This window comes from Mesorhizobium montanum, from assembly GCF_033977145.1.
GTDB classification, from domain to species: domain Bacteria; phylum Pseudomonadota; class Alphaproteobacteria; order Rhizobiales; family Rhizobiaceae; genus Mesorhizobium; species Mesorhizobium montanum.
The window spans coordinates 1-54,202 of record NZ_JAVIJF010000014.1; the positions used below are offsets into that span (position 1 = coordinate 1).

Annotated in this window: 60 protein-coding genes and 4 tRNA genes; 40 read left to right on the forward strand and 24 right to left on the reverse strand. The window is 62.3% G+C overall.

Features of this window, described 5'->3' with window-relative positions:
• From RFM68_RS19165 to RFM68_RS19175, 3 genes are all read left to right on the forward strand, one after another.
• On the forward strand, positions 1 to 2,162 hold a 2,162-nt coding region (locus RFM68_RS19165), incomplete at its 5' end, for a DUF5801 repeats-in-toxin domain-containing protein (RefSeq protein WP_320234576.1).
• A gap of 119 nt (positions 2,163 to 2,281) precedes the next feature.
• Complete coding sequence (locus RFM68_RS19170) at positions 2,282 to 2,650, forward strand: hypothetical protein (RefSeq protein WP_320234577.1); 369 nt, start codon at positions 2,282 to 2,284, stop codon at positions 2,648 to 2,650.
• A gap of 42 nt (positions 2,651 to 2,692) precedes the next feature.
• The gene (locus RFM68_RS19175) at positions 2,693 to 4,057 is read left to right on the forward strand and encodes a type 1 periplasmic-binding domain-containing protein (protein WP_430694892.1); all 1,365 of its coding nucleotides are present in this window, start codon (positions 2,693 to 2,695) and stop codon (positions 4,055 to 4,057) included.
• Positions 4,058 to 4,391: 334 nt separating this feature from the next.
• Here RFM68_RS19175 and RFM68_RS19180 read toward each other — a convergent pair whose 3' ends face one another.
• From RFM68_RS19180 to RFM68_RS19205, 6 genes are read right to left on the reverse strand one after another with little or no spacing between them, the layout of a single operon-like run.
• The gene (locus RFM68_RS19180) at positions 4,392 to 5,381 is read right to left on the reverse strand and encodes a phosphatase PAP2 family protein (RefSeq protein WP_320234579.1); all 990 of its coding nucleotides are present in this window, start codon (positions 5,379 to 5,381) and stop codon (positions 4,392 to 4,394) included.
• Between the two features lie 18 nt (positions 5,382 to 5,399).
• A complete protein-coding gene (locus RFM68_RS19185) occupies positions 5,400 to 5,945 on the reverse strand; it encodes a prepilin peptidase (RefSeq protein WP_320234580.1) in 546 nt (181 codons plus the stop codon).
• On the reverse strand, positions 5,942 to 6,493 hold the full coding sequence (locus tag RFM68_RS19190; RefSeq protein WP_320234581.1) for a tetratricopeptide repeat protein: 552 nt from the start codon (positions 6,491 to 6,493) through the stop codon (positions 5,942 to 5,944). Before RFM68_RS19190 ends, RFM68_RS19185 begins: the two co-directional genes overlap by 4 nt.
• A 54-nt stretch (positions 6,494 to 6,547) precedes the next feature.
• On the reverse strand, positions 6,548 to 7,504 hold the full coding sequence (locus tag RFM68_RS19195; RefSeq protein ID WP_320234582.1) for a type II secretion system F family protein: 957 nt from the start codon (positions 7,502 to 7,504) through the stop codon (positions 6,548 to 6,550).
• A gap of 8 nt (positions 7,505 to 7,512) precedes the next feature.
• Positions 7,513 to 8,484, reverse strand: coding sequence for a type II secretion system F family protein (locus RFM68_RS19200; RefSeq protein ID WP_320234583.1), 972 nt, complete (start codon positions 8,482 to 8,484; stop codon positions 7,513 to 7,515).
• Entirely contained in the window at positions 8,484 to 9,872 is a 1,389-nt protein-coding gene (locus RFM68_RS19205; protein ID WP_320234584.1) for a TadA family conjugal transfer-associated ATPase, read from the reverse strand. The genes RFM68_RS19200 and RFM68_RS19205 overlap by 1 nt, the downstream gene beginning before the upstream one ends.
• Before the next feature lie 498 nt (positions 9,873 to 10,370).
• Between RFM68_RS19205 and RFM68_RS19210 the strand changes: the two genes are divergently transcribed.
• The 10 genes from RFM68_RS19210 (at position 10,371) to RFM68_RS19255 (ending at position 18,536) form a co-directional block, all read left to right on the forward strand.
• Complete coding sequence (locus tag RFM68_RS19210) at positions 10,371 to 10,577, forward strand: Flp family type IVb pilin (protein ID WP_320234585.1); 207 nt, start codon at positions 10,371 to 10,373, stop codon at positions 10,575 to 10,577.
• A gap of 113 nt (positions 10,578 to 10,690) precedes the next feature.
• Positions 10,691 to 11,707, forward strand: a complete 1,017-nt coding sequence (gene cpaB, locus RFM68_RS19215; protein ID WP_320234586.1) for a Flp pilus assembly protein CpaB — start codon at positions 10,691 to 10,693, stop codon at positions 11,705 to 11,707.
• Positions 11,708 to 11,758: 51 nt separating this feature from the next.
• Entirely contained in the window at positions 11,759 to 13,204 is a 1,446-nt protein-coding gene (locus RFM68_RS19220) for a type II and III secretion system protein family protein (RefSeq protein WP_320234587.1), read from the forward strand.
• Positions 13,191 to 13,493 carry a hypothetical protein gene (locus RFM68_RS19225; protein WP_320234588.1) on the forward strand — a complete coding sequence of 101 codons (303 nt, stop codon included), beginning with the start codon at positions 13,191 to 13,193 and terminating at the stop codon, positions 13,491 to 13,493. The genes RFM68_RS19220 and RFM68_RS19225 overlap by 14 nt, the downstream gene beginning before the upstream one ends.
• A 63-nt stretch (positions 13,494 to 13,556) precedes the next feature.
• A complete protein-coding gene (locus tag RFM68_RS19230; RefSeq protein ID WP_320234589.1) occupies positions 13,557 to 15,092 on the forward strand; it encodes a TadE/TadG family type IV pilus assembly protein in 1,536 nt (511 codons plus the stop codon).
• A 5-nt stretch (positions 15,093 to 15,097) separates the two neighbouring features.
• A complete protein-coding gene (locus RFM68_RS19235) occupies positions 15,098 to 15,625 on the forward strand; it encodes a TadE/TadG family type IV pilus assembly protein (protein ID WP_320234590.1) in 528 nt (175 codons plus the stop codon).
• A gap of 2 nt (positions 15,626 to 15,627) precedes the next feature.
• On the forward strand, positions 15,628 to 16,254 hold the full coding sequence (locus RFM68_RS19240) for a TadE/TadG family type IV pilus assembly protein (RefSeq protein WP_430694888.1): 627 nt from the start codon (positions 15,628 to 15,630) through the stop codon (positions 16,252 to 16,254).
• On the forward strand, positions 16,251 to 17,414 hold the full coding sequence (locus RFM68_RS19245) for a CpaE/TadZ family protein (RefSeq protein WP_320234592.1): 1,164 nt from the start codon (positions 16,251 to 16,253) through the stop codon (positions 17,412 to 17,414). Before RFM68_RS19240 ends, RFM68_RS19245 begins: the two co-directional genes overlap by 4 nt.
• Entirely contained in the window at positions 17,401 to 17,976 is a 576-nt protein-coding gene (locus RFM68_RS19250; protein ID WP_320234593.1) for a L,D-transpeptidase, read from the forward strand. Before RFM68_RS19245 ends, RFM68_RS19250 begins: the two co-directional genes overlap by 14 nt.
• A complete protein-coding gene (locus RFM68_RS19255; RefSeq protein WP_320234594.1) occupies positions 17,973 to 18,536 on the forward strand; it encodes a hypothetical protein in 564 nt (187 codons plus the stop codon). Before RFM68_RS19250 ends, RFM68_RS19255 begins: the two co-directional genes overlap by 4 nt.
• Before the next feature lie 36 nt (positions 18,537 to 18,572).
• Here the strand turns inward: RFM68_RS19255 and RFM68_RS19260 are convergent, their stop codons facing one another.
• On the reverse strand, positions 18,573 to 19,109 hold the full coding sequence (locus tag RFM68_RS19260; RefSeq protein ID WP_320234595.1) for a hypothetical protein: 537 nt from the start codon (positions 19,107 to 19,109) through the stop codon (positions 18,573 to 18,575).
• Positions 19,110 to 19,315: 206 nt separating this feature from the next.
• Here RFM68_RS19260 and RFM68_RS19265 point away from each other — a divergent pair, with 206 nt between their 5' ends.
• Positions 19,316 to 20,026: a thermonuclease family protein gene (locus RFM68_RS19265; protein ID WP_320234596.1), complete on the forward strand. Its 711-nt coding sequence runs from the start codon at positions 19,316 to 19,318 to the stop codon at positions 20,024 to 20,026.
• A 263-nt stretch (positions 20,027 to 20,289) separates the two neighbouring features.
• Positions 20,290 to 21,036 (forward strand): GGDEF domain-containing protein, encoded by a 747-nt coding sequence (locus RFM68_RS19270; RefSeq protein ID WP_320234597.1) that lies wholly within the window; start codon positions 20,290 to 20,292, stop codon positions 21,034 to 21,036.
• Between the two features lie 55 nt (positions 21,037 to 21,091).
• Here the strand turns inward: RFM68_RS19270 and RFM68_RS19275 are convergent.
• Together RFM68_RS19275 and RFM68_RS19280 are read right to left on the reverse strand one after the other, a co-directional pair.
• Positions 21,092 to 21,166, reverse strand: a tRNA-Cys gene (locus tag RFM68_RS19275).
• Between the two features lie 78 nt (positions 21,167 to 21,244).
• Positions 21,245 to 21,319, reverse strand: a tRNA-Thr gene (locus tag RFM68_RS19280).
• A gap of 320 nt (positions 21,320 to 21,639) precedes the next feature.
• On the opposite strand from RFM68_RS19280, the gene RFM68_RS19285 reads away from it, so the two are divergent.
• The 16 genes from RFM68_RS19285 (at position 21,640) to RFM68_RS19360 (ending at position 33,964) form a co-directional block, all read left to right on the forward strand.
• Positions 21,640 to 21,864, forward strand: coding sequence for a hypothetical protein (locus RFM68_RS19285; protein ID WP_320234598.1), 225 nt, complete (start codon positions 21,640 to 21,642; stop codon positions 21,862 to 21,864).
• A gap of 140 nt (positions 21,865 to 22,004) precedes the next feature.
• Positions 22,005 to 23,297, forward strand: a complete 1,293-nt coding sequence (murA, locus tag RFM68_RS19290) for a UDP-N-acetylglucosamine 1-carboxyvinyltransferase (RefSeq protein WP_320234599.1) — start codon at positions 22,005 to 22,007, stop codon at positions 23,295 to 23,297.
• A 405-nt stretch (positions 23,298 to 23,702) separates the two neighbouring features.
• A complete protein-coding gene (locus RFM68_RS19295; RefSeq protein WP_320234600.1) occupies positions 23,703 to 24,134 on the forward strand; it encodes a DUF2948 family protein in 432 nt (143 codons plus the stop codon).
• Positions 24,135 to 24,139: 5 nt separating this feature from the next.
• The gene (gene hisD / locus RFM68_RS19300; RefSeq protein ID WP_320234601.1) at positions 24,140 to 25,432 is read left to right on the forward strand and encodes a histidinol dehydrogenase; all 1,293 of its coding nucleotides are present in this window, start codon (positions 24,140 to 24,142) and stop codon (positions 25,430 to 25,432) included.
• 2 nt (positions 25,433 to 25,434) lie between these two features.
• Positions 25,435 to 25,920, forward strand: a complete 486-nt coding sequence (locus tag RFM68_RS19305; protein WP_320234602.1) for a UPF0262 family protein — start codon at positions 25,435 to 25,437, stop codon at positions 25,918 to 25,920.
• Positions 25,908 to 26,372 carry an arsenate-mycothiol transferase ArsC gene (locus tag RFM68_RS19310; RefSeq protein ID WP_320234770.1) on the forward strand — a complete coding sequence of 155 codons (465 nt, stop codon included), beginning with the start codon at positions 25,908 to 25,910 and terminating at the stop codon, positions 26,370 to 26,372. The genes RFM68_RS19305 and RFM68_RS19310 overlap by 13 nt, the downstream gene beginning before the upstream one ends.
• A 97-nt stretch (positions 26,373 to 26,469) precedes the next feature.
• A complete protein-coding gene (gene infA / locus RFM68_RS19315; RefSeq protein ID WP_006200926.1) occupies positions 26,470 to 26,688 on the forward strand; it encodes a translation initiation factor IF-1 in 219 nt (72 codons plus the stop codon).
• Between the two features lie 128 nt (positions 26,689 to 26,816).
• A complete protein-coding gene (locus RFM68_RS19320) occupies positions 26,817 to 27,443 on the forward strand; it encodes a Maf-like protein (protein WP_320234603.1) in 627 nt (208 codons plus the stop codon).
• Positions 27,440 to 27,661 carry a DNA gyrase inhibitor YacG gene (gene yacG / locus RFM68_RS19325; RefSeq protein ID WP_320234604.1) on the forward strand — a complete coding sequence of 74 codons (222 nt, stop codon included), beginning with the start codon at positions 27,440 to 27,442 and terminating at the stop codon, positions 27,659 to 27,661. Before RFM68_RS19320 ends, yacG begins: the two co-directional genes overlap by 4 nt.
• Positions 27,662 to 27,939: 278 nt before the next feature.
• Positions 27,940 to 28,015: transfer RNA gene (locus tag RFM68_RS19330), tRNA-Phe, on the forward strand.
• A gap of 212 nt (positions 28,016 to 28,227) precedes the next feature.
• Positions 28,228 to 29,538 carry a tyrosine-type recombinase/integrase gene (locus RFM68_RS19335; protein WP_320234605.1) on the forward strand — a complete coding sequence of 437 codons (1,311 nt, stop codon included), beginning with the start codon at positions 28,228 to 28,230 and terminating at the stop codon, positions 29,536 to 29,538.
• 420 nt (positions 29,539 to 29,958) lie between these two features.
• Complete coding sequence (locus tag RFM68_RS19340; RefSeq protein ID WP_320234606.1) at positions 29,959 to 30,789, forward strand: type IV toxin-antitoxin system AbiEi family antitoxin domain-containing protein; 831 nt, start codon at positions 29,959 to 29,961, stop codon at positions 30,787 to 30,789.
• Positions 30,779 to 31,699, forward strand: coding sequence for a nucleotidyl transferase AbiEii/AbiGii toxin family protein (locus tag RFM68_RS19345; protein WP_320234607.1), 921 nt, complete (start codon positions 30,779 to 30,781; stop codon positions 31,697 to 31,699). Before RFM68_RS19340 ends, RFM68_RS19345 begins: the two co-directional genes overlap by 11 nt.
• A gap of 514 nt (positions 31,700 to 32,213) precedes the next feature.
• The gene (locus tag RFM68_RS19350) at positions 32,214 to 32,465 is read left to right on the forward strand and encodes a helix-turn-helix transcriptional regulator (RefSeq protein WP_320234608.1); all 252 of its coding nucleotides are present in this window, start codon (positions 32,214 to 32,216) and stop codon (positions 32,463 to 32,465) included.
• A 56-nt stretch (positions 32,466 to 32,521) separates the two neighbouring features.
• Entirely contained in the window at positions 32,522 to 32,743 is a 222-nt protein-coding gene (locus RFM68_RS19355; RefSeq protein WP_320234609.1) for a helix-turn-helix domain-containing protein, read from the forward strand.
• A 30-nt stretch (positions 32,744 to 32,773) separates the two neighbouring features.
• Positions 32,774 to 33,964, forward strand: a complete 1,191-nt coding sequence (locus tag RFM68_RS19360; protein WP_320234610.1) for a tyrosine-type recombinase/integrase — start codon at positions 32,774 to 32,776, stop codon at positions 33,962 to 33,964.
• Between the two features lie 107 nt (positions 33,965 to 34,071).
• Here the strand turns inward: RFM68_RS19360 and RFM68_RS19365 are convergent.
• Positions 34,072 to 34,147 (reverse strand) — tRNA-Ile (locus tag RFM68_RS19365).
• Between the two features lie 219 nt (positions 34,148 to 34,366).
• On the opposite strand from RFM68_RS19365, the gene RFM68_RS19370 reads away from it, so the two are divergent.
• Positions 34,367 to 35,077 (forward strand): SIMPL domain-containing protein, encoded by a 711-nt coding sequence (locus tag RFM68_RS19370; protein WP_320234611.1) that lies wholly within the window; start codon positions 34,367 to 34,369, stop codon positions 35,075 to 35,077.
• A 209-nt stretch (positions 35,078 to 35,286) separates the two neighbouring features.
• Here RFM68_RS19370 and RFM68_RS19375 read toward each other — a convergent pair whose 3' ends face one another.
• Both RFM68_RS19375 and RFM68_RS19380 read right to left on the reverse strand, forming a co-directional pair.
• A complete protein-coding gene (locus tag RFM68_RS19375) occupies positions 35,287 to 35,643 on the reverse strand; it encodes a hypothetical protein (RefSeq protein WP_320234612.1) in 357 nt (118 codons plus the stop codon).
• Positions 35,644 to 35,905: 262 nt separating this feature from the next.
• Positions 35,906 to 36,352, reverse strand: a complete 447-nt coding sequence (locus RFM68_RS19380) for a YcgN family cysteine cluster protein (RefSeq protein ID WP_320234613.1) — start codon at positions 36,350 to 36,352, stop codon at positions 35,906 to 35,908.
• A 196-nt stretch (positions 36,353 to 36,548) separates the two neighbouring features.
• Here RFM68_RS19380 and RFM68_RS19385 point away from each other — a divergent pair, with 196 nt between their 5' ends.
• A complete protein-coding gene (locus RFM68_RS19385) occupies positions 36,549 to 38,876 on the forward strand; it encodes an OmpA family protein (protein ID WP_320234614.1) in 2,328 nt (775 codons plus the stop codon).
• Positions 38,877 to 39,231: 355 nt separating this feature from the next.
• Here RFM68_RS19385 and RFM68_RS19390 read toward each other — a convergent pair whose 3' ends face one another.
• The 3 genes from RFM68_RS19390 to RFM68_RS19400 form a co-directional block, all read right to left on the reverse strand.
• Complete coding sequence (locus RFM68_RS19390; protein ID WP_320234615.1) at positions 39,232 to 40,098, reverse strand: SDR family oxidoreductase; 867 nt, start codon at positions 40,096 to 40,098, stop codon at positions 39,232 to 39,234.
• 104 nt (positions 40,099 to 40,202) lie between these two features.
• The gene (locus RFM68_RS19395; protein ID WP_320234616.1) at positions 40,203 to 40,841 is read right to left on the reverse strand and encodes a helix-turn-helix transcriptional regulator; all 639 of its coding nucleotides are present in this window, start codon (positions 40,839 to 40,841) and stop codon (positions 40,203 to 40,205) included.
• A gap of 8 nt (positions 40,842 to 40,849) precedes the next feature.
• Positions 40,850 to 41,725, reverse strand: coding sequence for a S1C family serine protease (locus tag RFM68_RS19400; RefSeq protein WP_320234617.1), 876 nt, complete (start codon positions 41,723 to 41,725; stop codon positions 40,850 to 40,852).
• Between the two features lie 218 nt (positions 41,726 to 41,943).
• Between RFM68_RS19400 and RFM68_RS19405 the strand changes: the two genes are divergently transcribed.
• Positions 41,944 to 42,888, forward strand: coding sequence for a S1C family serine protease (locus RFM68_RS19405; protein ID WP_320234618.1), 945 nt, complete (start codon positions 41,944 to 41,946; stop codon positions 42,886 to 42,888).
• Here RFM68_RS19405 and RFM68_RS19410 read toward each other — a convergent pair.
• Together RFM68_RS19410 and RFM68_RS19415 are read right to left on the reverse strand one after the other, a co-directional pair.
• On the reverse strand, positions 42,851 to 43,801 hold the full coding sequence (locus RFM68_RS19410) for an arginase family protein (protein ID WP_320234619.1): 951 nt from the start codon (positions 43,799 to 43,801) through the stop codon (positions 42,851 to 42,853). The two genes, RFM68_RS19405 and RFM68_RS19410, sit on opposite strands and share 38 nt — an antisense overlap.
• Positions 43,802 to 43,903: 102 nt before the next feature.
• Positions 43,904 to 44,329, reverse strand: coding sequence for a VOC family protein (locus RFM68_RS19415; RefSeq protein WP_320234620.1), 426 nt, complete (start codon positions 44,327 to 44,329; stop codon positions 43,904 to 43,906).
• Between the two features lie 65 nt (positions 44,330 to 44,394).
• Between RFM68_RS19415 and RFM68_RS19420 the strand changes: the two genes are divergently transcribed.
• Positions 44,395 to 45,021, forward strand: a complete 627-nt coding sequence (locus RFM68_RS19420) for a TetR/AcrR family transcriptional regulator (protein WP_320234621.1) — start codon at positions 44,395 to 44,397, stop codon at positions 45,019 to 45,021.
• Here RFM68_RS19420 and RFM68_RS19425 read toward each other — a convergent pair.
• Positions 44,963 to 45,910: a LysR family transcriptional regulator gene (locus tag RFM68_RS19425; RefSeq protein WP_320234622.1), complete on the reverse strand. Its 948-nt coding sequence runs from the start codon at positions 45,908 to 45,910 to the stop codon at positions 44,963 to 44,965. The two genes, RFM68_RS19420 and RFM68_RS19425, sit on opposite strands and share 59 nt — an antisense overlap.
• A gap of 112 nt (positions 45,911 to 46,022) precedes the next feature.
• Here RFM68_RS19425 and RFM68_RS19430 point away from each other — a divergent pair, with 112 nt between their 5' ends.
• The 3 genes from RFM68_RS19430 to kce all read left to right on the forward strand — a co-directional run bounded on the left by RFM68_RS19430 (position 46,023) and on the right by kce (position 48,083).
• Positions 46,023 to 46,661 carry an FMN-dependent NADH-azoreductase gene (locus tag RFM68_RS19430; protein WP_320234623.1) on the forward strand — a complete coding sequence of 213 codons (639 nt, stop codon included), beginning with the start codon at positions 46,023 to 46,025 and terminating at the stop codon, positions 46,659 to 46,661.
• A 205-nt stretch (positions 46,662 to 46,866) separates the two neighbouring features.
• Positions 46,867 to 47,190 (forward strand): hypothetical protein, encoded by a 324-nt coding sequence (locus RFM68_RS19435; RefSeq protein WP_320234624.1) that lies wholly within the window; start codon positions 46,867 to 46,869, stop codon positions 47,188 to 47,190.
• Positions 47,151 to 48,083: a 3,5-dioxohexanoate:acetyl-CoA acetone transferase gene (kce, locus tag RFM68_RS19440; RefSeq protein ID WP_320234625.1), complete on the forward strand. Its 933-nt coding sequence runs from the start codon at positions 47,151 to 47,153 to the stop codon at positions 48,081 to 48,083. Before RFM68_RS19435 ends, kce begins: the two co-directional genes overlap by 40 nt.
• 33 nt (positions 48,084 to 48,116) lie before the next feature.
• Here kce and RFM68_RS19445 read toward each other — a convergent pair whose 3' ends face one another.
• Positions 48,117 to 48,410, reverse strand: a complete 294-nt coding sequence (locus tag RFM68_RS19445) for an HlyU family transcriptional regulator (protein ID WP_320234626.1) — start codon at positions 48,408 to 48,410, stop codon at positions 48,117 to 48,119.
• Positions 48,411 to 48,465: 55 nt separating this feature from the next.
• Positions 48,466 to 49,104: a TetR/AcrR family transcriptional regulator gene (locus RFM68_RS19450; RefSeq protein ID WP_320234627.1), complete on the reverse strand. Its 639-nt coding sequence runs from the start codon at positions 49,102 to 49,104 to the stop codon at positions 48,466 to 48,468.
• Between the two features lie 179 nt (positions 49,105 to 49,283).
• Here RFM68_RS19450 and RFM68_RS19455 point away from each other — a divergent pair, with 179 nt between their 5' ends.
• Entirely contained in the window at positions 49,284 to 49,961 is a 678-nt protein-coding gene (locus RFM68_RS19455; RefSeq protein WP_320234628.1) for a PspA/IM30 family protein, read from the forward strand.
• Between the two features lie 43 nt (positions 49,962 to 50,004).
• Positions 50,005 to 50,265: a YiaA/YiaB family inner membrane protein gene (locus RFM68_RS19460; RefSeq protein WP_112098816.1), complete on the forward strand. Its 261-nt coding sequence runs from the start codon at positions 50,005 to 50,007 to the stop codon at positions 50,263 to 50,265.
• Between the two features lie 80 nt (positions 50,266 to 50,345).
• Here the strand turns inward: RFM68_RS19460 and RFM68_RS19465 are convergent, their stop codons facing one another.
• The 4 genes from RFM68_RS19465 to rpoD all read right to left on the reverse strand — a co-directional run bounded on the left by RFM68_RS19465 (position 50,346) and on the right by rpoD (position 54,101).
• A complete protein-coding gene (locus RFM68_RS19465) occupies positions 50,346 to 50,999 on the reverse strand; it encodes a PadR family transcriptional regulator (protein ID WP_320234629.1) in 654 nt (217 codons plus the stop codon).
• 137 nt (positions 51,000 to 51,136) lie between these two features.
• Positions 51,137 to 51,517: a thiol-disulfide oxidoreductase DCC family protein gene (locus RFM68_RS19470; RefSeq protein WP_320234630.1), complete on the reverse strand. Its 381-nt coding sequence runs from the start codon at positions 51,515 to 51,517 to the stop codon at positions 51,137 to 51,139.
• A 66-nt stretch (positions 51,518 to 51,583) separates the two neighbouring features.
• Positions 51,584 to 51,877 (reverse strand): GYD domain-containing protein, encoded by a 294-nt coding sequence (locus RFM68_RS19475; protein WP_320234631.1) that lies wholly within the window; start codon positions 51,875 to 51,877, stop codon positions 51,584 to 51,586.
• Between the two features lie 196 nt (positions 51,878 to 52,073).
• A complete protein-coding gene (gene rpoD / locus RFM68_RS19480) occupies positions 52,074 to 54,101 on the reverse strand; it encodes an RNA polymerase sigma factor RpoD (protein WP_320234632.1) in 2,028 nt (675 codons plus the stop codon).
• Positions 54,102 to 54,202 lie beyond the last annotated feature (101 nt).

Below are 54,202 nucleotides of genomic sequence, written 5' to 3' on the forward strand. Positions count from 1 at the left end.
GCTCCGAAGGCATCAGCCTGACCTCGGGCCTGGTGACGCTGACGGCGACGGTGACCGACAATGACGGCGACAAGGCCTCGCAGTCGCTCGACCTCGGCTCCAAGGCCACCTTCCATGACGACGGCCCCTCGATCGCGCTGAGCGGCACGCCGGCGCCGACGCTGAATGTGGATGAGAGCTATCTGACGGCGGCGACCAACGGCGTTGCCGGCTCGGGCACCGGGCCTGCCGGCGCGACCACCGACACGCAGAGCTTTGCCGGCGCCTTCACCGTGGTGCAGGGCGCCGACGGCGCCACCACCAGCTACGGCGTCAGCCTCTCGGGCTCGGCCTCCAACCTGATCGACTCGGCGACCGGCCAGGCAGTCGTGCTAGCGCAGAGCGGCAACACGGTGTCGGGCTATGTGACCGGCCACAGCGGCGATCCGGCCTTCCTGGTGTTCACGCTTTCGGTCAACGCCTCGACCGGCGCGGTGACGCTGACGCAGGACCGCGCGGTGCATGAGAACACCGCCGACAATCCGACCGACAGCTCCGAAGGCATCAGCCTGACCTCGGGCCTGGTGACGCTGACGGCGACGGTGACCGACAATGACGGCGACAAGGCCTCGCAGTCGCTCGACCTCGGCTCCAAGGCCACCTTCCATGACGACGGCCCGGTCTTCACCTCCGTTATGGATGCGGTCGTGGCCAACCAGGCCGGTACCAGCTTCACCGGGCTCTACAACGCGGCTTTCGGCGCCGACGGGCTCGATCACCTGTCGCTCGCGCTTCAGGCGAGTGGGGTATACAGCGGCAGCGCGGTCACTTTCGCCCAGAGCGCCAACTTGGGCGTTACGACCGTTCAGGTTCAAGACGCATCCACGCACGCTGTGATCTTCACTTTCTACTACACCGAGACCCCACAGGCCGACGGCGGCGTGCTGATGCATGCCTATTCGAACTCGGGCGATCCGGCAGGCAGCGCCTTCTTCACGCTCGATCTCAATGCGAATGGCACCTACGATTACACCTTGAACTCGCCGTCGGTGATTACCACGACGACCGTGACCGGGGATTCCGCATTCACGTCTTCCGGCGGCGGACAAAATTCGCTTACCTCGCCGGACGGCCAACTCGTCATCACCGGCGATCTCAACGGCGTTGCGGGGCAGGTCAAGGCTTCCAACGTTGGCATCGCGGTCGGCAGCAGCGGGCAGCAGATGGATCCGCACGAGACGCTGCACCTCAACTTCTCGCAGGATCAGACAACAGTCAGCTTCGTTCTCAACAAGTGGGGCGGGAGCAATGGCAGTGTCGCCGACATCCAGTTCCATGTCCTCGACAATGGCGGCTCCGTCAGGGACTTTGACCTTCAGATTACAAAGCCCTCTACCGACATCTCGATCAAGGTCGTGGAGACCTCGGACAACACTCTTTTGACCACCAATGGGGGCGTGGCATTCAACGCAGCGACCAGCACCTATACGCTGTATGTCAATCACACCTACGACAACATCAACGTCACCTATGACCATCAAGTCAGCGGCAACGCCACCTTCGCTTTCAACAACATTACCTATGGCGAGGTGACGACGATCCACGATCTCACGATGAATTTCGGCCTGTCGGCAACCGATCGCGATGGGGATACCTCCCCACTCACCGATCCGCTGACGATCGCCACAACTTCCTCGCTGACGCTCGACGCGCATAACACAGCGTTTGCTCCAGTCGACGGAAATGACGGCGTCGTGATCGCCGGCGGATCAGGCAACGACACGCTTATCGGTGGTGACGGTAACGACATCCTCTATGGTGGCGCTGGCCTCAACCACATCACCGGCGGCGCGGGCAACGACACATTTGTGATCGATCCATCCAAGCTTACGGTCCATGTGGCCGACGTCATCGCGGACTATACGCCTGGCCAGGACGTTATCGACCTGTCAGAACTGCTTAAATCGCTAGGGGCCAACGCGCCGACTACCGATCAGCAGGTAGGCGACTCGGTCAACGTTACCTTCTCAGGTAGCGCGGCTCACGTGATGGTCGATGACAACGGCACAGCCGCTGGGGCCAATATGGTCGAAGTGGCAACGCTGACGAACGTTGGCGTTGGGTCAACGATCAACATTCTGTATGATCACTCCCATACAGCACATACAGAAACTGTGACTTGACGGCATGACTGACGCGCTGATGAAGGAGCAAACTTGGTAGCGCGGCGATGTAGCGCACGCTCACACTCCCATGCTATGCATCAGCGACGCTTAAACTGGCAATTCGAAGAGGGGCTTACATGAAACATTCCGTGAGATTGCTGGCTTCGGCCGCGGTGCTGCTGCTCGCCGGATCGACGGGCTTCGCCGCCGATATCATCGGCGAGCCGGCGGTGAACTACTGCCGCACCGTCGGCACCTCGGACCTGGTGCTGACCGACAACATGGTCGAGCTCAAGGACCATGTGGTGAAGCTGATGGACGAATCGGTCGCCGTCGCCAACAGCCCGGAATGGATCAACTCGTCGCGCCCCGCTTTCGTCTGGGCCTCGGAAGCCAAGGTCGCCTGCGGCATGGCCTATGGCTACCTCAAGACGAACTACAAGGACGAAGATACGCTCAACAAATGCGAGTGCTTCCACGACCGCATGGTCGAGTACATGAATTGAGCTGACGGGCGAGCGCTGCGCCGGCCGGTTGCGATGAAGGCCATGAAAGCCTGGGCGAAGGCGGACGCCTCCGCGGCGCCGGCTGCCGGCGTAGCGCGGCAAGCTGATTTCCGACGCGAGCGTTGGCGAGCCCTGGCGATCGCTTTCGGGCTCGCCCTGATGCTGTGCGGATGCCAGTCCAAGAGCAGCGCATCGGACGTGCTCGATCCGTCGGCGATCGCGGCACCCGCCGGACAGGCGGGCAGCGCGGCAGCATCCTCCCAGCAGGCAAGCGGCGCGACCCAAGGCGGCGCGACCCCGGGCAGCCCGATCCAGGGCAGCGCAACCGTGGGCAGCCCGACCCAGGGCGGCCCGACCTCGACCGCCGTCGCGCAAGGCAACCTGACGCTCGGCACGGGACCGACCAAGGTGGCCATGCTGCTGCCGCTTTCGGCCCCCGGAAGCACGGGCGAGAACGGCCGCAAAATGTATGACGGCGCGCGGCTTGCGATGGCCGATCTCGGCGACAAGCTGTTGACGCTGACGATTGAGGATACGCGCGGCGACAGCGGCTACGCCAAGGATCTGGCGGTGAAGGCGATCACGTCGGGCACCGCGAAGGTCGTCATCGGACCGTCGGAGCTTGCCGCCACGCAGCACCTTGCCAAGCTCTCCGGCTCGAAGCGGCCGCCGGTGCTGGCGCTGGCCGACAATTTCGCCGGCGGGCCCGGTATCTATTCCGTGCGGCTCAGCGAAGCCGATAGTGCCGCGGCGGGTGCCGCGGCAATTGCCAGCAAGGGCGCCAAGAAATTCGTGCTGATGGTGCCGGCGGGCGCGGACTCGAGCGCTGCCGAATCGCGGGTCGCCAACGCGCTCAGCATCTATGGCGCCGCGCTTGCGGTGACGCTGCCTTATTCGGCGAGCGACGGCGGCGCGAAGGTGGTGTCCGACATGGGCTCGCTGGTCGACGCGCCCGACGCCGTCGTCGTCGTCAGCGGCGACGGCAGCCCGACCGCGGTGCTTGCGGCGCTCAAGGCGAAAGGCATTCCGGGCAAAGCCGTGACGCTGATCGGCACCGACCGCTGGCTCGAGCATCCCATGGATCCGCTCTACGAAGGCGCCTATATCGCGACGCTCGACCAAAGCGAGACCGGGCCGATCGCCGACCGCTTCAAGGCGACCTACAACTATCAGCCCGACGTCAACGTGGCCTACGCCTACGACATGGTGGCGCTGAGCGCGGGCATCGCCAGCTCGGCCGGACCCGACGGCTTCAGCAAGCAGGTGCTGGAGAATGCCAGCGGCTTCCGCGGCTCGACCGGCCTGTTCCGCTTCCGTGCCGACGGCTCGAGCCAGAGGTCGATGCCGTTCTTCAAGGTGGAAAAGGGCCAGCTGAAGCTGGTGGAGAAATCGACGGCGGGGTTTTAGAACAACTTGAGCTCTGGGGGTCTCGTTGGATTTTCTTAGAAAGCTTCTCGTTTTGGCTGCAATTGCCGCGGTGGTGGGAGGCGCGGTAGCCGTCATCGAACGCTTGGTGTTTGTCTCGCCAAAACCAGCCGTGTCCGACGAGCCGCCGCCTGTGTCTGTCATCAAGAAGAAGCCGGTGCGGCAATGGAACCGGCACCTGACATAGCTGCCAAATGAACCGGCAGTCAGCCCTCGCAGCTTTTTGCCTGTACACCGGACCACGGGGTTTCGCAGCTCAACTGGAGGTTTTTGAAGGCTTAAACGGGAAGCCGTTCCGCCGCAGGAGCCCAGAGCGTCAACCTTTGGTTAGTGGAAAAACCGCCGGAGCGGCAAGGGCTTCCCCACGATCGTAAGAGGCGATCTTCCTGACGGCAACAATGGAAGCAACGGCAACCACTGCACCTGCAATCACGTCGATGAGGTGGTGTCCGCCTTCTGGAAGTGTGCTGACAATCATTACGGTATTCAGGCATCCTACAGACCAGAACAACCAGCGGTAGTCTCGAAGCGCATAGACTACCATGATGCCGAGTGCGGTATGATAGGATGGGAAAGTGACGAGACCTTCGGCCCTTGTCACGAGTAGATCAAATGGCGCTCCCGATCGTATCCTCATCAGCTCGGTGAAGTGCCACATTCCCGCTCGTGCCGTGAAATTGCTGAAGTCGATTGGTCTCGGCTGGAAATACGCATAGGCTCCGGCCGCCGGCACAAGCGACATCAAGGTAGCGGTTAGCGCCGACGAAACCGCCAGCAGGGCGATGAACTCGGTAAGACGAGGACGCTTTGCAAAGGCCAGCAAAAGGAGCAGAAGCGGAAGCTGCCGCGCAAGCGCGTGGTAAGCGAAAACGAGCGCCCCTGCCACTAATGGCTGCTTGTTCGTGAGATCGAGAAAGGCTCGCCAGTCGAACCCTATCGTTGCGTCTAGCGCCGCCAATGTTTGGTCCATCAGCGGCCTATCAGTTGCGGAAGCTAGATACATGAACCAGACCGACGCAAAACTCATTGGGACGAAAAGGCAGGCATTTTTGGCGAGCGAGCGGACGGCGGTGGCACTGGCCGCGATTGATCGCCCCACCCGTGACCTGTCTTTTTCGATTCGCCATTCCACCAGCATCATCGCGACAATGATTGCCGCGAGCACCATCATAACTTTGGCCAATTCGAGCCAATTGTCCGAATCGAGAATGATGCTGGAGCGTCGGAAATAGAAGAAGTCCACAACAAAGAAGGCTAGCGTGACAGTTGCTATCGTTGCAGCCAGTCTGAACTCGCTACTGCGCACCGCGACGCCTCAGCTTTGTCAGTTGAGTTGCTCAAGTATTCCGGAACTGGTTGCAACCACCAGAGCGTGATACGTCTGCAAAACTATTGCACAGATCGCCGCCATCGAAATTGGCACGCCGAACGGCACGACACCGTTGCGATCCATATGCTGCACATAATGGCGAAACATCCCTGCCGGCAGCAGGAAGGGATTCTTGACCAAAGCAGCCGTGGCGACCGCGAAGACCAGCAGGAACACGGAAAACACCGCGAGATTGCTCCCGCCCACCAGAAACGGAGTTACGCTCATCAGCTTGACGTCGCCGGCGCCAATCTTGCGCAAAAGCCAGAATGGAAACAACGCAAGGAACAGCGCACCACCACCAAAGGCGCTGATCCCCATCTCCAGCCATGAGTGAGTTTGCAATGCCTGGAATTGCAAAGCTCCAAGGCCGAGGCAGAGCAACAGCAGCACGTCACGGTTCGATATGCGCTGCGTGGAAAAATCTGTCCAGGCGACACGCCCGAGCAGCAAGATCGCCAGCCCCTTGAAGACGAGCGAAGCGGTCAGCAAAACGGTCATGACCGCTCTATGTTCCGGACGCTGGATGACAGCAGCTTGAGATTGTTGGCCACGGTCGGATCATTCGGCGCTAGCTCGTACGCCTTGAGGAAGTTGCTGCGCGCATCCTGCAGCTTGCCGCGCAGCAAATAGGAATAGCCGAGATTGTTGTAGTATTCCGGCGTCGCGCCAAGCAGGCGGTAGGCCCGGCCATAGGCCATGTCAGCCAAATCGAAGCGGCGGATGCGATCGCAGGACGCGGCAAGGCCGAGCCAGGCGACCCCATCATTTGGCGCCAGCCGCGTGGCCTTGTAGAAAAGGGCGCCGGCATTGCCGTAATTTTCGGAACGGAACTGGGTCTTGGCCTCGGTAACCGCCTGATCCGACGCGTAGTAATCGACGTCACTGATCGTTTTCAACCCATCGAAGGTATCGCCAAACGCGGTGTAGTCGCCTTTGGCCGGCTCGTTGGTACGCACGACGCCCGTACTGTTGCCGTCGGTCGACTGGCAACCGGCAAGCATGACCAGCAGCACGCTGGCTGCGGCGAGGCGCATCGGCATTATCATTTTGTGCCCCAAGGAGCCCTCCGACTCAGTTTTAGAAGATAATCATATGACAGATCAGAAGAAAATGCCCTTCATGCGAATGATAACCGGCAGCATGATGATCATCAGTACCACCGGGAAAATGCAAAGGCCAAGCGGGATCGTCATCTTGACGGGCAAGGAGTTGGCACGTTCTTCGGCTTGCAGGATCCGCTGATCTCGCATTTCGGCGCTGTAAACGCGCAGGGCGTCGGTGAGACTGGTGCCCAGCTCTTCCGATTGCCGGAACAGGACCGCCAATGCCTTCGCTTCGTCCAGTCCGATGCGATCGGCGAGCTCACGCAAGGCCTCGCGCAACGGCTTGCCGGCTCGCAATTGCAGATTCATGATCGTGAGCTGGATACCCAGCCATTTGTGCGTGCCCGCCAGTTCCTGGCTTACCCGTTCGACCGCCGCCTCCAGGCTCATGCCGGCATCGGCACAGGTGATCATCATGTCCATGAAATCGGGAAAGGCGCGGCGATAGATCTGCTTCTGCTTATTCTCGAAGCGATCCAGCATGATGCCCGGGATGACGATACAGCCGAGGCCGATCAGGCCCGCGCCCGCAAAGGCGAAGATGCCGGGCAATCGCGCCGGAAGTACCCTCGACAGGAGGGCATACATAAGCAGAAAACCTATGGCGACGGCCCCCAGCCGGCAAAGCGTGTAGATAAGCGGTGCGCTCCCGCCATAAAAACCGGCGCGAAAAAGCTTGGCTTCGAGAGCATCAGGCTCATTGCGCTCCTTCTCCATGGATCTGAAGTAGGCTTCGACCGGCTTTTGCGCCGCGGCCCGGACGAGATGGTCCTGTCCCAGGATCGAGCGGCGATCGACCCGCCCATCGCCGACGAGACTGTCAGTCACCAGCCTGCGCGTCTGCATCGCGGGCAGGAAAACCAGCGCGGCGAACAGAAACAGGGTCACCGCCGCCACGAAGACGGCGAGCGACACCAGAAAGGTCAGGTCGTTCGTGTTCGAAAGCAGGCTCATGGTCGCTCCTAGAAATCGAAAGTGACCATGCGATACATGATGTAGACGCCGATCAAGGCCCAGCTCCCGAATGAGAGGAATGCTGGAAGGATCATCGGGCTGCCCCAGACTTTACCATAGTAAGAGGGCGCCACGAGCATCAGGATCAGAAACATAAAGGCAGGAAACAGCGAGATGATCCATGCCGATACCCGCCCCTCGGCCGAAAGCGCCCTGATCTTCAATCCAAGTTTCCGCCTTTCGCGCAGCACGGATGACAGGTTCGCGAGGATCTCGGTGAGGTTACCGCCTGTCTTGGCCTGGATCGAGAGCGACACCGACAGCAGGTGCAGACCCTCGAAGCCGACCCGCTCCGACAGTTTCCGCACCGCCTGCTCCATGCTTAGCCCGAAGGTGATCTCGTCGGCGACGATGCCGAATTCGGTGCCGAGCGGATCAGGCATTTCGCGGGCGACAAGACCGATTGCGACCGAAGCCGGGTGACCGGCGCGGAGCGAACGGACGATCATGTCGAGCGCATCGGGCAATTGCCTGGCGAACTTCGATATCCGCTTTTTGCAGGCTCGGCGCAGGACAAGCAGCGGCAATGCGAACCCCACTCCCAGGAAGATAAGGAAAGCCGCCGGCGCCGAGAGACCAATCAGGAACCAGAGAACCAGCGCCAGCGCTAAACCGGCGAGAAGGAACGACACCGCGAAGGTTATCGGGTTTCCGGTTATGCCGGACCGGGTGTACAGCCGGTTCAACCAGATAAAGCTGGACGCGAAGTCTCCTGAACCAGTCAGGCCGCGTTCGCGGAGCAGGCTTTGCAGGGTTTGCTCCGCGGGCGCCTCATCGGCGAGACGGCGAAGCCGGTGGTTGACCGCGACACGATGCGAGCGCCGGCGCGTAAGAGAGAGGTAAAATGCCTCACCGGCAAGGATGATGGAGGCGGCCGCAACCACGTAGATGAAATAGAGCAGCGTCTGTCCCGTCAGCATTACATGGCCACCTGCGGATTGAAGGCGTCCTTGGCGAAGTGAAGGCCGAGCGTTGCCGCCTCCGAGGCGAAGCGCGGGCGAACGCCGGTGGCGCGGAATTCGCCGATGATGGCGCCGTCGGCGGCAACGTCGCGCCGGACATAATGATAGATTTCCTGAAGCTGGACGACATTGCCTTCCATGCCGGTGATTTCCGAAATCGAGATCACGCGCCGGCCGCCATCGGAAAGACGCTGCGTCTGCACGATGATGTCGAGGGCGGAGGCGATCTGCGCGCGGATAGAATCGTGCGACATAGGCATTCCGGCCATGCCGACCATCTGCTCCATTCGCGATATGGCATCGCGCGGCGTGTTGGCGTGGATGGTGGTCATCGAGCCTTCGTGACCGGTGTTCATGGCCTGCAGCATGTCGAAGGCTTCCTCGCCGCGAACCTCGCCGACGATGATGCGGTCGGGGCGCATGCGCAGCGCATTCTTCACCAGTTCGCGCTGGCGGATCTCGCCCTTGCCCTCGACATTGGGCGGACGCGTTTCCAGCCGGCCGACATGCGGCTGCTGCAGTTGCAGTTCCGCCGCGTCCTCGATGGTGACCAGACGTTCTTTCGACGGGATGTAGCTCGACAGTGCGTTGAGCAGCGTGGTCTTGCCGCTGCCGGTGCCGCCTGAAACCAGGATCGACTTGCGCGCTTGCACCGCGATGCGCAGCATGTCGATCATCGGCTGGCGGATCGAATTGAACGCCATCAGGCGTTCCAGCGAATAAGGATTCTTCGAGAATTTGCGGATCGACACCAGCGGGCCGTCGATCGAAACGGGCCGCACGGCGATGTTGACGCGCGAGCCGTCGTCGAGGCGCGCATCCGCCATGGGCGAGGATTCATCGACCCGACGGCCGATATTCGACACGATCTTGTTGATGATCCGCAGCAGATGCGCCTCGTCGCGAAAGCGGATCGAGGTTTGCTCGATCATGCCGCGACGCTCTATGAAAACGCGCTCATGCGTGTTGATCATGATATCGGTGATCGAGTCGTCCTTGAGCAGAGGTTCTATAGGACCTAAACCCAGCATCTCGTCAGCCGTGTCGCTCGTCAGCTGATCGAGCTCGCGGGCATTCAGGGGTACATTGCGGCTGCGCACGAACTCGCGCACGATCGGCCGGATCTCATTCAGGATCTCGTCCTTGGACGCGCTTTCCAGCGCCGTCAGGTTGAAACGGTCGATGAGATGGCGGTGCAGTTCGACCTTGAGAGTCAGGAAATCATCGCCCTGTGGCTCTGCTTCCGCCGCGGGTGCAGCAGCGGCCGCTCCATTCGGCGCAACAGCGACGACCGGCGCCAGCGGCGTCTTCTGTTCGTTCGGCCCTTTGATGAAGCGACCCAACATGCCGCTTACCCCCTTATATTTTCCCCAGATGGAAACTAAGCGTTAACCACGAGGGGCACAAGCGGCCTGCAAGCCACACAGTGTATATTACTTGCGACATAGTTAAGAGATGAGGTATCGGGAAATCGTTTTATTTCTCCTTACGCTTGGTACACAGACTAAAGTCCTACGACCTTTGTCCTTGCATAGGGCAGAATTGGTCCGCTAAGCCATTAGATATAATGAGATATGTATTGTTTCTAATGTGGCGGTAGCGGGGTCAGGCTGCGGCGGAAATGTGAACGAATGGTTAAGACCACTTGAAAAGTGAGGCGAATCAAGCTGTTGTGGAAATTCAAAAAGCGTTTGAACGAGTATTGAAAGGTTAAGGGACTGTTAATCCGTTTGACTCGGCTTTTTCACGCGACCTAGGATTGAACGTGACGGGGGATGCTTGGGTATGGGGTTCATCCTTGGCTCTGTCTCGTCGGGTTCAAACCTCCAAAGGGAGAAATTGACATGAAAAAGCTCATGACGATGGCCCGGCAGTTCCGCGACGACGATAACGGCGCTGCTATGGTCGAATATTCGATTCTGATCGGTATCATCACCGCGGCGGTGATCACGTTCATCATCGCCGTCGGTGTCTATGTCACCAATGCTTGGAGCACACTGTGCACCAATCTGGCGACCGACCCGAACAACGGCCAAGGCATGGCCTGCTAAGCTAGAAATGGCCAGGCCCGGGGTCGATCCTTGGGCCTGGCCGAACTGATATTGCAATCTCGGGCCAAGCCCGAGATTGCAAGCGCTAAGGCGGGTCCAAGGGGTTTGGGAAAATGCGCGCCAATACACTCATCATGATCGTGCTCGCCGGTATATTCGGCGTTTTGGCGGTCGTACTTGTCAACATCTGGCTGGCGGGGCAGCGAAACGCTCTGGCCAATGGCGTACAGGCCAGCTCGGTCGTGGTCGCGGCGGTGCCTTTGAAATTCGGAGACGCGCTGACCGCCGACAAATTACGCGAAATTGCATGGCCGGCCGGAGCGATGCCGGCAGGCGCCTTCAAGACGGTCAAGGAGGCTATGGCCGGCAACGGCGCGCGCCAGGCGCTGCAGTCCATCAGCGCCAACGAACCTGTTCTCGCTGCGAAGATCACCGGCCCGGGACAGCGCGCCACGCTTTCGGCCGTTCTTGACGAGGGCATGAAAGCCGTTTCCATCAGGGTCAATGACGTGCTCGGCGTCGCGGGATTTGTTTTCCCCGGCGACAGGGTCGACGTGCTTCTGACCCGGAACGTTCGTAGTGAGGACGGCGCCGACAAGAGTTTCGTCGATGTGCTGCTGCAAAGCGTCAAGGTGCTTGCCGTCGACCAGGTCGCCGATGCGACCAAGGACAATCCGACGGTCGTCAAAGCGGTAACCGTGGAGGTGAGCACGAAAGATGCGCAGAAGCTCACATTGGCCGCGGGCGCTGGCCAGTTGTCACTGGCGTTGCGCCAGGCCGCCGGCAGCAAGGGCGAGATGAATGAGAGGGTCACTCTGGCGGACCTGACGGGCGACACGCCGGACGACGTCGCCAAGCGCCAGGCCGAGCTCGACAGGCAGGCTGCCGAGGAGGCCGCCCGCAAGCAAGCCGACGAGAAAATCGATGGCTTGGCCAAGGCGGTGGATCGGGTCGGCAGCCAGCTAGACCAGATGAGCAAGGCAAAGCCGGTTACGGTCGTGGCCGCCGCGCCCCAGCAGCAGGTTAAGGAAGTAATCAAATACGTCCAGCCGGAACCGCCTAAGCAGGCGACGGTCGGCGTGTTCCGTGGTATCAAGCTGGAAACATATGAAGTGCCGCGACAAGACTGACGAGGGTCGGCGCGGCGGAGCTGCCATCGGCAGCAAGCGGGGAGACGGGGAATGAAGGGGATTTGGATAAGGATGGCGGCGGCCGCGCTATCCTTTGTGGGTGTATCGGCGATCTCCGGCCCTCCGGCCGCGGCGGCTGACCGCTTCGTCGACGTGTCGAGTCCGTCGCTCCACCGTGTCTTCGTGCCCGTCTCTCAATCGGCCACGATCCAGGTGAACGCTACCTTGGGCGACATCGTCGTCGGCGACGAGAAGATCGCCGACGCGCAACCGATGACCGACAAGACGCTCTACATCATCGGCAAGAGCGTCGGCACCACCACCGTCAATCTGTTTTCCGAAGACAAGCGTTCGCTGGGCACCATCCAGATCGAGGTCGGCCAGGATGTCAGCGACATGGCGGTGGCCATTCGCCAGGTGGCACCAAAGGCGCGCATCGAGATCGGTTCGATCAATGGCAAGGTCAGGCTTTCCGGCCACGTGAAGGACGCCGCGACCCTGGCATCCATCGTGGAAGTCACCCAGCAATATGGTCCCGACGCCATCATCAACGCCGTGACGATCGACGACAGCGAGCAGGTTAATCTGTCGGTGCGCATTCTCGAGGCCAAGCGCAATGCGGGCCGTGATCTTGGGGTGTCGTTCAGAAGCACGAATAGCCGCGGCACGACTCGAACCGGTACGGGCGATGCGGCAGTCGATAAGGACAATAAGGTGCTCGGCCCGGGAGATATCCTCTCCGGCCTTTTGTCGAACACCACCCCATTTGCAGCGCTGATAACGAGGGTAATTGACAACAACCTCAAGGTCGATCTGATCATCGAGGCGTTGGAGGCAAAGGGCGTCGTGCGCACGCTGGCCGAACCGAACCTCACCACGGTTTCCGGCGAGACGGCCAGCTTCAATGCGGGCGGCGAGGTGCCGGTGCGCAGCGTCAACGCCCAAGGCGAGGTCGAGATCGTCTTCAAACAGTTCGGCGTCAATTTGAACTTCACGCCGGTGGTGCTGGACGACGGCAAGATCCACATCAAGCTGGCGCCGGAAGTGAGCGACCTGACCGGCTTCACCGCCGCCGGCGATCCGATCTTCACCAACCGCAAACTGTCGACGGTGGTCGACCTGCGCGACGGCCAGAGTTTCGCCGTGGGCGGTCTGCTTTCGAGCAAGAACACCATACAGCAAGACCAGGTGCCATGGCTTGGCCAGGTGCCGATCGTCGGCGTGTTGTTCCGCAATTCGAGCACGCAGAAGGAAGAGACCGAACTGGTGGTCATCGTCACCCCGCATCTCGTGCGGCCGGTGAGGCCCGGCGAGCAGCTGGCGACGCCATTCGACAAGACGAAGCCCGCCAACGACCCGGAGCTCATGCTGCTCGGCCAGCTCGAAGTCAACAAGGACATGATCCGCATGTACGAGCATGGCGAAGGCGTCACCGGCCCTTACGGCCACATGCTGGATGTGAAATCGAAGGACAAGCTGGTCTATGTCAAGAAGTAAGCTCCTGCTCATCCTTCTCGGCAACAGCTTGCTCGCGGGCTGCGCAGCCGACTATCTGAACAATTACGACACGATGACGCTGGCGGCGGGCGATTCGCAGAAGACCAATCAGCTGCTGCAGACGGTCGACCCGTATAATCCGGCTTCGAACAACACGAAGATCGAAGGCGACGGCGCACGGTCCGTCGCCGTCGTCCAGAAATACAAGCTTCCGCCAAGCACAACCGCGCCGGCGACGAACATGACGGTCAATGTCGGCCCGTCGGGCGCGACCAACGGAGTGAAGTGAACAGAGGATGCGGTGCGTCGGGCGCGCGAGGACGCCTGGCACGAATGGAACAGAGAGTAGATCATGTTGAGGACCATTCGTGAATTCTGGGACGATCAGCGCGGCATAGCGATGATCCTCGTCGCCATCATGCTGCCGGTGATCGTTGGCTTTGCATTACTGGCCATCGACATGAGTCGGGCCAACAACCTGCACAATGATCTCCAGAAGGCGACGGACGCATTTGCCTTGGCTGGCGCGGCCGAATTGGACGGGTCAACCGGCTCCTGGGCGCGAGCCGAACGCGCCATGGCAACGCTGGTCCACAATGAAAGCAATTTCTCGACTTCGGGCAGGTTCACTCTGGCAGCCGGACAGCCGGGAGGCACGGCGAACTGCAACAGCGCCGGAAACATTTCCTGGTGTTTTCTGAAGGCGATCCCGGCGGCGGACAGCACCCAGATAACGGCCGCCAACCTGGCAACCTATCTGGCCGATGCCGACCCAGCAATTGGACAACTGGAAACGCAGTTTATCCAGGTAACGGTCGCTCCCAATGGCTTTGATGCGATATTCCCGGCATCATTCATTTCAGGCAACGCAGCAGACAATAGCTTTACCGTCGGAGCAGTCGCCGTCGCGGGCTTCGTCTCGGGCGTCTGCGATTTCACGCCGGTCTTCATCTGCAACCCCTATGAGATGGATGCGAACGGAACGAATACCGCCGGTGGATACACATTGAAACAGGCTGTTTCCGACCCGGCCGTTCGTCGTCGATTGATCGAACTGAGGAAGGTCGGAAATGGGGCTGCTGCCGGCCCGGGCAATTTCGGCTTCCTCGAGCCTCCCGCCGGCGTGGGGAATGGCGCTCAGGCCCTCGCAGAGACGATCGCGACGTCTAAGCCGATCGGCTGCTACGAATCCGGCCATGTCTCGACCAAGACCGGGCAGAACGCGGGACCGGTGCAGGATGCTTTCAACGTTCGCTTCGGGATCAGGGCAACGGGCGGCGGCTTCAATAGTGCCGTATACGGGCCGGCCTCGAATGTACGGAAGGGGGCAGTGCCCAGCAGCAAGGGCAACCAGTGCCCTCAATTTAACCAGTTGACCTTTAATGGTCCTGGCAACATGGGGCTGCCCAGAGATGCCACAACGCCGTACATGAACGGACGGATGGGCGATGGCAATTGGAATCTCTCTGGCTATTGGAGCACCAATTTCAGCTCCGCCTCCCATCCCTCTTCCTGGGATACGACCAAGCCGAGCCGCTATGACGTTTACAAATACGAGATAGCACAAGGTCTGGTGGGGACGGCCTCGACCGGGGGCGAAGTCGGCACGCCGGCTAACGCGTGTCAGCCGCCGGTCACGTCCGTCGACCGCCGTCTTCTCTATGGCGCCATCCTGAATTGCAACGCACTTGAAGCGGCGGGCAACGACCTGTCTGGACACAGCACCAATCTGCCAGTCGAAGCCTTCGGCAGCTTCTTCCTAACGGAGCCAGTCCCGTCTGCCTCAGACGACGCTTCGGTCATGGTGGAACTGGTGGACGTGACCGGGGCCAATGGCCAAGGGACACTCAATAGTTTCGTGCGCGATGAAGCGCAGCTTTACCGGTGATGGCCATGATCATGAGGCTGTACCGCCAACTTAAGCGATTTCGACACGAAGATCGCGGTACGTCGCTCGTCGAAATGGCCTTCATTGCGCCATTGATGCTGAGCTTGTCGGCAGGTGTGTTCGAATTCGGCAACTTGATCCACGACAAGCTGCTGATGGAGGCCGGCCTGTCCGACGCGTCCCGTTTTGCCGCGCGCTGCAACAGTCAACTCTATACCAATGCCGGACTTGCGGCGATCAATTGCTCGGACATCGCCACGAACATCGCAGTGTATGGCAATACAGCGGGGACGGGCAGCGCGCGCATCACGGGCTGGCAGAAATCTGATGTGACGGTGACGATTGGTGACACCGGCTCTTGTCACGACGCGGTGGTTGCCGGTGTGACCGAATATCGGTCTACCACTGCGCAAGTCTGCATTGTCAGGGCCGCAGGCACTCTAGTCTACAACGGGATCGGAATGCTCTCGTTGCTTAATATCGGCCCGATCACGCTGAATGGCTTTCATGAGGAGCGGTTGATCCGGTTCTGACGATGATGAGGCGCTTCGCAAAATCAGAGCACGGCGCGGCCATGGTCGAGACGACCATCGTCGCTCCTTTGCTCTTTGCGCTGACACTCGGATTCGTCGATTTCGGTTACGCTCTCTACCAATGGAACGCAGCGACCAAGGCTGTTCAGGTCGGTGCTCGGTTAGCCTCCATATCCGATCCAATTGCCCCGCAAATTGCAACAGCCGGCCCTACGGCAACGCCGGGAAATCCGGTGCCTGCAGGATCCTTCGCCTACATCTGCAACGGAGCTACTTCGACCTGCACGTGCACGGGAGCATATTGCGTCGCTGGCGTATGGACAGCAGCAAATTTCAATAGGATTTATGCTGGCGACGACGGAATATGCGGCCCTGTGGCCGGCAGTCGCCCCGGCATGTGCGACTTTTTCCCGTTGCTGCAACCAGCCAATGTGGTCGTCCGCTACACCGCCACCGGCCTCGGCTACCAGACGCGCGCGACCGGCGCTGTGCCGACGATCACGGTCAGCCTGCAGAACGTGAACTTCCAGTTCTTCTTCCTGGGCGGATTGCTCGGGTTCGGCAATATGGCCATGCCCTCCATGCTGAGTACTGTAACGGGTGAAGATTTAAAGAGTACATCGCCATGAACGCCATCGACACCAGGGTCCTCCCCACAAAACGCAAGCAGGTGGCGCTGTTTTCGTCCGATGCGAATTTCAAGCGCGACGTCACGACAAGGCTCGACGCGCTGGCGATCTATGACGTCAAGATCTCGGAAGCGGCGGAGTTCCTGAAGGGGCCGCCTGTCGACAGCCGCCCCGGCATCATCATACTCGATCTCGGCAATGGCGAACTGCTCGGCAATCCGGCGATCGTCGCAGCGCGCGCGGCCTGGGCCTCGGTGCCGCTGATCGCGATCTCCGACGAGCTCACCTCCGAACAAACGCGCGTTCTGGTGCGCATGAATGCGTCGGACTGGCTGCACAAGCCGCTCGACGCCAAGGAGCTGCTCAACGCCGTCACCTTCCATGACACCGGCAGCCAGGGCACCAAAAGCCGCATCGTCACCTTCATCGCCGCGAGCGGCGGCGCCGGCGCCACCACGCTGGCGATCTCGGCGGCGGAGCACCTCGCCTCGAAGTCGGCCGAGCGGGCGGGCTCGACCTGCCTCGTCGACCTCGATTTCCAGAGCGCCAATTGCGGCGCCTATCTCAACCAGTTCAACCAGTTCGACCTCTCCGGCATCATCGGCCAGCCGGACCGGCTCGACGTCGAGCTCATGGACGTCATCAAATTGTCGCGGCCATCCGGCCTCACGCTCTATTCCTTCGAGCGGCCGCAACTGCCTTTCGAGCCGCACGGTTCCGACTTCGTCTTCCGGCTGCTCGACCTCGTCGCCTACCGCTTCGACGACATCGTCATCGACCTGCCCAACATCGAGACGCCATGGCACGATTCGGTGCTGCGCACGAGCGACGAGATCTTCATCGTCTTCGAGCTCAACGTCGCCTCGCTCAGGCAAGGCAAGCGGCTCTACAAGAAGATCCGCGAATTGCGCGGCAACAAGGTCAGCATCACGCTGGTCGCCAACAAGCACAAGCGCAAATGGTTCGGCAACCATTTCTCGCGCAGCGAGCTGGAGAAGATCTTCAAGGCGCCGAACATCAAGTCGCTGGCGCTGGACAACGCGCTTTTGGCCGACGCGCTGAACCGCGCCATCCTGCCTTCCGAGGTGGACGGACGCGCGCGCTTCAACAAAGACCTCAAGCGCATGTTCAAGGAACGGCTGGACAATGCCCAGCGCTAGCCTTCGTATAGCCAGGCGTCTTGCCGCCGCCGGCCTGATCGGCATCGCGCTGGCGTCGGCCTGCGACGTGGCGATGGGCGGATCGGGCCTGCCGCCGCTGCCCGCCATGGGCCCCAGCCTGCGCAAGACGGTCGCCTTCCAGACCGGCGAGCAGCCCGGCACGATCATCATCCGCAAGACCGAGAAGGCACTCTATCTGGTGACCGGCCAGGGCCAGGCGCTGCGCTACCAGATCAGCGTCGGCCGCGACGGCTTCGGCTGGACCGGAACGGTCAAGGTAGCCTCCAAGACCGAGTGGCCGCAATGGCGCCCGCCCAAGGAAATGCGCGCGCGCCGGCCGGAGCTGCCGGCGATGGTGCCGGCCGGTCCCTACAATCCGCTCGGCGCCAGGGCGCTGTATCTCGCGCGCGACGGGCGCGACACGCTCTATCGCATCCATGGCACCAACGATCCCAGGGGCGTCGGTTTCGACGGCACGTCGGGATGTTTCCGGCTGACGAACACCGATGTGATCGATCTCTTCAAGCGCGTCGCGGTGGGCGCAAAGGTGGTGGTTGAATGACGATGATCAGCGAGCCGGACGTTCCGGCAATCGAGCTTGGCGAACGGGAAAAAGCCCCGGGCAGGCCGAGCCGGGCCAGGCTCATCGGTGCCGTCGCGGCAGGTGCGGCGCTCGTCACCGCCGTCAACGTGACCGCCGCCGTCTATCTCTATCGCGGCGTCAACGACCTCAAGACGATGGAGGCGCGGTTGGAACAGCTCGGCCAGTTCGAGCAGCGGATCGGCGCCCGCATCGACACCGTGAACAACGGTTTCCAGAGCCGGTTCGAGTCGCTGGACCGCCAGCTGCAGGCGAGTTTCGGCCGGATCAACGGCAATATCGCCAAACTGGAGCAAGGCCAGCCCGTTGCCGCCAGCGAGCCGGCGCCGCCCAGCGCGCCCGAGCCGACGATGACAGACAATACCACGGTGGCGGATGCGTCCGCTGCCGACGAAAGCGGCGCCGATCCCACTGATGCGCAGCGCTCGTTCAAGAGGAAGGTCGCGCCTCCGGGCCCCAATCCGTCCTACCAGCGCATCCAGCAGCCCGACGGCAAGGTCTATTACAAGAAGATCAACTGATCACGCAGGTTGTCGCCGCTGCTTGAACCAGGACCATTACAGATCGCGCTGCAGCGCCAGGATGCGCACCGTGCGAGCCTCGGCACGCGCCTTGGCCTCGCGCAGGAAGGCCACATGGCAGTATGCGCAGGCCGCGAGACCTAGGCACAGCACCAGGCTGTTCTTGGCGCTGAAGTCGAGCATCAGCGAAAAGTGCAAGCCGTTCGGTATGGTGAAGGCCGCAATGGTGCTCGCCGTTTCGGCATGGCTGCTCAGCGCGATCATCTTGCCGGCAAAAAGCAGGGCGGCATGATTGGCAAGGAAAAACCCGGCTGACCTTTTTGCCTGGCAAATCATCCAGCAGGCACCCGCCGCGAAGGCAATGATGGCCGCGTCGAGGGCCATCGACCCGCCGAGATAGGCGTGCACCTGCTGCCAGAACATGGTCGAGAACGGCCGCAGCTCGAGCCAGGCATGCCATGCGGCCGGGCTGGCCGGATAGAAGCCGAGAAGCATCGCCGCCACTCGCTCCGCCGCCAGCAGAAGCAGCATCAGGGCCGGAAAGGCAAAAAGCAGGATCGGCTTGCGCATCATGTCATCCCCTCGACATCCGATGGCCGATTCTAAGCCGCATTGGTTGCGCGAGACTTAACGCAACGCCTTGCTTTTCAAGGAATGTCGCTCGCGTCTAATGTATGATCCGGTTCAACGATCGGGGGTGGCGCCGTGTTGACAGTATCCAGCGGGTTAGGCTCGAGCGGCACCGCCGGCAATCGGCGCGACCCCGCGATGATCCGCGTGTGAGCCAGGCGAAACCGCCTGGCCGTCCGCTGCTGGCGCCGGCGCTCGGCGGTCTCGGGCTCATCGCCGGCATGTTGCTGATCGCCGAGGGCGGGCGCTGGCTGCCGCCCGGTCGGCCTTCGATCACACAGGTCCAAGGCACCGGTGATCTGAAGCCTGCCTCCATTACCCCGGTTCAAGACACGCGGCCAGGCCAGCCGGCGCGCAAGATCGCCGAGCATCTCATTGCGCCGCCGCCGCTCGACCCATCCGGGATCGAGCGCATCGAGCCGCGCCCTCCGCTCGGCGAACTGGGGCTCGCACCGATGCCGAAGACGCCGATGCCGCAGGATTGGCGCGGGACGTTGCTTTTCCGTCCGGTCGCGACTTCCTCGACGGTCTTCGAAGCCATGGGACGCACGGTCGCCATCAGCGGGACGGTCGACATAGATCCCGGCAGGACCTGTTCGTTCGACAACGCCGCCTGGCCCTGCGGCCAGCGCGCCCGCGCCGCCTTCAACGCCCGGCTGCGCGGCCGGGCGCTGAAATGCCTGCTGCCGCCGGATGCCGATCGCTTCACCATCGCCGCGCCCTGCATGCTCGGCAAGCAGGATGTCGGCGCCTGGCTGGTTTCCAACGGCTGGGCGATGGCTGCTCCCACCGGCATTTACGGCAAGGCGGAAGCGGTGGCGAGAGACGCCAGGATGGGCATTTTCGGGCCACCGCAATAGCGCAATTGGCGGAACCCGTGCCCGGTTCCGCCCCGGAATTGCGTGAAAGCAGAATGGTCAGAGCGGTTCAGCGCTTCTAAAAACCGTGAACTGCCGCAGCGGCCGGGCAGGTTATCAAGCGCGAGGGCCGCGGCCGCCGGCGCGCGCCGTATCCAGCACTCCCATGGAGAAGATGGCGACTTTGCATCAAATTGTACGCTTGCCTGAAACCGAAATCGTAACGGACCTCCTGTAAGCCGATGCGTCGAACAGGAGATTGGCCCTTGCCCACGAAAACGCAGTCCGCGCCGGTTCGGACATGGAAGCAGGTTATCTGGCTCGCCGTGCTTGGCACTGCCGTCTGCGTCGGCCTTTCGCTCGCATTGAATTACCTGATGCTGTTCAGCGACAGCCTGACGCCGTTCGGCCGCGGGGCGGTTACGGCCATCATCGTCCCGATTATCATCGGCCTGCCGCTGTTTGCCCTGCTCGGCTGGCAACAGATCGAGATCCGCCGCTACCGGCAGGAGCTCACCAGGTCCGGCACCTTCGACCAGCTGACCGGTTGCCTGAACGGCAAGGTGTTCACGTCGATGGTCGACAGAAGGGCGGCGAGACCGGTCGGCCCGCGCTCCGGCGCCTTTCTGGTCGTCCATCCGGAGCATCTGGCATCGATCAACCTGCGCTTCGGTCTCGAATGGGGCGACGAGGCCTTGCGGCTGATCGCATCGGCCATCCGGTCCTCGGTGCGCAAGGACGATTTGATCGGCCGGATCGGGACCTCGATGTTCGGCGTCTTCCTTCCGGGCGCGAGCGAGGAGGACGCCAAGGAGGTTGGCCAGCGCATTCGCGGGACGGTCGGCGATATCTATTTCGCCCCGAAAGGCGACAAGGACGTGCTCGCGATCAGCGTCGGCGGCGTCGTTTTCGAACATGAGCTGGATTTCGAGGACATGTTCCGTTTCGCCGAGGAAGGCATGGCCGAAGTCCCGGACGAAGCCGGTCTGCGGCTGTCGCATGTCACCAACTGAGCCGGCGAGATTGGTCTGCGTCTTGGTCGCGCCAGTGCAAGCATGGCGCAGGAATTGGAGGCCTCGCCCGGAATCGAACCGGGATTGAAGGATTTGCAGTCCTCTGCGTGAACCATTCCGCCACGAGGCCTCGTATGCGGGGCTTCGCAATAGGTTGGCGCTGGAATGCCGTCAAGCGTTGTCCGATGCAACAGCGACAGGGAAAATCTGGTGCTGCGAGAGAGGATTGAACTCTCGACCTCTCCCTTACCAAGGGAGTGCTCTACCACTGAGCTACCGCAGCCTGCGATGGCGGCTTCTGCCATATCGAACCGGCAAGCGCAAGGCCAAGAAAAGCCCAAAGCGTCGCATATGATTCCTGGCAACCGTCAGGCGGTTTGAGGCGGCGTGCGTGACTGATCCACAGCGCGAAACCGGCTCTCGGCCTGCTTTCATGACATGGCCGCGCTAAAATGCTAGAGCATTTCACCGTTTCATGGAAACGGCGAACCGCTCTATTTTGTCTGACGCAATTCCGGACGGAAAACCGTTTCACACTTTTCCTGGAATTGCTCGAGCCATTGCGGAATCGCGGCCGGCTGACCGCCGGTCAGGGATTGGATGATGAACGACAAGGCAAATCCACCGAAAAAGGGCGACGGCGAGCGCAAGGGCAGGCTGGCCGAGGCGCTGCGCGCCAATCTGCAGAAGCGCAAGGCGCAGGCCCGCTCGCGACGCCCCGACGACGCTGACAAGCAACGCACCGGCGACGCTGACAAGCAGCGCGCCGGCGACGCCGACGATCGACCGGAAGGATTGCCGGCTGCTGGAAAAATGCACAAGGACTAACCGAAATCAGCCACACTGGCCGACCACTATCGGTCAGGGTCTGGGGGAAATCCTATTTCTTGAACCAAGCCGGCCGATGGTCTAAGCCGGGCATATCAACCGATTGAAACCGGCCTGTTCTGGCCGAGGGGACGTTTTCCATGGATCGCATCAGAATTGTCGGCGGCAATGAGCTTGCCGGCACCATTCCGATCTCGGGCGCCAAAAACGCGGCATTGCCGCTGATGATCGCCTCGCTGCTCACCGACGACACGCTGACGCTCGAAAACGTGCCGCATCTGGCCGATGTCGAGCAGCTGATCCGCATCCTCGGCAATCACGGCGTCGATTATTCCGTCAACGGCCGGCGCGAAAAGCAGCAGGAAGGCTATTCGCGCACCATCAATTTTTCCGCCCGCAACATCGTCGACACCACCGCGCCTTATGAGCTGGTGTCGAAGATGCGCGCTTCCTTCTGGGTGATCGGGCCGCTGCTTGCCCGTATGGGCGAAGCCAAGGTGTCGCTGCCTGGCGGCTGCGCCATCGGCACGCGCCCGGTCGACCTGTTCCTCGAAGGCCTGCAGGTGCTTGGCGCCGAACTCGACGTCGACAATGGCTATGTCATGGCCAAGACCAAGAACGGCCGCCTCACCGGCAACCGCTACGTGTTCCCGAAGGTCTCGGTCGGCGCCACTCATGTGCTGATGATGGCGGCCTCGCTCGCCAAGGGCGAGACGGTGCTGGAGAATGCGGCCCGCGAGCCGGAAATCGTCAATCTCGCCGAATGCCTGATTGCCATGGGCGCCAAGATCCATGGCGCCGGCACTGCCACCATCACCATCCATGGCGTCGAGGCGCTCTCGGGTGCGCGCGTGCGCGTCATTCCGGACCGTATCGAGACCGGCACCTATGCCATGGCCGTCGCCATGACCGGCGGCGACGTGATGCTCGCTGGCGCCCGGCCCGATCTTTTGCAGAGCGCGCTCGACGTGCTCGTCGAGACCGGCGCCGAGATCACGGCGACCAATGAGGGCATCCGCGTCAAGCGCAATGGCGCCGGCATTGCGCCGGTCGACGTGACCACCGCCCCCTTCCCCGCCTTCCCGACCGACCTGCAGGCGCAGTTCATGGGCATGATGACGATGGCCAAGGGCAAGTCGCGCATCACCGAGACGATCTTCGAGAACCGCTTCATGCATGTGCAGGAGCTCGCCCGGCTCGGCGCCCACATCACGCTCTCCGGCCAGACGGCGATCGTCGACGGCGTCGCCAAGCTCAAGGGCGCGCCCGTCATGGCGACCGACCTGCGCGCCTCGGTGTCGCTGGTCATCGCCGGCCTTGCCGCCGAGGGTGAGACGACGGTCAACCGCGTCTACCACCTCGACCGCGGCTTCGAGCGCCTGGAAGAGAAGCTCTCCGGTTGCGGCGCGGTGATCGAGCGGATTTCGGGCTAAAGGCCGCAACGCGGGCGCTGCAGAGAAGCAAGGCTTTTCCAACGCTTGCCGGGGACAATCGTCAAAGCCGGCGCTGCCCCTCATCTGCCTGCCCGTCCTTCGCAGCAGCTGCGCTGCAGCTGCGGAGGGTGGACCGGCATCTTCTCCCCGTAAAGTGACGGGAGAAGGCGCCGGCCGCTATCTCGGCTCCCTTTCCGCTGTGCTGGACAATTAGCGAAATCCCGAGCGAAAGCGTCCGTTCTCCCCGTCACTATACCGTCACTATACGGGGAGAAATGCCCGGCAAGGCGATGAGGGGCAGCGCAGACCTGGCGTGATTGCCTTTGCCGCATCCGTGCCGAGGTTGCACGGACCGGAAAGACCGCCTAACAGAAGGCTGAAACCAACCTTAGGTGCGTATTCCGCATGGCTCTCAAGCTCATCGCGCTCGACGACCAGGATCTCAGCATCGTCTCGGCGCATGTCCAGGACGCCGTGATGAAGGTCTCGGACCTGGAATATCTGCCGGCGGCCAAACGCTTCGTGCTGACCATGAACCGCTTCGTCTGGGAAGCGAGATCCGGCTTGTTCCGCCAGCACAATGAACGGCGGCAGAGCGTCCTGCATTTCGACCGCGTGCTCGGCGCCAAGACCAGCGGCGTTGCGCGCGACAAGCCGGCCGAGGTGCTGTCGCTGCTGGCGATCAGCTTTATCGCCATCAGCAAGCCGGCCGGCATCGTCGAGCTGGTGTTTTCGGGCGGCGGCACCATCATGCTCGACGTCGAATGCGTCGAGGCGCGGCTTGCCGATATCGGCGGCTCCTGGGAAGCCACCTCGCGGCCTGTGCACAGGGGTTAAGTGCAATGGCGATAACGCTCCGACAGCAGGACGCCGATTTTGAACGGCGTTTTTCGGCCTTTCTCATCACCAAGCGCGAGGTATCGGCCGATGTCGAGGCCGTGGTGCGCGACATCGTCACCCGCGTGCGCGCCGAAGGCGACAAGGCGCTCACTGACTATACGCTGAAGTTCGACAAAGCCGATCTGAGCGCACTCGGCATCGCCGTCTCGAAAAACGACATCGTCAAGGCCTATGAAGGGGCCGATCCGGCCGCGGTCGAGGCGCTCAAATTCGCGCGCGACCGCATCCGTTCACACCACGAGCGGCAGAAGCCGAAGGACGACCGCTATACGGATGCCGCCGGCGTCGAACTCGGCTCGCGCTGGACAGCGATCGAAGCCGTCGGCCTCTACGTGCCTGGCGGCACGGCGAGCTATCCGAGCTCGGTGCTGATGAATGCGGTTCCGGCGAAGGTCGCCGGCGTGGAGCGCATCGTTATCGTGGTGCCGGCTACCGGCGGGGTCATCAATCCGCTGGTGCTGGTGGCGGCCGATCTTGCCGGCGTTTCGGAGATCTACCGCGTCGGCGGCGCGCAAGCCGTTGCAGCCCTTGCCTACGGCACCGAGACGATCAGGCCGGTCGCCAAGATCGTCGGCCCGGGCAATGCCTATGTCGCGGCGGCCAAGCGGCAGGTGTTCGGCACGGTCGGCATCGACATGATCGCCGGGCCGTCGGAAGTGCTGGTCGTGGCCGACGCCGACAACGATCCGGACTGGATCGCCGCCGACCTTTTGGCACAGGCCGAGCATGACGTTTCAGCGCAGTCGATCCTGATCACCGACACTGCCGAATTCGGCAAGGCGGTCGAGCAGGCAGTCGAACGTCAACTGAAAGTTCTGCCGCGCGCCGAGACGGCGGCCGCAAGCTGGCGCGATTTCGGCGCGGTGATCCTGGTGCCGACGCTCGAAGCCTCGCTGCCGCTGGTCGACAGGATCGCGGCCGAGCATGTCGAGCTCGCTTTCGACGATGCCGAGGCTTTCCTTTCCAGGATGCGCAACGCCGGTGCCGTCTTTATCGGTCGGCATACGCCGGAGGTCATCGGCGACTATGTCGGCGGCTCCAACCATGTGTTGCCGACAGCGCGGTCGGCGCGGTTCTCTTCGGGTCTGTCCGTGCTCGATTTCGTCAAGCGTACCTCGATCCTGAAGCTTGGACCGGAGCAGCTCAAGGCGCTGGCGCCCGCCGCGATCGCGCTCGCCAAGGCGGAAGGGCTCGATGCACATGCCCGTTCCGTCGCGATCAGGTTGAACATGTAGCGATGTCCGGCCATGACCAAATCCGCAACAGGCTGATCGACGTCGAGCTCGACGAAACGATAGGACGTTCGACGCCCGACGTGGAGCACGAGCGGGCCGTGGCGATCTTCGACCTCATCGAGGAGAACAGCTTTCGGCCGGTCAGCGACGACGGCCGCGGGCCATACAGACTGAAGCTTTCGCTGGCCGAGCAGCGCCTGGTCTTTGCCGTCAGCCGCGAGAGCGGCGCCGAGGTGGTCACCCACATCCTGTCGCTGACGCCGCTCAGGCGCATCGTCAAGGACTACTACCTGATCTGCGAAAGCTATTACGAGGCCATCCGCTCCTCGACGCCCAGCCATATCGAGGCAATCGACATGGGCCGGCGCGGCCTGCACAATGAGGGCTCGCAGACGCTGATGGACCGGCTAGCCGGCAAGATCGAGATCGACTTCGACACGGCGCGCCGGCTGTTCACGCTGGTCTGCGTGCTGCACTGGCGGGGCTAATCCTGGCCGCGCTGCCACATTCGATCCTATTCTTGTGCGGCATGAATGCCGTACGCTCGCCCATGGCCGAGCAGCTGGCGCGACGGCAGCTGCCGGCCACCACTTTCGTCGCCTCGGCCGGCGTTCGCAGCGGTGAGCGCGACCCCTTCGTCGACGCCGTGCTCGCCGAGGAGGGTCTGACGCTTGGCGAGCGGCAACCGAGAACGCTGGAGGATCTGGAAGACGATTATTTCGATCTGATCGTCACGCTGGCGCCTGAGGCGCACCATGCAGCGCTCGAGCTCACTCGCTCGCTGGCCGTCGAGGTCGAATATTGGCCGATGCCCGACCCTACCGACACCGGCGGCACGCGCGAGCACATCATGGCTGCCTATCGCGACGTGCGCGAGCGGCTGAAGGCCCGCATCAACAGGCGTTTTGCGCCGCCGAGAGCTGAAAACGCCCCGGATTAAGCTTGTTCATAAGCTTGTTCACAAGCGAGCGATTATCATATAGGTTCCGCGCAAATTCCGGCCGGCCGCCGGAACGCCATCCAAGCAAAGGTATCGAATGCCGAAGGAAGAAGTCCTCGAGTTTCCAGGTGTGGTCACCGAACTGCTGCCCAATGCGATGTTCCGGGTAAAGCTCGAAAACGAACACGAAATCATCGCCCACACGGCCGGCCGCATGCGCAAGAACCGCATTCGTGTGCTGACCGGCGACAAGGTCCTGGTCGAGATGACGCCCTACGACCTGACCAAGGGCCGCATCACCTACCGTTTCAAGTAACAGTCCGGCGCGAACTAGCCGGATGATTTCAGGTCTGTTCGACCTGAAATCCAAATCCGGCTCCTAATCCTAGAGTGAAGCATGATGTCGTCCGAAAACCGCTTCACACTTTTCGGCATCATGCTCACATGAGCATCCTGCAGAAGCTCGTGCTTGCCTCGGGTTCGCCGCGCCGCATCGAATTGTTGCAGCAGGCCGGCATCGAGCCCCAACGCGTGCTGCCCGCCGATGTCGACGAGACGCCGCTGCGCGCCGAACATCCGCGCTCGCTGGCCAAGCGCCTTTCCAAGGAAAAGGCCGAGAAGGCGCTGGAGTCGCTGAAAAGCGAGGACGATTATGCTCCGGCCTTCATCCTCGCCGCCGACACTGTGGTGGCGGTCGGGCGGCGCATCCTGCCCAAGGCCGAGACGATCGACGACGCCATCAATTGCCTTGGCCTGCTTTCCGGCCGCTCGCACAGGGTCTATTCCGGCATCTGCCTGATCACGCCGGGCGGTAAGCTGCGCCAGCGGCTGGTGGAGACCCGGGTGCGCTTCAAGCGGCTGCCGCGCGAGGAGATCGACGCCTATGTCGCCTCGGGCGAATGGCGCGGCAAGGCCGGCGGCTATGCCGTGCAAGGCCTGGCCGGCTCCTTCGTCGTCAAGCTGGTCGGCTCCTATACCAACGTCGTCGGCCTGCCGCTTTATGAAAGCGTCGCGCTGCTTTCGGGCGAAGGGTTCAAAGCGCACCAGAACTGGCACGCTTCGCGCTCATGAGCGTGGACGACAAGGTAACACCGCTTCGGCCGAAGCGACCCTGCCCCGAATGCGGAAAACCTTCCGCACGCGAGCACTATCCGTTCTGCTCGGTGCGCTGCAAGGATATCGATCTCAATCGCTGGCTGAAGGGCGCCTATGTCATTCCCGGCCGCGACGGCGAGGAGGACGAAGACGACAGCCCGACGCCAGGCCCCACACCGAAGGACGAGGGGTGAGGCAGGCAGCAAGCCGCCGTTTCGCGGCGATTTTTCTTTCCTGACGAAATCAACAGCTAAACGATTGTTTTAACGCAATTCCGGAACGGAAAATCGCTGCGCACTTTTCCTGGAATTGCGATTGTTTTCACGCAATTCCCGAGCGGAAAACCGCTGCGCACTTTTCCTGGAATTGCTCTGGACAGGCGGGATTCCCGTGCTATAACCCACGCGCTTTCAAGGGGCGCCGTCCGGCGCTCTTTCGAAATCCGGCGGGCGGTTCCCGCTAGCCGGCACAGGCCCAGATAGCTCAGTTGGTAGAGCAGCGGACTGAAAATCCGCGTGTCGGTGGTTCGAATCCGCCTCTGGGCACCATCCCCTCTTCTCTCCACATTCCCTTTCGCCGAAACTTCTACGCTTCAGTCTCCGCAAACGGCTGAATTCGCTAACTTTTTCGGCACGAAAGATCCGCTTGGGCGAATTTCATCGCAGTTCGGCAAATTTCGTCCAACGGGGCGAGGTGTTGGTATTTTTGTTGGTATCTGAGACCCTGTTGGTATCGAAGCGCCAAAACAGGAGGTCCCACAATGGCTCTCTCCGACGTGAAATGCCGCAACATCCGGCCCGCGTCCAAGCTGCAGAAGCTATCCGACGGCGGCGGGCTGCAGCTATGGGTCCAGCCATCGGGAACAAGGCTATGGCGTCTCGCATATCGGTTTGACGGGAAGCAGAAGCTGTTGTCTCTGGGCAGCTATCCTGTCATTTCTCTCGCGGATGCCCGCCAAGCGCGCGATGAAGCCAAACGCCTCCTCAAGGCTGGTGCCGACCCGGCCCAGCATCGCAAATTCCAGAAGGCTAATTCGCCAAAAGACACCTTTCGCTCAATCGCAGACGAATATGTTGAGAAGCTGAAGAAGGAAGGACGTGCCGATCGGACGATCAGCAAGGTCAAATGGCTGCTCGACTTTGCCTATCCGACAATCGGCGACAAGTGCATTCGGGAGATCGATACGGCAAGCATCCTTACCGCTCTTCGTCGTGTGGAGGTTCGCGGTCGATACGAGTCGGCCAGGCGCCTACGCTCAACAATTGGCACTGTGTTTCGATTCGCAATCGCGACAGCACGCGCCGAGGCAGATCCGACGATCGCCCTCAGGGGCGCGCTCATCAGCCCGACGGTCACGCCTCGTGCCGCGATTACTGATCCTAAGGCCTTGGGCGGCTTGCTGAGGGCGATCGATGCATTTGATGGACAGCCTACAACCCGAGCCGCCCTGAAGCTGATCGCACTGCTGTTTCCCCGCCCCGGCGAGCTTCGCGCGGCAGAATGGAAAGAGTTCGATTTCGAAAGCTCGGTGTGGATCGTTCCTGAAGCACGCATGAAAATGCGACGGCCGCACCGCGTACCCCTTTCAAGGCAGGCCTTGAACGTCCTGGCCTCACTCAGAGAAATTTCTGGTGGCGGATCGCTGCTGGTTCCTAGCGTTCGATCGGTTTCGCGTCCGATTTCCGACAACACGCTTAACGCCGCGCTGCGCCGTATGGGCTACGGCAAGGAGGAAGCTACCGCGCACGGTTTTCGAGCAACGGCATCAACTCTGCTAAACGAATGCGGAAAATGGCATCCGGACGCCATCGAACGGCAGCTGGCCCACGTTGAGAACAACAACGTTCGTCGTGCCTACGCCCGGGCAGAGCACTGGGAAGAGCGCGTCAAGATGATGCAATGGTGGGCCGATTACCTGGATGAACTCGAGAGCAAAAACGCGCGGGTAATCTCAATAGTGGGGCGCGGCAAGCCTGTTGTCCATGCACGACCGCGGGAGTCCACTTGGAACCCAACAGCGACAGTTCACCAAACATCGAGGCGAATCTCCAAGCTCCGAACATCACATTAACGGTCGAAGACGCCGAAGCTGGCGTGAGATGGTGGGGCCGGTATATCCTCGTGTGATCTCGTATGCTCTGGCGGACCTCTAGTTGCAAGAATTCGGATTGAGGGTGCGCCCCGCGCGAGACCACGTCGACCTGAAAAGGATAGGATGCAAGTAGGTTGGTTGCGGGGACAGGCTTCGACCTTTATCCAAACTTCTCCAATTCGATGGTTTTGCCGAGGATCGACAAAGTCAAGGATGCCGATCAGTCCGAGCGCGGTCTGTCCGGAGACCAGCCAGCATCGCCCCCCGCCAGTTATCGGCATCATGCCGCCTTCGCCCCTTCTATTTTCTTTGAAATTGTCAAGATATGTGTACCCCTAATGCCCTAAACGAGGCAACATCAAAGATGTCACTTGCTCTTCTCTTTGATGATTGTCTATAATGTTTACCATGGGTACACTGAAGCAAGACAAGCTAAAGAGCGTTCTCGAAGCCGTCCCGGCCGGCTTCGTCGTGGACGCGCCCTGGCTGGAAGCCCACGGCGTCAGCCGCTTCCTGACCCGCAAGTATATAGACAGCGGCTGGCTGCAGCGGCTTGAGCGCGGCGTATTTCGCCGACCGGCGCCGCAACCCGTCCCGCTCGACTGGCAAACTTGCCTGCTGTCCCTCCAGCACATCATGCACTATCAAATCCACGCGGGCGGCGTCACCGCGCTAGCCTTGCACGGGTTCAGCCACTACCTGCCGCTCGGGGGCCGCGCCCGAGCCTGGCTGTACGGCGACGGAATGCCGACATGGCTACCGCGCCTGAAGTTCGATGCGCCGCTGATCACCCGTGGCCTGTCACTGTTCGGCGATCCCACTCTCGGGCTAACGGACAACAAATCAGGTGACCCGGGTACGACGCTGCCCTGGGGATGGGCCTTGCGTCTCTCGTCCCCGGAACGCGCCATCATGGAAGCGCTGGACGAGCTGCCGGACAACGAAAGCTTTCACAACCTCGACATGGTGTTTGAAGGGCTCGCGACGCTAAGCCCGCGCCGGCTCACGGCGCTGTTGCAGAGCTGCCGGAAGATCAAGGTCATACGCCTGTTCTTCGTCTTTGCCGACCGCCATAATCACGCGTGGCGGCAGCATCTGAATCCCGATGAGTTCCAGCTCGGCACCGGGGACCGCGCCCTGGTGAAGGGCGGCAAAATTCACCCCCGGTACCGCATCATGGTGCCGACGGAGTTTGTTCAAGCGAAAAAGAACGGTGCCGATGGCCCGTGAAGTCTACGCCGCCCAGGTCGCCCTTCTCGTCCGCCTGCTGCCCTTCATCGCACAGGAGGAAGTGTTCGCCCTTAAAGGCGGGACCGCCATCAACCTGTTCTACCGGGATATGCCGCGCCTTTCAGTGGATATCGACCTCACCTACCTGCCGGTACGCGAGCGGGCCGAGAGCCTTGCCGACATCGACGAAACGCTCAACCGGATCGTCGCCGCCGCCACACGCGGTATACCCAAGCTCGATGCCCGCCGCATCGAGGGAGGCGGCGGCGGCGCGACCCGCATCCGCGCGCGCCTTGATGGTGCCGAGGTCAAGATAGAAACCTCACCGGTGACGCGCGGCGTCGTCCACGATCCCGAGAAGCGCACCGTATCGCCCACCGTCGAGGACGAGTTCGGCTTCGCTTCGATTCAGGTTGTGTCATTCGAGGACTTGTTCAGCGGCAAGCTTCACGCGGCCGTTGATCGCCAGCATCCGCGCGACCTGTTCGACGTGAAGCTGCTGTACGAAAACGAAGGCTTTACCGATGCCCTGTTCCGCACGTTCCTGGTTTATGTGGCGAGTTCACCCCGGCCGGTACAGGAACTGATTAAGCCGAATCTCAGCCCGCTCGACGAACCCTTCGTGCAGGAGTTCGCCGGCATGACCACGATCCCGGTTACCGTCGAAGATCTCGCCGCAGCCCGGGACCGGCTGCTGGCGGACATTGACAGCCGGATGGACGACACCGCGCGCGAATTCCTGATCGGGCTGCACGACGGCGAACTGGACTTCGAGGCCATCGGCCTGCCCCAGGCTGCTAACCTCCCCGCGATCCGCTGGAAGCTCCTGAACCTGAAAAAGCTCATAGCGGAAAATCCGGACAAGCATGCTGAACAGAAGGCAGAGCTTCTAGAAAAGCTTTCCCGCTAAAGGACCATCGCAGAGTGAAAATGGAGGGCTCCTAGCGCTTTGACACACCCGGTCCCATGCCGCTGGAAACGGTGCGCGCATTCGACACCCTGATCGACAAAGTCGTTGCACAGGGCAATCGCAGGAGCATGCTCGAACATTTCAAAGGCAATTTCGGGGGCTCTGGCCGCAGTTGCTGATCATCGGCGCAATGATCCGCGTGAATTCACGGAGAACCTGCGCCCTCCCCTCGATAACAGTCCTCAAGATAGCGCGCTCAAAGCCCGGACTGCGATCCATCCGTTTCGCACCTCGCTACCAGTCTGCACCGAATCGGCTTGGCGAACGGCTTCCGCCTTACGTGACTTCTCCTTTCTAAATGAGGACGATCTCGTCGCTGCGGAAATCGTACAGGGATAGACTTTGTGCTTCGACACCAACACGCCCGGGGTATCAGGACTCCTCGACATAACAAGCCGTCCAACCTTTGGAATTGCTCACGTCGCCTCAGGCACCAGCCACAGGGGCGGCGTCCATGAAAAATGACGGAATTTCGTATCCGCCACGAGGCCTTTCTCGTGAAGAGTCGGCCCGGTATGTTGGTGTTGGATCCACTCTTTTTGACGAGATGGTCGCTGATGGACGTATGCCGAAACCTAAGCGCATCAACAGCCGTGCCGTCTGGGATCGTGTAGCTCTCGACATCGCCTTCACGTCGTTGCCCGACAAAGACAATGGTCTCCGAGAGTTGTTGGAGCGAAGCAGGCGAGACGAGCAAAAAAAATAGAAATACGCTGATTGCGTATACGCTGAAGGCGTAGTAAAGTATCGAGAAGGCGTCACGTGAGCGAAAATGAGAAGCTTGCCCAAGAAGTGAAAGCCTGGCGGGCCAAGGAAGGGCTCACCGCCGAAGCTGCGGCCAAAGCGTTTGGAATACCGAAGCGCACGTTTGAGGGCATCGAGCAAGGCAGAGGCTTCCCCTATCCTCTCCTCCTGCGCGTTGCGATGAAAAGCAATGCTCTTTCACTCAAGGCAATGCAGGAGAAATCGTCCCTTAACGACTAACTTCAGCGGAATTGCCGGCGGGAGACTTCAATGGCCAGACCCTTCAAGGACGACAGCTACCCCGGCGTCTCTTCGCGGATCAAAAACGGCAAGATCGTTTATCGCTATCGGGCAAAAGGCATGCCGGAAATCCGGCTTCCCGGTAAGCCGGGTGATCCGGAATTCGAAGCCGAATATCAAAGGGCGACGCAGGGTCTAGGCAAGAATGCTGCGATCATCGACCTGCCTGGCCGAGCGCTGCCAAGGACCTTCGGCCATGCGGCGCGCCGGCTTGAGACGACTATGGAGTGGCTGGATTTTGACGAGGCGACGCAGCGGAAAAATGCGCGCCTGATAGAGCGTTTTCTTAATCTCAAGGTTGATCCAAAGTACCCGCTGACCTGGCGCAATACGCCGGTGGAACACATGGACGCGGATCGGCTTCGCGCCATTATCGAAGGCATTTTTGCGACAAACCGTACAGTCGCCAAGCACATGCTGGTCGCCATCAAGAAACTGCTGTGGGTCGCGACCGAGGTTGAGAAATGGATCAAGCCGCAAGACGATCCGGCACTATCCATTCGCGTGCGTGTGCCCAAGTCCACCAGCAATCCCGCTTGGCCGGTTGCAATCCGCGAGAAATTCGAGGCTCGGCATCCGATCGGCACGCCGGCACGCACGTGTTACGCGCTGGGTTTCTGGCTCGGGAACCGGCGCGGCGATATCGCCGCTTTGGAGTGGGAAGACCTCGTCACCGAGGAGATTGAACTGTTCGACGGCTCGCTGGAGTTGATCGAAGCGTTTGCTTTCCGCCAGAAGAAGAACCGCAACCGCCACGGCGGAAGGGAGATGTTCATTCCAATCGTCGACAAGCTGGCAGAGGCCCTGGAGCCGCTCGACCGCTCCCAGGGCGGCACCGTTTTGAAGAGTGCCTATAAACGGGCGTTCTCGGAAAAGAGCCTGACCGGCATGATGCGGCACTGGACACGCCAAGCGGGGATTCCCGATGGCTACACGCTCCATGGCTTGCGTCGCACCTTCGGCACATACCTCGCTGAATGCAACGTTCAGGCGCGCGCCATTATGGAAGCAATGGGGCATTCCTCCATGACCGTGACGGACGACTATGTGCGTGAGGCAAACAAGAAGCGGATCGCGGTGGATATCGCCCGTGCCATCAATCAGCGCGAGGCCAGACGGGATGCCATGAAGCAGCGAACTATCCTGCGAGTCGTCAAGTGATCAGATCGAGCCGGAACAAATCGTGGCCGATGCCGCATGCTTGGGCCCATAATGGGCCCAAAACGTTTTGGGCCGAGGTCACTTTTTCTCAATGAAATCAACAGTTATGGTGGGCCCGGAGGGACTCGAACCCCCAACCAAGCGGTTATGAGCCGCCGGCTCTAACCATTGAGCTACAGGCCCCACGCGGGCTGGCTTAGTGTTTTTCGCTCTCTCGCACAAGGCTTTCGAAAGCGCTGGCGCGAAACGCCAAAATCAGCCCATATTCGCGCCGTAGAGCGGCCTGCGCCCCTATGGCGCGAAACTGGTCCAGGCCCTTGCGCCGCTGCCGGGTATCGACGCCTTTTCGGGTCGAGGCAGATGCGGCGCGAAGCGCCGGATCGCAGACCTCGAGGAGTTTTCATGACCAGACATCTTTTGCCCATCGCGCTCGCTGCCGCGGTCGCGTTCCCGGCGCTGGCAAGCGCCGCCGACACACAGCCCCCGCCGCGCATCATCGTATCGGGCGAAGGCGAAGCGACCGTCGCGCCGGACATGGCGATCCTTTCGCTCAGCGTCATGCGCGAAGCAAAAAGCGCGCGCGAGGCGCTCGATGCCAACAACGACGCCATGGCGGTGGTGATTGCGGCGATGAAATCCGCAGGCATTGCCGACCGCGACCTGCAGACGGCAGGCATCCAGATCAACCCGCGCTACAACTACACCAACAAGGCCGACGGCAGCCAGGAAGCCGAGCTCGTCGCCTATCAGGTGACCAACACGCTGTCGGTACGCGTGCGCAATGTCGACAAGACAGGCGAGATCCTCGACAAGGCGGTGTCGCTCGGGGTCAATCAGGGCGGCGGCATCGCCTTCACCAATGACGATCCCAAGGCAACGATCACCGAGGCGCGCAAGAAGGCCGTCGCCGACGCTATGGCCAAGGCCAAGACGCTCGCCGAAGCGGCCGGCGTCAGCCTCGGCAAAGTACTCGAGATCACCGACCAGAATATTGCGCCGATGCCGATGCCGATGGCCGCCAAGTCGTTCGATGCCGCCCGCTCGCCCGTGCCGGTGCAGGCTGGCGAGAATTCCTACAACGTCCAGGTGATGGTTACCTTCGAACTGAAGTGACAATTGGCTCACGTCGCGCATGCCATCAACAAAAGCCCCGGAGGATCGATCCTTCGGGGCTTTTTTTCGAGCCGCGCCTCACCTCGAGGGGCTCCGCTACTCAAAGCTGATCCTCGCGAGGATCATGCTTCAGGCCGGACGCGGAAGGCAGAAGGTCATATCCGCCAATCGTCACAGAAGATATTTCCAGGCGATCCTCGCCTCCAGCCTCAGCGATAGATGATCGGGCAGCCGCGCTCATTGGCGAACACCACCACCACGCGGTCGCCATCCTGGCGGCCGGCCACCTTCACCGTGCGGCGGTTCATGTCGACGATGCGGGCGCGGTGCAGACCCATGCGTTCGGCCTTGTCGAGCGCGCGATCCGGCGAGCAGCCGCGCCAGTCGCGGTCGCGGCGCCAGTCACGGCGGCCATAGTCATCGTCACCACCGGTGTAAACGCCGAAACGCGGGTCGTGCTTGTTCCCGAAACCGAGATAGAGGCTGTCCGCATGCGCCGGGATGGCGCCGAGCGTGCCAAGCCCGACAAGGGCCGAAAGGGCTGCCGCCTTGATCGTGTTGAACATCGTCTTCTCTCCTTGTTGTGGGCTTTCGCCCTTCGCATTGATGATTGGCGAACCAATGATTGGAAAATGCCTTTTTGTGTCTGAACTTTCCGCGAACCGGCCATTCATGTCCGGTTCATGTAAGCGCGAACCCGCAGGGTTCGTCGCTCGTCTAGGCGCGAACCCGCCAGGGTTCGTCGCTCATCGTCAAAACCCAGAACCCCGTCAGGGTTCGTCATCCAGATGCGAACCGGTTACGGTTCGTCATCCAGATGCGAATCCGTCAGGGTTCGTCGTCCAGTATATAATCAAAATAATCGTCCGGCTCGGCCAGGTCGGTTTCCTTGGCCTTCACCCGACCCTGGATCGAAATGCCGGCTTCGTGCACGGTCTCGGCGCTTCCCGAAACAAGTCTGTGCCACCAGTAGAGATCGTGGCCCTCGGCGATCAGGCGGTAGGCACAGGTTTTTGGCAGCCAGGTGATGATGCGCACATTCTGCGGCGTCAGCCCGACGCAATCGGGTACGCGTGCAAGCCTGTTCTCATAGTCCGAGCAGCGGCATTTGTCGGCATCGAACAGCCGGCAGCCGACGCTTGTCCAGAAGATCTCGCCCGTATCCTCGTCCTCGAGCTTCGACAGGCAGCATTTGCCGCAGCCGTCGCAAAGCGATTCCCATTCGGCCGGGGTCATCGCCTCAAGCGTTTTGGTTTTCCAGAATGGCGCGGTCATTTCGGTGGATTTGGCCCTACTCGGCCTTCCGGTCAAGCACTGCTGTCACAGTGACCCGGTATCAACATTAGAAAAACACGAAATTGCCTTCAAAAGGCCGGTCGGGCATCCTTGGCTGGCGCCAATGCCCGGCGGAACCAATTGCGGTTGATGAAAGTTTTGGGCAGGGATGGGACCCCACTAGGAGAAAATTGATATGAAACGCCAACCACGGATTCTGGCGGGCACTGCAATCGGCCTGCTTATGGCATCCGCGCCGTTGGGCGCGTACCCGCTGCAGGGGGGTGTCGCTTCCGGCGGCCTGCACGGCACACCGCTCGTCCTGGCGCAGGCCGCCTGTGCCGAAGGCCAGTCGGCCGAGGAATGCGCCCAAGCCGGCCAACAGGGGGAGCAGCCGCGGAAGAAGAAGCGCGAGCAGCAACAGCAAAGCGAATCGGCGCCAGCCGGACAAGCCGCACCCGCCGAGTCCGAGCAGAAACCGAGCAAGAAGCGGCAGGAACTGCAGCAGACGCAGTCCGGCCAGTCCGGCGAGGCTGCACCGGCCGAGCAGCAGCTCAAGCCGCGCAAGAAGCGCGAACAGCAACAGCAGACCGAGACTGCACCGGCCGATCAGGGCGGTCAGCCTGCAACCGAAGAGCAGCAGCCGCGCAAGAAGAAGCGCAACCAGGCCGAATCGGCGCCGGCTGAGCAACCGGCCGAGCAGGTCGCTCCCGACCAGCAACAGCAACTGCGCAAGAAGAAGCTCAATCAGCAGCAGCAAAGCGAGACGGCCCCGGCCGAGCAGGTCGCCCCCGAGCAGCAGCAACAACTGCGCAAGAAGAAGCTCGGTCAACAGCAGCAAGGCGAGACGGCCCCGACCGAGCAGGTCGCCCCCGAGCAGCAGCAGCAACTGCGCAAGAAGAAGCTCGGTCAACAGCAGCAAGGCGAGACGGCCCCGGCCGAGCAGGTCGCCCCCGAGCAGCAGCAGCAACTGCGCAAGAAGAAGCTCAATCAGCAGCAGCAAGCCGCGCCTGCGGAACAGCCGTCAGAACAGCCGGCAAATGACAACCAGGCCGGAAAGAAACGCAAGCAGGGCCAGCAACCTGCCGAGCAGGGCCAGACCCCTGCCGAACAGGCACCCGCAGGTAAGCTCAAGCCGTTGCCGGTTCCGGGGACCGAGCAGGCACCGGCCGGGACCGAGCAGGCACCGGCTCAAGAGGAACAGCCTTCGAACCAGAACAAGAGGCAAGCTAAGAAACCGCTGACGGAGCAGCCCGCAACGGGGCAGCAGCAGCCTTCCACCGGCGAACAGCCTGCCAATAACAATCAGCCCGCGACTGGCGGCAATGCCGCGCAAGGCGAAGCTCCCGCCAACCCGAACGAAGCGCCTCTCCTCGACAGCCAGAAGGATGTCTTGCGCAGGCACAAAGGCCGTCAGCCGGCCGCCCAGAACGAGGATGGCCAGGTCGAGCAAGGCGGCGGCAACCAGGCCGAACAGCAAGGCGGCCAGCAGGCCCAGAAGCAGGCTCCTGTCAATCAGGGCCCGCCGCCCACCGACGACAAAACGGCGCAGCAGGCGATCAAGCCCGAGAAGATCGTCCCTTTGACCGAGGAGAAGGGCAAGCGGATCGACCTTACGCCCGAGCAGGTTGTGCGCGAGCGCCGCCGGCCGCAGGGCGCGGATGTCGTGAAGCAGTTCGGCGACCGCGTGATACTGCAGTTCAACAACCAGACGTTTGTGGAAAGCAACGAGGCGCCTCGCATCACCCGCGGCGCCAAGGACGTCTACTACGAGGATCTGTCGGGCGACCGCACCCGCGAGACGGTCGAACGCGGCAACGGCATCCGTGTCGTCACCATCCGCAATCGTTATGGCGACGTCATCCAGCGTTCGCGCGTCATGCCGGACGGCCGGGAATATATCCTCAGCTATGTCGACGAGCGGCAATACCAGGATGACGGCGATTGGCGCGATCCGGGCGACGACCTGCCGCCGATGCGGCTGGACATCCCGCGCCGGGACTACATTCTCGACTCCGAGGATGTCGAGAGCGACGACGACTATTACAATTTCCTCGAGCAGCCGCCGGTGGAAAAGGTGCAGCGCCTCTACTCGATCGACGAGGTGAAGCGGTCGGCCCGCGTGCGTGACATCGCCCGGCGTATCGATCTCGACACGCTGAACTTCGACTTCGGCTCGGCCACAATCTCCGACACCGAGGTGCAGAAGCTCGATGGCGTCGCCAACGCCATCGAAAAGCTGCTGAAGAAAAACCCGGCCGAGACCTTCCTGATCGAAGGTCATACCGACGCCGTCGGTACGCCGGACGCAAACCTCGCTCTGTCGGACCGCCGCGCCGAAGCGGTAGCCGAGGCACTCACCAACGCCTTCGGCATCCCGGCCGAGAATCTCACCACGCAGGGCTATGGCGAGGAGTATCTCAAGGTGAACACGCCCGGTCCGAACCGTGAGAACCGCCGCGTCGCCATCCGCCGCATCACCTCGCTGGTGGCGCCGGTGGCAAGCAACAGCGACCAGCAATGAGCGTATGATTTCAATGTCCTGATCGGATTTCTGGAATCACCGCGCAAGATGAAGGCCCGTCCGCTCCGGACGGGCCTTTTCCTTGCCGGCTCAAGAAGAATTGTCCTGCCTGGCCGGCCCTGCTCATTGAATCGCCGCATTGCGACACCCAGATTCTGTGCAGGGCGTTCCCTGCCCTGTCCCGACTCCAGCGGGACACACTGAGCCCCGCCGGGTCCCCTCTCCGGCGGGGTTTTTTGTCTTGAAAACCGGCATCATCTTGCCGAAATGCGGCCTGGAGCAATTTCAGGAAAAGTGCCCGGCGGTTAGGTCTGGCCTCGCCGTGGCATCAACAGATGGATTATCCCAGGCACCTCTAGAAGGTTCGCCTTATCTTCGTGTCCGAGTTCGCAAACACTTCATCGGGGACGAAAAAGTCGCCCGCGAGCTGATCGGCCCCACCCGGCGCATAGACCGAAAAGTCCGTGACGCCTTCGGCGCGCAGCACCTCTTCGTCGATGTAGAAATTGCCGGTCGCCTCGCGCGACGGGCGCATGAAGATCGCATGCGCCGCATCGGCCATGATGTCGGGCGAGCGGCTCATCGCCGCCACTGTCGCGCCGCCCAGAAGATTGCGCACGGCGGCGGTATCGATGGTCGAGATCGGCCATAGCGAATTGACGGCGATGCCATCCTTGGCGAACTCGGCGCTCATGCCCAAAGTGCACATCGACATGCCGAACTTGGCTATGGTGTAGGCGACGTGGTTCTTGAACCACTTGGCCTTCATGTCGAGCGGCGGCGCCAGATTCAGGATGTGAGGATTCTTTGCCAACTTAAAGTGGGGAATGCACATTTTGGAGACCAGGAAGGTGCCGCGCGTGTTGATCTGGTGCATCAGATCGTAGCGCTTCATGTCGGTCTCCAGCGTGCCGGTAAGCTGGATGGCGCTGGCATTGTTGACGCAGATGTCGATGCCACCGAACTTCTCGACGGTCTTGGCCACCGCATCGGCAACCTGAGCCTCGTCGCGGATATCGCAAAGCACCGGCAGCGCCTTGCCGCCGGCCTGCTCGATCTCCTCGGCCGCGCTGTAGATCGTGCCCGGCAGTTTCGGATGCGGCTCGGCGGTCTTGGCCGCGATCGTCACATTGGCGCCGTCGCGCGCCGCGCGCAGCGCGATCGCCAGCCCGATGCCGCGCGATCCGCCCGAGATGAACAACGTCTTTCCGTTGAGCGACATCCTTCGCCTCCCTCTGCATGTGGGAGGCAACTTGCGCGGCGGACAGCCGTGGCGCAAGGCCCAACGCGCCGGTCCGAGGTTACCCAGCGTCGTGCCGAAAACGTCTAGACCAGCACCAGCCCCTGTCGCATCGCAATCGCAATCGCGTCGGTGCGGTTGGCGGCGCCGAGCTTGATCAGGATCGCGGCGACATGGAACTTCGCCGTGTGCACGGAAATGTTGAGCCGCCGGGCGATCACCTTGTTCGGCGCGCCTTCGGCCAGCAGCGCCAGCACCTCCGCCTCGCGCGGCGACAAGGCCGGGCGCGCCTGATGGTCGTCCAGCACCTCCTCTTCGGCGAGCCCATCATGGAAATCGCCATGCACGACCTCCGACGACCTGCTGATGCGATAGCCGGAAGCGGCCAGCCGTGCCGCGGCGGCGATCAGCAGGCCATCCGCCGACGGCGGCAGCACGGCAACCACGTTGCCGGGAAGCCGTTCGTGCCCGATACGGCGGGAAAGTAGGACAACGGGCATCGTCGAGCTGACAGCTCGGCTTTCCAAAGCGGTGTCGTCGGCCACCGCGACATCCGCCGCCTGACCGGTGCTGCTCCCGGCCAGCATCGGCAGCAGGTCGTCGCTGGCGGCGAGCGCGTCGGCAAGTTGCTCGGCGCGCTGGGCATCGCCGAGTGCTACCAGCACCGTCAGCCGCTGAGCTGACAGTTCTGGTCGAGCGATCGCTTGCGCTGCGCTGTTCGCCATCGGCCCTCTCAGCTTAGCGGCTTCTCGCCGATGGTGATCGGCACGTCGCGCTGTGCGCCGCCGCTCGAAACGCCCAGCGTCACGGTCGTGCCGGCACTATCCGGCCCGAGCTTGCGGATAAGCTCGCGCGGGCCATGCACGGCCTCGCCATTCCAGGCGACGATGATGTCGCCGATATGCAGGCCGGCGGCCTTGGCCGGACCGTTATCGTCGAGGCTCATCACCATCGCGCCTTTGGTGTCGCCAGTGCGGATCGGATGCAGCCCGGCACCGAGATAGCCGCGCGCCACATGGCCCTTCTCGCGCAATGTCGCCACCGCTCGCTCGATGGTCTCGTAGGGCATGACCAGCGCGCGCCGGCGCGGTCCGAACAGGAGCATGCCGATCAGCCCACCCCTGGCGTCGAGCACCGGACCGCCCTCGAAGCGGCTGCCGGTATTGATGGCGAGGTTGATGCGCCGGTCGATCGTGCCGCCGCGCATCGAGCGCCAGGCAGGCCCGACTTCGCCGACAGTGCCGGATACGGCGAGCGCGGCTCCCTCGCTGCTGCCGACGGCAATCGCCAGGTTGCCGGGACGCACGGCAGCGGCCTGTGCCAGTTGCGGCAAGCCGGCGGAAGCGGAAGCCGGCCTCAGCAGGGCAACGCCCGTCGAAGGATCGCGCCCGACGAGTTCGGCCTTCACGGTCTCGCCCGAGGCCAGTGTCAGCTCGATCTCCTCGCCGGCTTCGACCGCTTCCTCTGCCGTGACAAAGAAGCCGTCATGCCAGTGAAAGGCGCTCGCGGTGCGGTGATGGTGCGTGGCAAAACTCGCCATCGCCGGAGCAGCAGTGGCCGCCACGTCCGCAATGGCGTCGGAAAAGGCACTGAGGTTGAAGTCGCTCATAAGAATATCTCCTGGGTTCGGTGACCCAGATATTGCTCAGTGGCGCCGCCGCGGGTACTCGCCTGACGGCTAGTCGGCGGCCGGACTGGCCATATGGTCAGGTCGCGGCGCCTGCGGCTGCTCCGCACATATAGTGCGTGTCGCCCAAAAGTGCTGCGCGGTTTTGGGGCAACGACACGCACCAAGGAAAAAACATCATTCCACATGGGAACACACCGATGGCTTTAGCGGCCGAAAAACTTCCCCCCGACGACACCTTGCTCGATGCATATTCGGCATCCGTTGCCGACGCCGTCGACCGCATCGGTCCGGCCGTCTGCTGCATCGAACGTATCGGCGCCGGCGGCCACGGCTCCGGTTTCGTCATCGCGCAGGACGGCCTGGTCGTCACCAACTTCCATGTCGTCGGCGATGCGCGCTCCGTGCGTGTCACCATGCCGGACGGCGCCTCACGCGAGGGCCACGTGCTCGGCCGCGATCCCGACACCGACATTGCGCTGGTGCGCGCCGACGGCAACTTTGCCGATGTCGCGCCGCTCGGCGATTCCAAGCGCCTGCGCCGCGGCCAGATCGCGATCGCGATCGGCAATCCGCTTGGTTTCGAATGGACTGTCACCGCAGGCGTCGTTTCCGCGCTCGGCCGCTCGATGCGCGCTTCCACCGGACGGCTGATCGACGATGTCATCCAGACCGATGCCGCGCTCAATCCCGGCAATTCCGGCGGGCCGCTGGTGTCGTCGGCGGGCGAGGTGATCGGCGTCAACACCGCCATGATCCACGGCGCGCAAGGCATCGCCTTTGCGGTCGCCTCCAACACTGCCAATTTCGTCATCTCCGAGATCATCCGCTTCGGCCGCGTGCGGCGTGCCTTCATCGGTGTTTCGGCCGACACGACCAACCTGCCGCGCCGGGCAGCACTCTTGTCGCAGGTGACCACCAACACGGCGGTGCGCCTGCGCGGCGTCGAGAAGAACGGTCCCGCCGCAAAGGCCGGCCTGAAGGAAGGCGACATCATCGCCGCCATCGACGGCCGGCCGGTCACCGGCGTCGACGATCTCGTGCGCTTGCTCGACGCCGAGCGCATCGGCCGCGAGACGCTCTGCACGGTCGTGCGCCGCAGCGGTATCAGCCAAGTGGTGGTGACGCCGGTGGCAAGGAGTTGATCCGTCCGGGCCGGACAATCCGCTCAAGCAGCGACACCAGCACTCTTGCCAGTTCGCCGCTCGGGTCGAGGTCAGGATCGTAGATCGTCATGTCCATGCCGATGCAACGCCGGTCCGCCGCCAATGGCGACAGGATGGCGACGAGATCGTCTGGATCGATGCCGGGACTGCCGGGCGAATCCACGGCCGGCATCACCGCCTGGTCGAGCACGTCGACATCGAGATGCAGCCAGTAGGGACAATCGGCGCGCGCCAGCGTCGGCCTTGTCCTCTCCAGCACTCCGGCAGCGCCCAGTTCCTGCACCGCGAAGACATCGATGCGCATGATCGCGGTGGCGTTGATATCGGCCCAGGCAAAGTCGGGATCGCGGCTGTTACGCTCGCCGATCTGCACCACCGCCTCGTCCGCGACGAGCGGTCCGGCAACGCTCGGCCATCCGGTAAGCAGCAACTCCCCCCTACCGGTGGCAAGCGCCAGATCCATGCCGGCGGCGGAACCGAGCATGGCGTTGGCATCGTAATTGCCGGGATGGCGGAAGTCGCTGTGGCCATCGACATGCACTAGCGCGACGGGACCCGATCGCCTCGCGGCCGCCAACGCGCCAAGCAGCACCGAGCAATCGCCGCCGATGACCAGCGGCCACTCGCTTCGCCCGAGCGCATCGGCAACTGCGTCGGCCAGTACGAGATTGAAACGGCGGATGGCATGCCCGTTGCGCAACCGGGTGCCGGGCTCCGGTTCTGTGCTGTAGGCAGGCCGCTCGAGATCGACGACGGCGGCGGGCGCCAATGCTTCGACCAGGCCGGCCTTGGTCAGAGCCTCGGGCCCGCGCCAAGTGCCGGGCACATGGCCCGGCCGCAGCGGCCGCAGACCTAGATTGGAAGGCGCACGAAAAAGGCAGATATCGCGCATGCGGCAGAACCCGGTTCAACGCTCTCTACAGCATAGGTCGCCGCGAAGGGTTCCGGCCATATGGCCGGAGCCGAATGCCGACATCTGCTGCCAGCGCGAGGCTTAGCCTCCTGCCGCGCCGCCCGCATATTGCGCCAGAAACTCTCCGTCGGGCGGTATCGGCTTGATGACGTCGATCAGTACTCCGTTCGGATCCTTTGTTATGAAATGGCGCTGGCCGAAGGGCTCGTCTCGCAGCGGGCACAGGATCGGCAGGCCGGCGGCGACAACGCGTTCATACACCGCATCGGGATCGCGGACTTCGAAATTGATCAGCAGGCCCGACGTGCGGCCGCGTCCCTCCTCGGGGATCGTTTCGTGGTCGCCCTGGACGATGCCGAGATTGACGCGGCGATCCTCGGCCGACCGCAGATGCACATACCAGTCGCTCGCAAACAGCGGCTCGAAGCGGAAGTGCTCGACATAAAAATCCGCCGTGCCTGCCACATCGCCCGTCATCAGCACCGGATAGTAGCTCGTCGTCTTCATCTTTCTTTCTCCTGTCACACAACATACAGTTTGTATGTAAATGGGATAACATATAGGCTGCATGTATGCAAATTGGATCCGGACGCCGCTCCAACCGCGATCGCACCGAGGCGACGCGCGCCGACCTGATCAGGGCGGCGCGAACGCTTTTCAGGGAAAAATCCTACGCCGACACCGGGACGCCGGAGATCGTTGCCGCCGCAGGTGTCACGCGTGGGGCGCTCTACCATCACTTTGCCGACAAGCAGGCGCTGTTCGCCGCCGTGGTCGAACAGGAGGCAGCGATGGTGGCAGCCGAGGTCGACCATGCATCGCCGGTGTCGCTGCCTGCTCGCGAGGCCCTTATCGCGGGCTCGGACGCCTATCTCGCTGCCATGCGCGCGCCAGGTCGCACCCGGATGTTGCTGATCGACGGGCCTGCCGTGCTTGGCCGCGCCGCGATGGACGAGATCGACAACAGCCACGGCAATCGCTCCTTGCGCGAAGGCCTGGTCGCGGCGATGCGCGCGCAGTCGATGGCTAGACTGCCGGTCGAGGCGCTCACCGCCTTGCTGGCCGCCGCCTTCGACCGTGCCGCCCTTGCCATTGAGGCCGGCGCGTCCGCCGAGGATTATCGCGCGGTGCTGGTCGCACTCATCGACGGCCTGTCTCCGGCCCCTCTTCCGTCCACTCGCCCGGCTCCATCTCGTTGAAGCAACCGAGCTGCCGCTTGAATTCGTCGATCAGCCAGGTCGCCGCCGGCTTGGGGCTGCGGTCGTTGCGGTGCATGGCATAAAGCGGCGAGCGCACCTCGCGATAGGGCTCGAGATCGAGCTCGACCAGCCGGCCGCTGGCGAGGTCGTCGGCGATCAGCCAGCGCGGCAAGCCGCCCCAGCCGAGACCCTCGCGCATCAAGGCATGCTTGGTGCGCACATCCGTCAACCGCCAGGTCCGATAGGCAAACACGCCATAGTCGCGCCCGCGCGTCCGCTCCGACTGGTCGGAGACGACGAGTTGGATATGCTCGCGCAGGTCCTCGACGGCCACCGGCTTCGGCAGATTGGCCAATGGGTGGTCAGGCGCCGCCGCCGGCACCAGCGAGATGAAGCCGATGCGCAGCAGATTGACGTCGGCATCACCTTGCAGGCCGCCGAAGCCGAGATCCGACTGGCCGTTGACGACCTGGTCGACGATCAGTCCGAGCGAGCCGATATAAAGCCGCAGCATGACCGCCGGGAACTGGGCCTCGAAGGCCTTGAGCACCCGCACCAGCGCCGGCGAGGGCAGCGCCACGTCGACCGACACCGCCACTTCCGCCTCAAGCCCTTGCCGGTAGCCGTCGGCGCGCGAACGGATGCGCTGCAGGACCCCGACCATGCGCCGCGCGTCCTCCAGCATCGCCTTGCCGACATCGGTCAGTTGCGGCTCACGCACACCTTCGCGCTCGAACAGCTTCAGGCCGAGCTGTGCTTCGAGATTGGCGATGCCGTAGCTCACCACCGACTGCGCCCGGTTGAGCTTGCGCCCCGCTGCCGAGAAGCTGCCCGTATCGGCCACCGCCACCAGGATCTGCAATTGGTCAAGCGTGGGATTTGGCTGCATGATCAATCCATATTGTCGATGGATACCATGTAAATTATACCAGTTTTCCAGATATGACGGCAATCCCATATTGGTGGGGAGAGTTTCAATCCAACCCCAAGGGGATACCGCCATGTCTATTCTTCTCATTACGTCCAGCCCGCGCGGCGCTGCTTCGCACTCAAGCCGCGTCGCCACCGATCTTGCCCAGAAGCTGGTTGCCGCCGACCCTTCGAACACGCTCGTCGTGCGCGATCTGGTCGCCAGTCCGCTGCCGCATATCGATCCCGACTACGCCACCGGCATCTACACGCCGGCCGAAGCCCGCACGCCGCGCCAGGCCGAGGTCGTCGGCGTCTCCGACGCCGTGCTTGATGAGCTTTTCGCCGCCGACATCGTGATCCTCGCCACCGGCTTCATCAACTTCAACATCTCCTCGACGCTGAAGTCGTGGGTCGACCATGTCGCCCGCTCAGGCAAGACGTTTGCCTATGGCGAAGGCGGTCCGAAGGGTCTCGTCGCCGGCAAGAAGGTCTATATCGTGCTCGCTTCCGGGGGCATCTATTCCGAAGGCGCGGCCGTGCAGATGGATCACGCCGTTCCCTATCTGCGCAGCGTGCTCGGCTTCCTCGGTATGACCGACGTCGAAGTCATTCGCGTCGAAGGCGTCGGCATGGGCGCTGATGCCGTCACCGCCGCGCTGGCCAAGGCCACCGCCAAGGTCGATGCGATCGCGGCCGCCAATGCCGACCAGGTTGCAGCCGCAGCCTGAAACCGGTGCGCCAGGAAGAAAGGGGCAGGCGCCCGCCAGCGCCTGCCCTTTCGTGCATTCGCCTCCGGCAATCGGCTTTCAACGGCGGCAGCATCACCGCCGAGATGGCGATCCTTGCGTAGGATAGAGCCGAGGCTGCGATCCAGCGCCAGTTTCATCGGCAATATCTTCAGTGCTGCCGTCGGCGCGGCCGGCGCTGGTCATCGTGGCGATCCAGAACACGGTGCCGATCTGGAACGACTTTTTCTTTCCGCTGGTCCTGATCACCTCCGACAATTTGAAGACACTGCCGCAGGGGCTGACCGTGTTCGTCGGCGAATTCACCACCGACTGGGGTGCTGTTCACCGGGCTGACACTGGCGGCGCTGCCGATTACGCTGCTCTACATCGTGCTGTCGAAGCAGTTCATTTCCGGCATCACCCAAGGAGCGGTCAAATAGGCGGGCCGTCAACAAGGCGCGGTCAAACAGCGAAGTCAGGGCATCAAAAGTGGCGAACCAGAACAAGATCATCATCACCTGCGCCGTAACAGGCTCGATCCACACCCCGTCAATGTCGCCGTATCTGCCGGTGACGGCACAAGAGATCGCCACCGCGGCCATCGAGGCGGCCGAGGCGGGTGCCGCGATCGTCCACCTTCATGCCCGCAATCCGGTCGACGGACGCCCCGACCAGTCGACCGAGGCGTTCGCCCCGTTCCTGCAGGTCATCAAGCAGCGCTCCAACTGTGTCGTCAACATCACCACCGGGGGTGCCGCGACGATGAGCGTGGAAGAGCGGGTCAGGCCGGCGAAGGTGTTCGCGCCCGAGGTGGCATCGCTCAACATGGGGTCGATGAATTTCGCGCTGTTCCCGATGCTGGAGCGGTTCAAGACCTTCGAGCATGACTGGGAGCAGCCCTATCTCGAATCCTCGCGCGACCGCATCTTCCGCAACACGTTCGGCGACATCGAGCACATCTTGCGCACCTGCGCCGACAACGGCACGCGCTTCGAGATCGAGTGCTATGACATCGGCCATCTCTACACGCTGGCGCATTTCGTCGAGCGCGGCCTTGTGAAGGCGCCGTTCTTCGTCCAGAGCGTGTTCGGCATCCTCGGCGGCATCGGCACGCATCCGGAAGACGTCGCCCACATGAAGCGCACGGCAGATCGCCTGTTCGGCAATGACTATCACTGGTCGGTGCTGGGCGCCGGCCGCCATCAATTGCCGATCGCCACGCAAGCGATCGCGCTGGGCGGCAATGTGCGGGTCGGCCTGGAGGACTCGCTATGGATCGGCAAGGGCAAGCTCGCCCGCTCCAGCGCCGAGCAGGTGACCAAGGTTCGCCAGATCATCGAAGGGCTCGGCGCCTCGATCGCGACGCCCGACGAGGCGCGGCAGATCCTGCAGCTCAAGGGCGGCGACAAGGTTTCGTTCTGATCGGGACGAAAGGACAACGAGCCGTCATCACGCCTAGCCGAACATCCGCTCGCCCTGCTCATCGACCAACTGGATGCCCTTCTTGATCGAGATGTCGACGGCGTCGTCCAGCCCGGCGAAACGGTCGGCGCGGATGAAGCGGTGCTCCTTCATCACGCCGTCGATTTCCTTCGAGACGACGCCGCAGGTCTGGTACTGGCCCTCGGCCTTGTAGGGCGTCGCACTGATCAGGAATCCCTTATGCTCGACCTGCTTTGCCGGTTTGGCTGTTCCGGCCTCCGTTGCCTCACCACTGCCGCCGCCAAAAAGCTTTTTCAGAAAAGACATTTTTCAAAGCTCCATCTCACGCGGGCACCCGAAGATTCACGGCGCCCCTGTTCATTCAGGCTTTTGTCTCAGCATGCGCGAATGCACCGCCGTGTTCCAGCCCCTTGACGAAAACGCCGACCAGAAGCTCGACCTGATGCCAGATCTCCTCGGCCTGCCTACTGTTGGAATTGGCCACATAGCCGCTGGTCACGATGCCATGCACGCTTGACCATAAGGTCCGCGCCGCAAGCGCGCGGCGGTCGTCGTCGAGGTCGAAATCTCCAGCCTTGAGCACGCCGGCGACGATGTCGAAGAGTGCGTCGAGCAGCGTGTCATAGGCGTCCGGGCCGGGCCGCGTCGCGCGGCGGCGGTTGAAGGCGAGCACCGCGGGCCAACTGCCGGGATGCACCTCGACGAACCGCACATAGGCGGCGGCCATCGCCAGGATGCGATGCCGGACATCGGTCACCCCTTGCCTTTCGAGATCGGCCATCGCCGCTATGCCTGTCGCGCCGAGCCGGTCGAGCAGCCGCATGTTGACGGCGCGGTGCACCTCGTCGAGATCGGCAAAGAGGTTATAGACGGATCCGACGGAGATGCCGGCCTGCTCGGCAATGGTGCGCGCCTTCAGATTGGCGGCGCCGCCCTCGTTGAGCAGCGCCTCGGCGATGGCGAGCACCTTCTCGCTCATCTCTTCCTTGTCCAGCGCCATGCTTCTGTCCTGTCCCGGTATTCGCAAGCCGGGTGCGCCCGGCCCGGAATTCATTCCATTTCTTTCCGTCTACCATGTCCTGCGGCTCATGAACAGCGTTCAAAATAATCGTTGAACAATGTTCATTTCCTGTTATGTTGACTACGTGAACAGCGTTCACGTCAACAGGGAGAAGATCCATGCTTAGCCTGATCAAGACATTGCTGGACGGCGCCAGCGCCCGGGCCGAGGACAATCTGAAGGACCGTTTTGCAATCGACCTTCTGGCCCAGCGCATCCGCGACGCGGAGGCGGGCCTCGCCGCCGCCAAGCAGACGCTCGCCTCGCTCATCGTGCGCCAGCGCGCCGAGCAGACCAGCCTCGACCAGCTCGAGCGCCGCATCGCCGATCTGGAAACCCGCACGCTCAGTGCGCTTTCCGCCAACAACCAGGCGCTTGCCGAAGGCGGCGCTTCCGCAATCGCCGAACTCGAGAACGAGCGCGAAGTCCGCCGCGCTACGGTCAAAAGCCTCGGCGAGAAGACCTTGCGGATGCGTCTGTCCGTCGAACAGGCGCACCGCCGCATCATCGATCTCAACCAGGGCATGATTTCCGCTCGGGCAATCGATGCCGAACGCAAGGCGCAGTCGCGCCTCAACCGTTCGATCGGCCGCACAGCAAGCCTCAACGAGGCGGAGGAACTGCTCGCCCGCATCAAGGAAAGCAGCGACCCGTTCGAGGAGGCCGGCATCCTCGACGAAATCGACGGCGAGCTGCGCCACGAGGCGATCCGCGACCGCCTCGCCGAAGCGGGCCACGGACCGGCTACCAAGGTGCGCGCCCAGGACGTCCTGGCACGCCTGAAATCCCTGAACTGAACCCGCGATTTCTCGAAACGGATCAAATCCAAGGAGCAATACGATGAACGGCAATCAGACCTATATCCTGTTCAACACCGTGTCCGTGGGCGCCGCCTATTTCATGCTCGGCCTGTCACTGTGGCTGGCGCCGGTCGACCTCTCGACCAAGGGCTACTGGGCCATGGGCATCCTGCTGCTCACCGGCAGCCTGGTGAACCTGGTCAAGTACCGCACCGACGAACGCATCTCCGCCGAGACCACCGCCAAGATCGAGAAGGCGCGTAACGAGAAGCTGATCAGCGAATATGTCGGCAAGGATTGATCGCCTCCCGGTCGATCGTCGACAAGTAAGCCCGGATCACTCCGGGCTTATTTCGTTGAACTGAAGAATTGCGGTCGGCATTAGCGACGTGCCAGCGCCTCGATCGCCTCGGCGGCGTCTTCCAGGATGCTGATCGCCTCGGCCTGCTTGTCTTCCGGCGCTTCGGCGATGTCGCCGAGCGCGGCGCGGAGCCGATGACGCAGCGCGCGGAACTGGTCGCGCTTCTCCGAGCGACCGCGGCGCCCCTCGTCCTTGTCATCGCCCCAGCCGAACCATTCGCGTGCCGCGGCCATCTTGCGGCCGAACCGCTCGAGATGGTCGAGCACGCTGTCGATCATCTCGCGGTTCTCCTCGAGATGCGCCTTGCCGGCCTCGGTGATCGAAAACACCTTCTTATTGCCTTCGCTCGATGACACCGCATAGCCCGCCTCTTCCAGGAAAGTCAGCGTCGGATAGACCACGCCCGGGCTCGGGCTGTAGATGCCGCTGGTGCGCTCTTCCAGCGCCTTGATGATGTCGTAGCCATGGCGCGGCGCATCGGCCAGAAGCGACAGCGTGATCAGCTTGAGATCGCCGTCGGCCAGCATGCGCCCGGCGCGGAACATGTCGCCCGGGCCGCCTCGTCCGCCGCCCCTGCCGCCATGGCCGAACGGGCCGAAGCCGCCGCCGCGGCCACCGAATTTACCGGCCATATGCATGAACATGCGCTCGCCGAAATGATTGTGTCTGTGCATGGATTGCTCCTTGAGATATGTCTTACGATATATCTTAAGTAAGGCGCACCATTTGCGGAGTCAAGATATATCTTAAGATATATCGGAGGCCGTGCCAAGGTCGATTGCATGTCACATCCGCGCAGGCCGAGAGCGCCTTACCAATGGCCTTTGCGCCGGTTCCAGGCGTAGAGAATATCCGCGAAGCGGTCATAGGCAAAACGCGTCGGCGGCAGGGCGACAGGGTTGCCGAACAGGCTCGCCAGCCATCCCTCGCCCGGCGTGTGCCGCCAGACCGCGATCGCCACATCGGCGCCGACCAGCAGCCGTCCTTCGGCATCGATTGCGTGCAGCCGGCGGCGGATATCCTCCAGCGAGGCGCCGAAGGCGGAGAGCGCTTCAGGTTCGAAATTGATGTCGCGGAACTCGACGCGGCCCGCCTTGACCGCTTCGATCAGCCGCCGCTTCTGGTGGTTGATGCCGGCATCGCAGACCGGGCAGCGGGTGTTGTACCAGACAGTCAGCAACGGCTTGGACATGGCGCGACTATCGTCGACGAGGCGCCGCACCGCAATGCGACTCGCCAGCCAGGCTATCTCGGCGCTTCATCCTAGAGAGCTGATGATCTCACGGTAGGCGAATTCCGGAAACGCCTTCATCGTCCGCGTCTTGACGTTGCCGCCCGACGACAACAACAGCGCGAAACGGGCAAGCACCGCATCGTCCGGCGCTTCCACAATAGCGACCATGTCGCACTCGCCCATGGTCAGATAGAATGCCTTGAACGAGCCGCCCATCTCCCCCAGCAGCTTCTTGGCGGCATCGAGCCGCTTCGGCGACTCCCGCACATTCTTGGCGCCCAGTTCGGTCCAGTTGATAAGCACGATGTAGGTTGTCACGGCACACCTCCTCCGGGGCCACGGTGCGGGCGCCTGGCCGTTGACGGCCGACGCCGGGCGGGCATCCGGCTTTTCGCCCACAAATGCATCCGACCCCGAATTATCCTCCTGTCGGGCAGTTCCGGCAAGGGTGGCGCAGGCGAATGAAAAAGGGCGCCCAAGGCGCCCTTTCGACTTGCTTGTATGATTTTCCGGTTCAGCTATCCAGGAAGCTTCTCAGCTTGCGCGACCTGCTCGGATGCTTGAGTTTGCGCAGCGCCTTGGCCTCGATCTGGCGGATGCGCTCGCGCGTGACCGAGAACTGCTGGCCGACTTCTTCCAGCGTATGGTCGGTGTTCATGCCGATGCCGAAGCGCATGCGCAGAACGCGTTCCTCGCGCGGTGTCAGCGAGGCCAGCACCCGCGTCGTCGTCTCGCGCAGATTGGCCTGGATCGCCGCGTCGATCGGCAGGATCGCCATCTTGTCCTCGATGAAGTCGCCGAGATGCGAATCCTCCTCGTCGCCCACCGGGGTTTCGAGCGAGATCGGCTCCTTGGCGATCTTGAGCACCTTGCGCACTTTTTCCAGCGGCATGGCGAGCTTCTCGGCCAATTCCTCCGGCGTCGGCTCGCGGCCGATCTCGTGCAGCATCTGGCGCGAGGTGCGCACGATCTTGTTGATCGTCTCGATCATGTGCACCGGGATGCGGATGGTGCGCGCCTGGTCGGCGATCGAGCGGGTGATCGCCTGCCGGATCCACCAGGTCGCGTAGGTCGAGAACTTATAACCGCGGCGGTACTCGAACTTATCGACCGCCTTCATCAGGCCGATATTGCCTTCCTGGATCAGGTCGAGGAACTGCAGGCCGCGGTTGGTGTATTTCTTGGCGATCGAGATGACCAGGCGAAGGTTCGCCTCGACCATTTCCTTCTTGGCGATCGCGGCCTCGCGCTCGCCCTTCTGCACCTGGTTGACGATCTTGCGGAATTCCAGGATCGAGATCGCCGTTTCGGTGGCGAGGTTCTGGATCTCGGCGCGCAGCTCCTTGATCGCATCCTTCTCGTTCTTGGTGAACTCCTTCCAGCCGCGCGAGGTCAGGTTGGCGATCGAGCGCGTCCAGTTCGGATCGAGCTCGGAGCCTTGATACTCCCTGAGGAACTCCTCGCGCCGCACGCCATAGCTTTCGGCGAGGCGCAGCAGCTTGCCCTCGTTCTGCACCAGGCGCTTGTTGATGTCGTAGAGCTGCTCGACCAGCGCCTCGATGCGCGCGGCATTGAGCGACAGCGACTTCACCGCCTTGATCAGCTGGTCCTTCAGCTCCTTCAGCCGGCGGTCCTGGCTGGGCGAGAGCGTGCCGGCGGCGGCCAGACGGTTCTCGACCTGCTGGTCCTGCAGCTTCCTGAGCTTCTTGTAGGTGTCGGCGATGACGTCGAGCGTCTCCATGACCTGCGGGCGCAGTTCCGCTTCCATCGCGGCCAGCGACAGGCTCGCCTCGTCCTCGTCGTCTTCCTCTTCTTCCAGCCCACGCATGTCGCCGCCGACATTGGTGATGTCTTCTTCTTCCTCGCGCTGGGCAGCGCGGCCGCGCGGCTTCTCCTCGGCCTTGGGCGCTTCCTCGACGCGTTCGACGACGGGCGCCTGCTTGGCTTCGGGGCCGGCATAGGTCGCCTCGAGGTCGATGATCTCGCGCAGCAGGATCTTCGATTCGTTGAGCTCGTCGCGCCAGATGATGATGGCCTGGAAAGTCAGCGGGCTTTCGCACAGGCCCGCGATCATCGTTTCGCGGCCGGCCTCGATGCGCTTGGCAATCGCAATTTCGCCCTCGCGCGACAGCAGCTCGACCGAGCCCATTTCGCGCAGATACATGCGCACCGGATCGTCGGTGCGATCGGTCGGCTCTTTCTTGGTGGTCGTGGCGGCGACGGCGGTGCCAGTCTGCTCGGCGAGCTCGTTGGCGTCTTCCTCGCTGTCGCCGGCCGGCTCGGCCTCGGTCTCTTCGCCCTGCTCGTCGTCCTCGACGACATTGATGCCCATGTCGCTGAGCATCGCATTGATGTCTTCGATGCGGTCGGGATCCGTCTCTTCCGAGGGCAGCACCGCGTTGAGCTCGTCGAGCGTGACATAGCCGCGTTTCTTCGCGGCCTTGATCATCTTCTTGACAGCATCGTCGGAAAGGTCGAGCAGAGGGCCATCGGTGGCGCCTTCACGTTCGGTCTCGACCTCTTCCTTTTCCTTTGTCGCCATTCTTTGTCGTCTCCAAGCGGCCGAATATCGAGGCCGCGTAAACTGTCGGACCGGTTATGCCGGATGCGCTCGCACCGGAACGCTTCTTACCGGCCCGGCAA

What these genes read in the sequence shown, in the direction of transcription:
- RFM68_RS19170 (WP_320234577.1), top strand. Translation starts at nt 2,282, where the DNA reads ATGAAACATTCCGTGAGATTGCTGGCTTCGGCCGCGGTGCTGCTGCTC.
- RFM68_RS19175 (WP_430694892.1), top strand. Translation starts at nt 2,693, where the DNA reads ATGAAAGCCTGGGCGAAGGCGGACGCCTCCGCGGCGCCGGCTGCCGGC.
- RFM68_RS19185 (WP_320234580.1), bottom strand. Translation starts at nt 5,945, where the DNA reads ATGACCGTTTTGCTGACCGCTTCGCTCGTCTTCAAGGGGCTGGCGATC.
- RFM68_RS19190 (WP_320234581.1), bottom strand. Translation starts at nt 6,493, where the DNA reads ATGATAATGCCGATGCGCCTCGCCGCAGCCAGCGTGCTGCTGGTCATG.
- RFM68_RS19195 (WP_320234582.1), bottom strand. Translation starts at nt 7,504, where the DNA reads ATGAGCCTGCTTTCGAACACGAACGACCTGACCTTTCTGGTGTCGCTC.
- RFM68_RS19200 (WP_320234583.1), bottom strand. Translation starts at nt 8,484, where the DNA reads ATGCTGACGGGACAGACGCTGCTCTATTTCATCTACGTGGTTGCGGCC.
- RFM68_RS19205 (WP_320234584.1), bottom strand. Translation starts at nt 9,872, where the DNA reads ATGTTGGGTCGCTTCATCAAAGGGCCGAACGAACAGAAGACGCCGCTG.
- RFM68_RS19210 (WP_320234585.1), top strand. Translation starts at nt 10,371, where the DNA reads ATGAAAAAGCTCATGACGATGGCCCGGCAGTTCCGCGACGACGATAAC.
- cpaB (WP_320234586.1), top strand. Translation starts at nt 10,691, where the DNA reads ATGCGCGCCAATACACTCATCATGATCGTGCTCGCCGGTATATTCGGC.
- RFM68_RS19220 (WP_320234587.1), top strand. Translation starts at nt 11,759, where the DNA reads ATGAAGGGGATTTGGATAAGGATGGCGGCGGCCGCGCTATCCTTTGTG.
- RFM68_RS19225 (WP_320234588.1), top strand. Translation starts at nt 13,191, where the DNA reads ATGTCAAGAAGTAAGCTCCTGCTCATCCTTCTCGGCAACAGCTTGCTC.
- RFM68_RS19230 (WP_320234589.1), top strand. Translation starts at nt 13,557, where the DNA reads ATGTTGAGGACCATTCGTGAATTCTGGGACGATCAGCGCGGCATAGCG.
- RFM68_RS19235 (WP_320234590.1), top strand. Translation starts at nt 15,098, where the DNA reads ATGATCATGAGGCTGTACCGCCAACTTAAGCGATTTCGACACGAAGAT.
- RFM68_RS19240 (WP_430694888.1), top strand. Translation starts at nt 15,628, where the DNA reads ATGATGAGGCGCTTCGCAAAATCAGAGCACGGCGCGGCCATGGTCGAG.
- RFM68_RS19245 (WP_320234592.1), top strand. Translation starts at nt 16,251, where the DNA reads ATGAACGCCATCGACACCAGGGTCCTCCCCACAAAACGCAAGCAGGTG.
- RFM68_RS19250 (WP_320234593.1), top strand. Translation starts at nt 17,401, where the DNA reads ATGCCCAGCGCTAGCCTTCGTATAGCCAGGCGTCTTGCCGCCGCCGGC.
- RFM68_RS19255 (WP_320234594.1), top strand. Translation starts at nt 17,973, where the DNA reads ATGACGATGATCAGCGAGCCGGACGTTCCGGCAATCGAGCTTGGCGAA.
- RFM68_RS19260 (WP_320234595.1), bottom strand. Translation starts at nt 19,109, where the DNA reads ATGATGCGCAAGCCGATCCTGCTTTTTGCCTTTCCGGCCCTGATGCTG.
- RFM68_RS19285 (WP_320234598.1), top strand. Translation starts at nt 21,640, where the DNA reads ATGAACGACAAGGCAAATCCACCGAAAAAGGGCGACGGCGAGCGCAAG.
- murA (WP_320234599.1), top strand. Translation starts at nt 22,005, where the DNA reads ATGGATCGCATCAGAATTGTCGGCGGCAATGAGCTTGCCGGCACCATT.
- RFM68_RS19295 (WP_320234600.1), top strand. Translation starts at nt 23,703, where the DNA reads ATGGCTCTCAAGCTCATCGCGCTCGACGACCAGGATCTCAGCATCGTC.
- hisD (WP_320234601.1), top strand. Translation starts at nt 24,140, where the DNA reads ATGGCGATAACGCTCCGACAGCAGGACGCCGATTTTGAACGGCGTTTT.
- RFM68_RS19305 (WP_320234602.1), top strand. Translation starts at nt 25,435, where the DNA reads ATGTCCGGCCATGACCAAATCCGCAACAGGCTGATCGACGTCGAGCTC.
- infA (WP_006200926.1), top strand. Translation starts at nt 26,470, where the DNA reads ATGCCGAAGGAAGAAGTCCTCGAGTTTCCAGGTGTGGTCACCGAACTG.
- RFM68_RS19320 (WP_320234603.1), top strand. Translation starts at nt 26,817, where the DNA reads ATGAGCATCCTGCAGAAGCTCGTGCTTGCCTCGGGTTCGCCGCGCCGC.
- yacG (WP_320234604.1), top strand. Translation starts at nt 27,440, where the DNA reads ATGAGCGTGGACGACAAGGTAACACCGCTTCGGCCGAAGCGACCCTGC.
- RFM68_RS19335 (WP_320234605.1), top strand. Translation starts at nt 28,228, where the DNA reads ATGGCTCTCTCCGACGTGAAATGCCGCAACATCCGGCCCGCGTCCAAG.
- RFM68_RS19340 (WP_320234606.1), top strand. Translation starts at nt 29,959, where the DNA reads ATGTTTACCATGGGTACACTGAAGCAAGACAAGCTAAAGAGCGTTCTC.
- RFM68_RS19345 (WP_320234607.1), top strand. Translation starts at nt 30,779, where the DNA reads ATGGCCCGTGAAGTCTACGCCGCCCAGGTCGCCCTTCTCGTCCGCCTG.
- RFM68_RS19350 (WP_320234608.1), top strand. Translation starts at nt 32,214, where the DNA reads ATGAAAAATGACGGAATTTCGTATCCGCCACGAGGCCTTTCTCGTGAA.
- RFM68_RS19360 (WP_320234610.1), top strand. Translation starts at nt 32,774, where the DNA reads ATGGCCAGACCCTTCAAGGACGACAGCTACCCCGGCGTCTCTTCGCGG.
- RFM68_RS19370 (WP_320234611.1), top strand. Translation starts at nt 34,367, where the DNA reads ATGACCAGACATCTTTTGCCCATCGCGCTCGCTGCCGCGGTCGCGTTC.
- RFM68_RS19375 (WP_320234612.1), bottom strand. Translation starts at nt 35,643, where the DNA reads ATGTTCAACACGATCAAGGCGGCAGCCCTTTCGGCCCTTGTCGGGCTT.
- RFM68_RS19380 (WP_320234613.1), bottom strand. Translation starts at nt 36,352, where the DNA reads ATGACCGCGCCATTCTGGAAAACCAAAACGCTTGAGGCGATGACCCCG.
- RFM68_RS19385 (WP_320234614.1), top strand. Translation starts at nt 36,549, where the DNA reads ATGAAACGCCAACCACGGATTCTGGCGGGCACTGCAATCGGCCTGCTT.
- RFM68_RS19390 (WP_320234615.1), bottom strand. Translation starts at nt 40,098, where the DNA reads ATGTCGCTCAACGGAAAGACGTTGTTCATCTCGGGCGGATCGCGCGGC.
- RFM68_RS19395 (WP_320234616.1), bottom strand. Translation starts at nt 40,841, where the DNA reads ATGGCGAACAGCGCAGCGCAAGCGATCGCTCGACCAGAACTGTCAGCT.
- RFM68_RS19400 (WP_320234617.1), bottom strand. Translation starts at nt 41,725, where the DNA reads ATGAGCGACTTCAACCTCAGTGCCTTTTCCGACGCCATTGCGGACGTG.
- RFM68_RS19405 (WP_320234618.1), top strand. Translation starts at nt 41,944, where the DNA reads ATGGCTTTAGCGGCCGAAAAACTTCCCCCCGACGACACCTTGCTCGAT.
- RFM68_RS19410 (WP_320234619.1), bottom strand. Translation starts at nt 43,801, where the DNA reads ATGCGCGATATCTGCCTTTTTCGTGCGCCTTCCAATCTAGGTCTGCGG.
- RFM68_RS19415 (WP_320234620.1), bottom strand. Translation starts at nt 44,329, where the DNA reads ATGAAGACGACGAGCTACTATCCGGTGCTGATGACGGGCGATGTGGCA.
- RFM68_RS19420 (WP_320234621.1), top strand. Translation starts at nt 44,395, where the DNA reads ATGCAAATTGGATCCGGACGCCGCTCCAACCGCGATCGCACCGAGGCG.
- RFM68_RS19425 (WP_320234622.1), bottom strand. Translation starts at nt 45,910, where the DNA reads ATGCAGCCAAATCCCACGCTTGACCAATTGCAGATCCTGGTGGCGGTG.
- RFM68_RS19430 (WP_320234623.1), top strand. Translation starts at nt 46,023, where the DNA reads ATGTCTATTCTTCTCATTACGTCCAGCCCGCGCGGCGCTGCTTCGCAC.
- RFM68_RS19445 (WP_320234626.1), bottom strand. Translation starts at nt 48,410, where the DNA reads ATGTCTTTTCTGAAAAAGCTTTTTGGCGGCGGCAGTGGTGAGGCAACG.
- RFM68_RS19450 (WP_320234627.1), bottom strand. Translation starts at nt 49,104, where the DNA reads ATGGCGCTGGACAAGGAAGAGATGAGCGAGAAGGTGCTCGCCATCGCC.
- RFM68_RS19455 (WP_320234628.1), top strand. Translation starts at nt 49,284, where the DNA reads ATGCTTAGCCTGATCAAGACATTGCTGGACGGCGCCAGCGCCCGGGCC.
- RFM68_RS19460 (WP_112098816.1), top strand. Translation starts at nt 50,005, where the DNA reads ATGAACGGCAATCAGACCTATATCCTGTTCAACACCGTGTCCGTGGGC.
- RFM68_RS19465 (WP_320234629.1), bottom strand. Translation starts at nt 50,999, where the DNA reads ATGCACAGACACAATCATTTCGGCGAGCGCATGTTCATGCATATGGCC.
- RFM68_RS19470 (WP_320234630.1), bottom strand. Translation starts at nt 51,517, where the DNA reads ATGTCCAAGCCGTTGCTGACTGTCTGGTACAACACCCGCTGCCCGGTC.
- rpoD (WP_320234632.1), bottom strand. Translation starts at nt 54,101, where the DNA reads ATGGCGACAAAGGAAAAGGAAGAGGTCGAGACCGAACGTGAAGGCGCC.